Here is a 55,706-nt window from a genome sequence, read left to right on the forward strand (position 1 = left end):
CCTGCGGAACGTGTTCGCGCAGGCTGGTGACCAGGAGATCGCGGCGGGACTGGAGCTGGTGGCGGAGGCCGCGAAGGTGCGTCTGCCACGCGGGCTGCGTCACGACGTCGAGCGCTGCCGCCTGGAGCAGCCCGCTGACGTACATCGACTCCGCCGCCCGGTCCGCCAGGATGCGCTCCCGGGCGGGTCCGCGCGCGATCACCGCTGCGATCCGGATGGAGGGCGAGACGCTCTTGGTCAGCGAGCGCAGGTAGACCACATGGCCGGAGTCGTCCCGGGAGGCCAGGGGCATCGGGTTGGAGGTAATGCCGAAGTCGTGGGCCCAGTCGTCCTCCACAAGGAAAGCGCCCTTAGCGCGCACCACGTCCAGGACCTCCTCGGCGCGTTCCGCCGACCATTGGGCGCCGGTGGGGTTCGCGTAGTTGGGCTGCGCGTAGAAGAGCCGGGCGCCGGTTTCGTCGAACGCCCGGGCCAGTTCCACCGGGTCGGGACCTTCGGGACCGCTGGGCACCGGGACAACCTGCACACCCGCCTGCGCCGCGGCCAGGATGGCGCCCCAGTAAGTGGGCGATTCCATCAGGAGCGGCCGCCCGCTGCCGGCGAGCGCGGTGAAGATGGAGCTGAGGCCGCTTTGGCTGCCGGGAAGTACGACGACGTCGCTCGGGTTCGGCGGTGCGGTCCCCGCCGGCGCGGAGGCACCGAGTTCGTGGGCGAACCAGGACTGCAGTTCCGGCAGGCCCGCGGCCGCCGCGCGGAACAGGGCGGCGTCGCCGCGGGCGGCGCGCGTGAGGGCGGCGCGCACCAGCCGCTCGGGCAGGAGTTCGCGGGCCGGGTAACCGGAATGGAAGGCGATGGCGTCATTCGGCACGTCGCGCATGGTGCCGGAAGCGGACGGAAGGGGTGCCTGCGGTGACCGCAGGGCGGAAGTCTGCCAGCCGTAGTCGGACGGGCGGGCAGACCGGACAGCCCCCACGAACGTCCCGACGCCGGGCCGGCTTTCAATGAGGCCCTGCGCTGTGAGGGTCTGCAGGGCCTTTTGCACCGTGACGGGACTGGCCTGGTATTCGGCCACGAGCGACCGTGTGGACGGCAGCTTGGCACCGGGCGCCGCGGCTGCGATCAACTTTTTCAGATGCACCACGATCCGCGAGCTGCTATCGTTGTTCATGAGAGATAACAGTAGCGCTACTATCCTTTTTCGGCCAGTGGTATCGTCCCGTTCCGCTGCAGGCCTGTGGTGGGGCCTCGTCGGAGTAGCGGCCTTTTCATTCACCGTGCCGTTCACCAAGATCGCGGTGGCTGGACTCTCGCCTTTGTTCATCGGGTCCGGCCGGGCGGTGGTGGCCGCCATCCTCGCTGCCGCGGCCTTGGCACTCACCCGGCAGCGACTCCCCCGTGGTTCGCAGTGGGGCCGGCTGGCACTCGTGGCGGGCGGCGTCGTCGTCGGCTTTCCCCTCCTCACCTCCTTCGCGCTCACCGCCACCCCGGCCAGCCACGGCGCGGTGGTGATCGCGCTGCTCCCGGCCGCGACCGCGACGGCGGCAGTCCTCCGCGGGCGCGAACGTCCCCCGACGGCGTTCTGGCTCATCACCGGCGTGGGAGCGCTGGCAGCCATCGGCTTCGCATCCATGCAATCCGGCGGTTTCGGGCAGCTGCACCGGGCGGACGTGCTGCTCCTCGGCGCGGTTGTGGCCGCGGCCATCGGCTACGCGGAAGGCGGACTGCTGGCCCGCGAGCTCGGCGCCTGGCAGACCGTGTCCTGGGCCCTGGTCCTGGCCTCGCCGCTGATGGTGTTCCTCGCCGCGGTTTCCGTGGCGCAGCAGCCGCCGTCGGCCAGCCCGGCCCAGTGGGCGGCGTTCGCCTACCTCGGTGTGATCAGCATGTTCCTGGGCTTCTTCGCCTGGTACCGCGGCCTGGCCATCGGACCCATGGCGCAGGTCAGCCAGATCCAGCTCGTCCAGCCGGTGCTGAGCATCTGCTGGGCGGGCCTCCTGCTCGGCGAGGCCCTGACCTGGACCACCATCGTCGGCGGCGTCGCCGTGATCCTGTGTGCCGGCGCCGCCGTCCGGGTCAGGCTCAGGCCGGCGGCGGCTCAACCTGCCGAAGTAACCGCCACCCCATCGCTCCAGACTGTAAAGGACTAGCACCATGTACGTTCCAGCCCATTTCGAAGCCGGCCCGGACGCCGTCCAGGGCCTCCTCACCCGGCCGGGTGCAGCCAATCTGGTCACCATGACCTCGAAGGGCCTGCTGGCCACGCTGCTGCCGTTCGTCTTCACCCCGTCGGTGGGCGAACACGGCGCCCTGCAGACGCACGTCGCCCGGAACAACCAGCAGTGGTCTGAACCGGCAATCGGGGAAGCGCTCATGATCATCCAGGGTGCGGACGCTTATGTCTCGCCGTCCTGGTACGCGTCGAAGGCCGAGCACGGGCGGGTAGTGCCCACGTGGAACTACTCGACGGCCCATGTCTACGGAAAGCTCGTGGTCCACGACGATCCGGAATGGCTCGGTGGCCAAGTCAGGCGGCTGTCCGGCATCAACGAGGCCGGCTTCGACCACCCCTGGAGCGTGGACGATGCACCGGAGCGCTACATCTCAGGGCAGCTGCGGGCCATCGTGGGGCTTGAACTGGTCATCACGCGGATCGAGGCCAAGGCCAAGCTCAGCCAGAACCGCCCCGACGCCGACATCGACGGTGTCGTAGCCGGGCTCCGTGCGCAGGGTCAGTCGGAGAGCGCGGCCGACGTCAGCCAAGCCCGGCCTGCCAAGGCTTAGGTCCCGGCCCACCTAATACACCGCGCCCAACTAGGTAGCAGCAGATGTCGTTATGAGCCCTCAAAACGACATCTGCTGCTACCTAGTTGGGATCCTGAACCGGCACCGGCAGAACTCAGCGTGCGACGAGCGCCTCGCTGGCCTCCCACAAACCCTGCGCCAGTTCCGCGTCGTAGGCCTGGGCGTTGGCTTTGGCGAGGGCGCGTTTGGCGTAGTAGGCGCCGGAGACCCAGTCGGTGCCGGCGGTGCCGTTGATGAGCCAGAGGAGGGTGTCGGCGCCCTGGTCCGGGGTGAGCATGAAGCGGTTGAGCAGCGTCTTGTAGGCATGCCGCCACGGGGTGGTGGAGTCCGCCGCGAAGTTGGTGCGGACCACGCCTGGGTGGAACGCCGCCGTCGTAATTCCCTGCTCGCCGAAGCGGCGGTGCAGCTCGCTGGTGAAGAGGATGTTGGCCAGTTTCGCCGTGCCGTAGGCGCGGTTGGTGGAGTAGCTGTGCTCGGCGTTGAGGTCGAAGAGGTCGATTTTGCCGAAGTTGTTGGCGCCGCTTGAGGTGTTGATGACCTTGGCCTTGCTGGCGATGAGGACGTCCATGAGCTCGGTGGTGAGCAGGAACGGCGCCAGGTGGTTGATTTGGAACGTGGATTCGTTGCCGTCCACGGTGAGCTGGTGTTTGCCCCTGATGCCGCCGGCGTTGTTGGCCAGGACGTCGATCCGTTCATAGTCGTCCCGCAGCTGCGCGGCGAGCGTGCGGACCTGGTCCAGTTCGGCGAAGTCGCTCACGAAGTAGTCGGCGTCGAGCTCCTTGGCGAGTGCGCGCGTCTTCTCCGCGGAACGCCCGACGACGACCACCCGGTCCCCTGCCGCGGCCAGTGTCCGTGCGGCTGCCGCGCCGATGCCGTCGCTGGCGCCGGTGATCACAATGGTGCGAGGAGTCAAGGGGTGTCCTTTGGTTGGGGGTGGTGCGCTCGGGTGGAACACGCTGCCTCTGGCACAACGACGGCGGAGCGGCCAGTGTTCCCCGGCGGCCCCGCACTGGGCCGAGCCGCCCGGGCAATCCGACCCTGTACCCGCCGCCCCCGCGGGCATATTCTGCAGTCAGATCCTCAGGAAACTCTGTCATAGGAAGTGGACACCCGTGGAAATGCCTAAGGCCTCAGATGAGGACAAGGAGCGGTTCCGTACCGTGGTGCCGGACCACCCGGACGTGACCATCAAGCCGATGTTCGGCAACCTCGGCGCCTTCGTCAACGGCAACATGTTCGCCGGCTTGTTCGGCCCCACCATCGGCGTCAAGCTCGCCGACGCGGACAAGCAGGAACTTGAGGGCACCGAACGGACCGTCCCGTTCGGCCCGCCGGAGCGGCCGATGGGCGGCTACACGGGACTTCCGGAAATGTGGAACGCCGAAGGTGACGGCGACGACGCCCGGGCACGGGCCTGGACGGAGAAGGCGTACGCCCACGTGTCGGCGCTCCCGCCGAAGGCACCCAAAGCTGCAGCGTCGAAGGCCGCGGCACCCAAGGCCACCAGGAAGTAGCATGTCCCCCGGCAGAGGCACATCCGGCGAGGTGGACACGCTGGTGATCGGCGCCGGCCAGGCCGGCCTGGTCATGAGTTACTGGCTCACACACCACGGCGCGGAGCATGTGCTGCTGGAGCGGCGAAGCACGCTGGGCGGCGCCTGGCTGGATCGGTGGGATTCGTTTTACCTGAACACGCCCAACTTCGCCCTCAGCCTTCCCGGCTCGCCCTACGAAGGGCACGACCCGGACGGTTTCATCTCCCGGGACGCCGCCGTCGAATTCTTCCGGAACTATGCGGGACGGGTTGCCGCACCCGTCCAGCTGGAAACAGAAGTCACACGGGTCGCCCGGGACGGGGACCGCCTTACCGTGGAGTCAAATCAGGGCACATGGTCTGCCCGGCACGTGGTGCTGGCAAACGGCGCCTTCCAGGAACCCCGCGTCCCTGCCGCTGCCCGGACGATCCCGCAGCATGTCCTTCAGTTGCACAGCCACGACTACCGCAATCCGCAGCAACTGCCCGCCGGCGCCGTCCTGGTGGTGGGGACGGGCCAGTCGGGCGGGCAGATCACCGAGGACCTGCTGGCCGCCGGCCGAGAGGTGCATTTGTCCGTTGCGATGTGCCCGGAAGCGCCGCGGCGGTACCGTGGCCAGGATGTGTTCCACTGGATCCTGCAGGTCAACCTGCACGGCCCGGAGCATGGCATCAACGGCCTCATGGTGGACCACCTCCCCTCGCCCGCCGCACGCTTCGCGTGCAACCCGCTGCTCTCGGGGAACGACGGCGGCCACGGCATCCACCTGCGGGATCTGGGACGCCGGGGCGTCCGGCTGCACGGTCACCTGGAGGCAGCCGACGACGGCGATCTCGTCTTCACCGATGACCTCCCCCAGCGGCTGGCGATGGTGGAGGCCGGATTCGGGCAGCGGCTCAAGCTCATGGCGGACGCCTACATCGCGGCAGCCGGCATCAACGCGCCAGAGCCCGAAGCTCCGCCGCCGGACGCCTGGCTGCCCAGTACGTCAGGCTCCCGCCTCAGCCTGGAGGCCGAGAACGTTACGTCGGTCATCTGGGCCACCGGGTACAGGCTGGACAACAGCATTCTGGACATGCCCGTGCTGGATGAGTGGAATTATCCGCGCCACACCCGCGGCGTCACCGAGGTGCCGGGGCTATACGCCGTCGGGCTACCCTGGCTCACCCGGCATTTTTCGGCAGCCCTTCCGGGGGTGGGCCCGGACGCCGAGTTCATTGCGGAGCATATCGCCGACGGCCGGGCTCAGGGCTGAGGTCGGCCCGCTGTCCCGGCGCTACCCCGCTAACCGGCTATACCGGCGAGCCCGAAGATCGCGGCCGCGATGGCGAAGCCCATAACGCCGATGAGCGTCTCCATGACGGTCCAGGTCTTCAGCGTGGTCTTGACGTCCATGCCGAAGAACCGGCCGACCATCCAGAAGCCGGCGTCGTTCACGTGCGATACCACCACGGAGCCGGCGGCCGCCGCGATGACCATGGCGGCCACCTGCATGCCGGTCAGCCCCGCGGCCGCCACGGCCGGGGCGATCAGGCCGGCGGTGGTGGTCAGGGCCACGGTGGCAGAGCCCTGGGCGATACGCAGGATGGACGAAATCAGGAAGGCTGCCAGGATGAGCGGGATGCCCATGTTGCCCAGCACGTCCGCCAGCGCGGCGCCGATGCCCGAGGCGCGGAGCACGCCGCCGAACATGCCGCCCGCACCGGTGATGAGGATAACGGAACAAACCGGGCCCAGCGAAGATTCGAGCAGGTTTTCCAGGACGCCGTTGTGGATTCCGCGCCGGGCGCCGAGGACATACATCGCCACAAAAACAGTGATGAGCAGAGCCACCGGAGTTTCACCGAGGGTGCGCAGCACCTGGAACCACTGCTCGTTCTTGACGGCGTCGGACAGCACTCCGGCAGACGCCAGCGTGTTCAGGCCCGTGTTGATGAAGATCAGTGCCAGCGGCAGGAGCAGCAGCCCGATGATGGTGCGGAACCGCGGCGGGTGGGACTCGGCTTCGGCGGTGGCGTGCCCCAGCAGTTCCGGAACCGGGAGTTCGAGCTTCTTGCCGGTCCACAGGCCGAACAGGTAAGCGGTGATGTACCACGTAGGAATGGCCGTCAGCAGGCCGGCAATCATGACCAGGCCGATGTTCGCGTCGAAGAACGCGGCGGCGGAGACCGGTCCCGGGTGCGGCGGCAGGTAGATGTGCATCACGGAGAACGCGCCCGCAGCCGGCAGGCCATAGCGGAGGACTCCCCCGCCCAGGCGGTGGGCGACCGCGAAGACCACGGGGAGCATGACCACCAGGCCGGCGTCGAAGAAGATGGGGAAGCCGAAAATCAGCGAGGCCAGGCCAAGCGCGAACGGTGCACGCTTCTCCCCGAAGACGCCGATCATGTAATCCGCCAGGACCTTCGCGCCGCCGCTGGTTTCCACAATGCGGCCCAGCATGGCGCCCAGGCCGACGAGCAGGGCCACGGTTCCGAGGGTGTCGCCGAATCCGTGGACCAGCACCGGCACCACCTTGCTGGCGGGAATTCCGGTGGCAAAGGCCGTCGCGAGGCTGACCACGATTAGCGCAAGGAGCGCATGCATGCGCAGCCTGATGATCAGGATCAGCAGGACGGCGATTGCCGCGGCTGCGATGAGCAGCAGGGGTCCTGCGCCCATCGTCTGGGTCCATCCGTCGATGGTCATGGTTCTCCTTTGAAACAAAAACTTAGGGATTACGGAAAGCGGGGGGCTCAGCGAGCCGGTCCAGCGGGCCGGTTCAGCGAGCCGGGTCACTGTGCCGGCTCAGCGAGCCGGTTCGGCTTGAACTTTGAGTGCGGCAATCACGGCGGCCACGATCTTCTCAGGCGGCAGCGAGATGTCCAGGCGGAGGCTGCCGGCCGCGAGTTCGCCGTCGGTCAGTGGTTCCAGGGTGGCCAGCTGGCTGGGCAGGAGGGTGGGCGGCATAAAGTGGCCTTCGCGGCCCTGCATGCGCTGGCTGATCAGGTCCGCCCCGCCGTCGAGGTGGATGAACAGCACCCGGCCGTCCGCTTCGGAAAGGAGCTGACGGTAGCTCTGCTTGAGCGCGGAGCAGGTGAGCACGGTGCTCTTGCCGGCGGCGGCCTTGGCTGTCATCCAGCCCTGGATCTCCTGCAGCCAGGGCCAGCGGTCCCCGTCCTGCAGGGGAATGCCCCGGGACATCTTGCTGATGTTGGACTGCGGGTGGAACTCGTCGGCCTCGGCACAGGCCCAGCCGAGCTGCTGCGAAAGGGCCGCTGCGATGGTGGACTTGCCGGAACCGGCTACGCCCATCACCACCAGGTGCGTGGGTGGATGCTGCATGTTCTACCTCCGAAGAAGACGCCATTGGCTAAGTGAAGAAACCTCGTGGGCAGCTCACTAAGGAACTGCGCCGGGAGATAAGGTATCACCATTTCAAGCCACAGATACTATCTTTGAGTGTCACAAGTCATACCTTTGGCTGGGTTTGGGTATCCTGTAAGTGCGCTCCGGCGCAGGAGAGGCAGGAACAATGTCGACGGCGACAGTACAGGGCGCGGATACCGCGGACGACGGCGGGGCCTCCCCCGCGATGCATGAACGCGTTCTCGAGGCGGTCGGCGTCGCCATCGCGTCCGGGAAGCTTCCCCCGGGAAGCAGGCTCACGCTGGAGGGCCTCCAGCACGACTACCGGATTTCCCGCACGGTGGCACGGGACACCATGAAAGTCCTCGAGTCCATGAACCTGGTGTATTCGCGGCGGCGGGTGGGCATCGTGGTGCAGGAGCCCAACCTGTGGAACGTCTTTGATCCCAAGCTGGTGCGCTGGCGCCTCGCCTCAGATCGGCGCGAACTCCAGTACAGCAGCCTCACGGAGCTGCGCATCGCCGTCGAACCCATAGCGGCGGCCGGTGCTGCCCGCAGGGCGAGCGCCGCAGAACGCGCCAAGCTGGTCGGCCTCGCAGCCGAGCTGCGGGGGCTGGGCGAGGCCGGCGACCTCGAGGCGTTCCTGGCGGTTGACATTGAGTTCCACCGCCTGCTGCTCCACAGCTGCGGCAACGAAATGTTCAGCACACTGGAAAGCATGGTGGCCGAGGTGCTGACCAGCCGGACCCAGCAGGGGCTGATGCCGTTCAAGCCGCGGAACGAAGCCCTGCAGGCGCACGAGGATGTTGCCGCGGCCGTGGCCCGCGGTGACGCTGTGATGGCGGAGACCGCCGTCCACCGCATCCTGAACGAAGTCCGGACCGCGATGGGCCTGTCCTAGCCGTCCCTCTGGCTGAGCCTGTCCGGTCCGCTGGTTGAGCTCGTCGGAACCTCCCTCTTCCCGCACCCCTGTTTCCTGAGTAGCCTGCAATTAGGGGCTCATGTAACGGGCCCACCAGTGCCGGGCAGAAGTATCTGGAAGGTGAAAGATGGCCATCACCGGACAATCAAGAATAGGGACCGCAGCCCCTGAGGTAGTACCTCGGCGCAAAGGCAACATGGTGGTCAGATGGATCACCTCCACCGACCACAAGATCATCGGGTACATGTACCTGATCGCGTCGTTTGTGTTCTTCTGCCTGGGCGGCGTGATGGCGCTGCTGATCCGTGCCGAGCTGTTCGAGCCCGGCATGCAGATCCTGCAGACCAAGGAGCAGTACAACCAGCTGTTCACGATGCACGGCACCGTGATGCTGCTGATGTTCGCCACCCCGCTGTTCGCGGGCTTCACCAACGTGATCATGCCGCTGCAGATCGGCGCGCCTGACGTCGCGTTCCCGCGGCTGAACGCGCTGGCGTTCTGGTTCTTCCTCTTCGGCTCCACCATCGCCGTGTCCGGGTTCATCACCCCCCAGGGCGCGGCGGCGTTTGGTTGGACAGCGTACGCACCATTGAACAACACCACCTTCACCCCCGGAATCGGCGGGGACCTGTGGGTCTTCGGCCTGGCGCTGTCCGGTTTCGGCACCATCCTGGGTGCGGTCAACTTCATCACGACCATCATCTGCATGCGTGCGCCGGGCATGACCATGTGGCGCATGCCGATCTTCACCTGGAACGCTTTTATCACTTCCGTGCTGGTCATCATGGCGTTTCCGCCGCTGGCTGCGGCCCTGTTTGGCGTCGGCGCGGACCGCCGCTTCGGGGCCCACATCTATGACCCGGAAAACGGCGGCGCCATTCTCTTTCAGCACCTGTTCTGGTTCTTTGGCCACCCCGAGGTCTACATCATTGCGCTGCCGTTCTTCGGCATCGTGTCGGAGATCTTCCCGGTCTTCAGCCGCAAGCCGATCTTCGGCTACAAGGGCCTGGTCTACGCCACCATCGCCATCGCCGCCCTGTCCGTGACCGTGTGGGCGCACCACATGTACGTCACCGGTTCGGTGCTGCTGCCGTTCTTCGCCTTCATGACCATGCTCATCGCGGTGCCCACCGGCGTGAAGTTCTTCAACTGGATCGGCACCATGTGGCGGGGGTCCCTGACGTTCGAAACCCCGATGCTGTGGAGCATCGGCTTCCTCATCACGTTCCTCTTCGGTGGGCTGACTGGCATCATACTGGCCTCGCCGCCGCTGGACTTCCACGTCTCGGATTCCTATTTCGTGGTGGCTCACTTCCACTACGTGGTCTTCGGCACCGTGGTGTTCGCGATGTTCGCCGGCTTCTACTTCTGGTGGCCGAAGTGGACGGGCAAGATGCTCAACGAGCGCCTCGGCAAGATCCACTTCTGGATGCTGTTCCTGGGCTTCCACGGAACGTTCCTCATCCAGCACTGGCTGGGCGTCGTGGGCATGCCCCGGCGGTACGCCGACTACCTGGTGGAGGACAACTTCATGTGGATGAACCAGTTCTCGACTATTTCCTCGTACCTGCTCGGTGCTTCACTGATCCCGTTCTTCTGGAACGTCTACATCACCTGGCGCAGCCATGAAAAGGTTGAGGTGGATGACCCGTGGGGCTTCGGCGCCTCGCTGGAGTGGGCCACCTCGTGCCCGCCGCCGCGGCACAACTTCACCTCGCTGCCCCGGATCCGTTCGGAACGTCCGGCCTTGGACCTGCACCACCCGGAGCTCCGCGTCCGCGAGCACGAAACCACCCACAGTCCCGCAGCCGCCGCCCTGGGCGCGGCCGATATCGGCGACAAGGACGTCCGCAGTCCAAACCCGGATGAGTGAGCAGGGTCGCGGAGACGCACAAACACAGGTGGGTTAACGAAAGCAGGGCCGGTCAGAATGACCGGCCCTGCTTTGAAATATGAAACCCTAAGGCCCCAGAATCTCTAAGGAATTAGAGGGACTGGATGTTTACGGCCTGGGGACCCTTGGGGCCCTGCTCGGTTTCGAAGGAGACCTTCTGGTTCTCTTCGAGTGAGCGGAAGCCGGAGGAAGCGATCGCAGAGTAGTGTGCGAAAACGTCCTGTGAGGAGTCATCGGGGGAAATGAAGCCGAAGCCCTTTTCAGCGTTAAACCATTTGACGGTACCAGTAGCCATTATTTTTGTCCTTCGTGAAGGTGGAGGAAAAGTCCCGACTTTCGGGTCCTCCGGTGTGGGGTGTTCAAAACCGCTACTTCAGAAGAACGCGGACTTTCGACCGCGCGTACTGCCTGAACTACCAACTGCATAAACACAACAACAGGATCAACAGTACAGGAGTTTTCGGGCGTTATTTACCAACAGCAACCAACAGCCGCCCGGGGGGCCCGCAGCTGAGGCTGGCGTCGCCCGGGGGGCCCGCAGCTGAGGCTGGCGTCGCCCGGATAAATCGGCGGTTGAGGCGGCCGGCACCGAGGCGTAGCGTTCTTTCATGGGACCGATTCGGGCCATTCTTCTGCCGGGGGCCGGCCTCCCCGCTTCTGCCGCGTACGGCGAACTCATCACAGCCCTCGGGGCAGAGGTCCAGGCGGTCGCCAAGGATCTCGAGCTCTACGCGGAGGACGGGTTGCCAGCGGACTGGAGCCTGGACACAGAGATCGACGGCGTGCTCCGCGAAGCCGATGCCCGGGGGTGGGAGCGGTTTCACTTGGCAGGCTATTCAGCTGGTGGCGCGGCGGCGCTGGCCTTCGCGGCAAAACACCCCGACAGGCTGCTCAGCCTGGCTCTGCTGGAGCCCGCCTGGGCCGGCAAGTGGGACTGGAGCCCTGCATACGCGGAGGTCCGGAAGAAGTACGAGCAGCTGGAACAACTCCCCCAGGAGCAGTTCCTGCCCGCCTTCGCGAGGCTGGGAGTCAGGCCCGACGTCGTGATTCCGCCGCCGCCGGATCCCCTGCCTTCGTGGATGGTCAACCGGCCGGCTGGCATCAAGGCGTTCCTGCGGACCTTCGAGACCTATGACCTGGAGAGAGGGCTCTTGGCTGCTTTCAGCCGGCCTGTCTTCTTCGCCCTCGGCGGCCACAGCAATCCCGACGACTTCGGCGACATCGCCACCAGGCTCTCGCGCGTGTTCTTCCCGGACTTCCACCTCGAAGTGTTCCCGAGATGCCACCATTTTGACCCGCCGCACCGGATCGAACCGGAACGGTTGGCGGGGATGCTTAGGCGGCACTGGGGTCAGGCCGAGAGCTCCGGAAGTTGAGTCTGCCGCAAGCCAGCAATCATTGCTACGATTGCTACGGAGGCAGTCATGACAACCATTCCACACCGGGAGCTGCGCAATCAGAGCAGCAAGATTCTGGAGCGCGTCAAAAAGGGCGAGACCATCGACGTGACAAACAACGGCGAAGTCGCTGCCACGCTCATCCCACCCTCGGCGTCTCCTTTCGAACGGCTTTTGCTGGCTGGCCAGGTCCGGCCAGCCGTCACCGGGCCCATCGATTTCCTGTCTCTGCCGCGCATCAGGTCCGAAGCGAGCACCGCGGAAATCCTGGCTGACCTGCGCGGAGACCGGTGATCATCTACCTGGACACGTCGGCAGTCCTCAAACTCGTAGTGGAGGAAAAGGAATCCGTCAGCGCAGCTGAGTACCTCTCAGCCGCCACCGCTCAAGGCCATCATTTGGTGGCTTCGATGCTGCTGTATACGGAGCTTCACTGTGCTGCTCACCGACGGGGGTTTCCCGGAGAGCTCGTGAACTCGGTCCTGGCAGGCATCAATCTCCTTGATGTTGTCCGCTCAGACCTGATGTATGCAGCGGCGCTGCCCGGCAGACTACGCAGCGCCGATGCCATTCACCTGGCCGCCGCCATCCGTCTGCAGTCCGACCTCATAGTGGCTTACGACGCAGAACTCCTGGCTGCCGCAGTCGACTCTGGCCTCAACGTCGCGTCCCCCAACGGCTGAGTCTTCCGGCCCCGGAATTTGTCGTTGGTCCCGTGTAGCTTAGGAACAACCGCACCCGCCCCGAGGACGCCACCGCCATGGACTTCTACGCCATCAACGCACTGCGTGAGAACCACGCAGGCTGGTCCCTTCTCCGCGCTCAGAACGCACCTCTGGCCGTAAGTTTCTTCGTCAGGGCCTTCACCGGCCCCAATCAGCGGGACATCGGTCGGCAGGAGCTCATCGACCACCTTGATGACGTGCTCTTCGGCCTCCGTGAAGTCTTCGGCGAGGACAGGTTCCCGCGTCCGGCCGGCGAGTACCTCGACGAGTGGGCCGCCCCGGAACGGGCCTGGCTGCGGAAGTATTACGTGCCAGGCCAGGACGAGCCCCGCTACGACCTCACGGCTGCCGCCGAGGACGTGGTCCGCTGGGTGGAGAGTCTGAGCGGGCGGGACTTTGTGGCCACACAGTCCCGCCTGACCAGTATTTTCGCCGTCCTGAAGGCCTTGGTCCAGCAGTCAGAAACCGATCCGGAAATCAGGCTGGCCGAGCTCCAGCGCCAGAGGGCCGGGATCGACGCCGAGATGCAGCGCATCCGCGACGGCAACATCAAAGTGATGACTGCCCCGGAAGCCTTGGACCACTTCCAGCAGCTGACCACTCTGGCCAAGGACCTGCTCTCTGATTTCCGGGAGGTGGAGCAGAACTTCCGGAAACTGGACCGGCAGGTCCGTGAGCAGATCGCCACCTGGGACGGGACGCAGGGTGAGCTCCTGGCGAGCATCTTCGCCAATCAGCAGGACATCAGCGGTTCCCTCCAGGGGCGCACCTTCCAGGGATTCTGGGATTACCTGATGTCCCCGCAGCTAAGCACCGAGCTCCGGGACCTGCTCCAGCGGGCCACCCGGATCGAGGCCCTTGCCAAGCTCGACAACCTGCACGCCGTAACCAACCTGCACCAGGACTGGCTGCCCGCCGTCGAGCAAACCCAGGCCACTGTCCGCCAGCTCTCGCAGCAGATGCGCCGGCTCCTGGATGACAAGGTTTTCCTTGAGAACAAGCGCATCATGCAGCTCATCAGGAGCATCGAATCCGGCGCGCTCGGCACTCGGGAGGCGCCGCCGTCGGGCGTCTTCATGGAGATCGCGGCACAGACCGTCGACGTGGCGCTCCCCTTCGAACGGCCGCTGTACGAACCGAGCCGGCGGATCATGGTGGACGATGTGGTGGTGGCGGCAAACGATGCCGACGTGGACGCGGGCGCCCTGTTCAGCCAGTTCCACGTGGACGCGGAACGGCTGAAATCCCACATCGACGACGTCCTGGCCGGCGCCGAGCAGGCAACCTTGGGCGAGGTGGCGGCAGCCCACCCCATCACCCAGGGACTGGCCGAGATCGTGGCCTATTATCAGCTCGCCACTGAATCGGACTGGGCCTCCATCAGCCCGGACGAGTCACAGCAATTGTCCTGGCAGCTCCCGGACAGCGGCATCCGGGAAGCCACCGTCGAACAAATCATCTTCGTGAGGCCCGCATGACCCCCACCGATGCACCCGAAACACACACTCCCGAGGAACTTCCGGGCGTTGTGACCAGGCTGTTTAAAGGAGTGGTGTACGCCGAGTCGGACGAAAAAGCCTGGCAGTCGCTGCTGGGTCTGGCCTCGCATGTCCGCGACTACGTGGCTGTTCTGGGCCTTGACCTGATCCTGGACGAATCCGAGGGTTACGCCTTCCTGAAATCGCGCGAGGATCCCGACGGCACGCTGCCGCGGCTGATCCCACGCCGCCCGTTGACGTTCAACGTCAGCCTCCTCCTGGCGCTGCTGCGCGGCAGGATGCTGGAGTTCGACACCAACAGCAGCGAACTGCGGCTCATCATGACGGAGCAGGACATCGCGGACATGGTCTCTGTCTTCCTGCCGGAGTCCACCAACCAGGCGCGGATCCTTGATCAGCTCGGCACGAACATCAAGAAAGTGGTGGAGCTGGGCTTTCTTCGGAAACTGCGCGGCCAGGTGGGGACCTACGAAGTGGCGCGCATTCTGAAGGCCTACGTGGACGCCCAGTGGCTGGAGGAATTTGAGGCGCGGCTGGCCGATTACCGTGCCTCGCTCGCCGGCACCGGCAGCACAGATAAGGACCGCGCATGAGCACCGAGACCACCGCTGACCAGCAGGAGATGCTGTTCAGCCTGGATGAAAAAGCAGACGACGCCGGCACTCCCCCGGGCTTCCGGCTGCATCGTCTGGAACTGCTCAATTGGGGCACGTTCCACCAGGAAGTGCGCACGTTCCGGCTGGACGGTTCCAACAGTCTGCTGACCGGTGATATCGGTTCCGGAAAGTCCACGGTGGTGGATGCCATCACGACGCTCCTCTTGCCGGCCAACAGGATCGAATACAACAAGGCCGCAGGCGCGCAAAAGAAGGAACGCACCCTGATGTCTTATGTGCGGGGCTTCCACAAGAGCACCCGCAGCGCCGGCGGCGAATATTCCAAACCCGTGGCGCTGCGCGGCACGGGCAAGCTCACGGTGGTCCTGGGTGTCTTCCACAACGCAGTCCTGGGCAAGTCGGTCACGCTGGCCATCACCCTCTGGGCCATGCAGGAAGCTGGCCAGCCCAACCGCTTCTACTCGCTGATGGAAGGCGAGCAGTCCGTCGCCGGAGACTTCGCCAACTTCGGCCAGGATCCGGCGAAGCTGAAGAAGCAACTCAAGGCCGCCGGCGCGTCCGTCCATGAAACCTTCGAGCCCTACGCGGCGGCGTTTAAGCGGCAGTTCGGCATCAGCGGCAATCAGGCCATGGAGCTCTTCCACCGCACGGTGTCCATGAAGCAGGTGGAGAACATCACCAGCTTTGTGCGCACCAACATGCTTGAGGAGGACGACGTCGAAGCCCGGATCGGCAACCTCATCCACCACTTTGACGACCTGAAAAAAGCCCACGACGCCGTCCTTCGCGCCAAGGACCAGATCGCCCTGCTCACACCTATCACAGAGGGCGCTGCCCAGCACGCCGCCCTGAGCCGGGATGATGAGCTGGCCCGCCAGCAGCGCGACCAGCTCCACCCGTGGTTCACGGACCAGAAGCTGCAGCTGAGCCTCGAGCACCAGACGGAACTGCAGAAGACGGGACTGCGGCTGCAGGAGGACAGCGAAAAGCTGGCCACCGAAATCACCCAGCTCCGGCTCGACCTGGCCGCCGTCAAGGAAGACATTCGCACCAACGGCGGCGGCCGGCTGGCCGCCATCGAGGCAGAGGCCGCACGGCTGGGCGAGGAGTCCCGGGCACAACGGGTGCGCTTCGAAAAGTATGCCGAAGCTGCCGCGGACCTTGGCCTTCCGGCCCCCGCAGACCGCGTCCAGTTCGATGCCAATCGGGCCCGGCTGGCCGACGTCGAAAAGGAACTCGTCGCAAGCGCCAACGAGGTCCAGGACAGCCGCACCGAACTGACCATGACGCGCACGGTGCTCACCGGCCGCGCCGGGGACATCGCGGCCGAGCTAACCAGCCTTCAGGCACGCCCCAACCTGCTGCCGCGCCCCCAGGTGGAGCTCCGCCGTCGGCTCTGCGACGCCACCGGCATCTCCGAGTCTGAGCTGCCGTACGCCGGGGAGCTGCTGCGCGTCCGCGACGGCGAAGCAACGTGGGAAGGCGCCGCCGAGCGCACACTGCGCGGCTTCGCGTTGTCCCTCCTGGTGCCGTCGGAACACTACGCAGCGGTCAGCGGCTGGGTGGACGGCAACAATCTGCGAGGACGGCTGGTGTACCTGAAGATCGGCGAATCGTACGCCCCCAAGTCGGCCGACGCGGGCACCCTGGCGGCAAAGATCGCCATCAAGCAGGGCACGCCGTTCCGCAATTTCCTGCTGGATGAGCTCAACAGCCGCTTCGACTATTTTTGCTGTGACAGCCTCGACGATTTCCGGCGCCGTTCCAAGGCCCTCACCGCCAACGGCCAGCTCAAGGGCGGCCGCGGCCGGCATGAGAAGGATGATCGGCAGGAAATTTCTGACCGGCGGAACTATGTCCTGGGGTGGGACAACATGGACAAGATCAGCCGCTTCCGGGCCGAACAGGACGAGGTCCAGGGCCAGCTCAGCGTGGTGGCCGGCCAGTTGAAGCGTGTCACCGAATCCCTGGGCGCCATCGGCCGGCAAAACCAGCAACTCGGCACCATTGGGGCGGTATCCGACTTCGGTGAACTCAGTTGGCAGCTCACCGCACGGCGCATCGAGGAGCTTAAGGCTGAGAAGGCCCAGTTGGAGTCCACCAGCGACGTGCTGCGGCAGCTGACGGCGAAGGAAACCGAGCTCACCGGAAAGCTGGAGCGCCTGCAGACGCGGGCTGATGACGTCCAGCGCCGGATCGGCTCCAACGACGGCGCCTCGAAGGACATCGCCGAGGCGATCGAGGACTGCCGCGCCGTTCTGATGGAGACCCCGTTGACGGACGACGGCGGCGTGCTGAGCGCCGTCGCCAAGCTCGCCGCCGCGGAACTCGGCGGCAGGCCGCTCACCTACAAGAACACCGGCACCATCGAGAGTGCAGTCAGGTCAGGGCTGACCGACACCATCGACGCGCTGTCCAAGCAGATAGCCCGGGCCGCCGAGAAGACCGTCCGGCTGATGGCAGAATTCCGGAACAAATACCCGAACGAGACCACGGAGATCGACGCCGCCCTTGAGGCCGCCCCGGACTTCGGCAATCTGCTGGAGCAACTGGTCGGCAACGATCTTCCGCGATTCGAGGCCCACTTCAAGGACTCGCTGAACCAGAACACCATCCATGAAGTGGTGGCGTTCAATGCGTTCCTGGACAGCCGGCGGCAGGACATCGTCAACCGGATCGGCGAAATAAACCTGTCGCTTGCCGGGATTGAATACAACGCCGGCCGGCACATCCAGCTGGAGCACCAGAACAGCGGCGACCTGGACGTGCGCCAGTTCGGCATGGACCTCCGCGCATGTTCGGAAGGCAGCATCGGTGACGATGACCAGTACTCCGAACAGAAGTACCTGCAGGTGGCGCGCCTGATCGAGCGGTTCCGGGGCCGGGACGGCTACACCACGCTCGACGAACGCTGGACCGCAAAAGTCACTGATGTCCGGAACTGGTTCACGTTTTCCGCCTCGGAGAAATGGACCGAAACCGGCGAGGAATTTGAACACTTCACTGACTCGGGCGGCAAGTCAGGCGGGCAGAAGGAGAAGCTTGCCTACACCATTCTCGCCGCCGCACTGGCGTTCCAGTTCGGACTGGCATCCGGCAAAGGTGGCAAAGGTACAGGCAAGAACGCCGGCAGCGGGCGCAGCTTCCGGTTTGTGGTGATCGATGAGGCGTTCGGCCGCGGCTCGGACGAGTCCGCCCGGTACGGCCTGGAGCTGTTCCAGCGGATGAAGCTGCAGTTGCTGATCGTGACGCCCCTGCAGAAGATCCACGTCATCGAGCCCTTCGTCTCCCACGTGGGCTTCGTCGCCAACACCAACGGCGACGATTCCCAACTGCGCAACATGACCATCCAGGAGTACCGCGACGAGCGGGACCGGCGTGCCTGAACCGCGTGCGGCTGCCAGTGCGCGGGCAGGCCAGGCCCAAGGCTGGACCACGCTGGCTGATCTGCGAGCGCAGTCGCTGAAGGCCTGGGGCAGCGGATCGCTGCTGCGCGAGGTGCTGGACCCCGGCGGACTGTATCCCCGCCGTCGTCCTTTAAGGCGTCCGACGGCGGCGGCGCTCCTCCGGGAATTCGCTGAGGCCCGCGCGTGGGCAGCCGAGCTGTTGGGCGCCGCCGGTCCGTTCAGTATGGAAACCTCGGAGGTGGGGCGCACCACGGTGGGGGCGAACCAGCTGCCGGCAGCGGCCGTGTTTGCCTCCGTAGAAGATGAGATCGCTTTTGTGGGCAAGGCAAAGGACGCCGCCCGGTTTGTGGAGCTTGCGAACGGACTCTGCGGCTTGGATGCTGCCTTCCGGGAGTGGGCGCTGCGGCGGCCGCTGAAGCTGCTGGAGCTGGGCACGGACGCGCTGACCGCCGGCAGGGTGGCACTGTGGCTGCAGGCCAATCCCGAGCCCCGTATCTATCTCCGGCAGTTGAGCCTTCCGGGCGTGCACACCAAGTTCGTCGAGAGCCACCGGGCTGTGATCAGCGAGCTCGCCGCCGAGCTGCGGTCCCGGCCCGACGCGGACGAAGCCGCTGAACCCCTGGCCGAATTCCCCTCGGAACCCGCAGAACCCGGTTCGATGCTGGGGCTGACGCCCGCCCGGACGCCGGCGGCGCGTTTCGCCGCGCGGCACGCCTTCCTGCACCCGCCTGAACTGGTGCGGTTCCGCCTGCTGGATCCGGAGATTCCGCTGCTCGGCCAGGCGCGTGATCTCACCGTCACCGCAGCCGCGTTCAGCACACTGAGCCTGCCCATCACAACAGTGCTCATCACCGAAAACCTGGTCAACTTCCTGGCCCTCCCCGACCGCCCGGACACGCTGGCCATATACGGCGCCGGCTACGGGTTCTCGTCGCTGCGGGACGCCGGCTGGCTGCGGGACTGCGAGGTCCTGTATTGGGGAGACCTGGACACTCACGGGTTCCGGATCCTGGACCAGCTGCGCGCAGTGCACCCGCACGTGGTGAGCGTGTTGATGGACGAGGCCACCCTGCTGGCCCACCGCGAGGCCTGGGTCACGGAGCCTTCGCCGTCGAAGGCCTCGCTCAGCCGGCTGACGGCAGAGGAGTCAGCACTTTATGAAGGACTCCGCACCGACGCCTTCGGGACGGCTGTCAGGCTGGAGCAGGAGCTGATCAGCTGGGACTGGGCGTTGGAACGGCTCAGTTTCGGGGACACGGAATCGGCGCGGTGACACTCATTGCCTGGTGTCACCGCGCCGATTCCGGTTCTGCATTTAGACGGTGGCGACTTCGAAAGATTCGTCGCCAGCAAGGGATGCGCCCTTGGAACGGTTTACCATCAGCGCCAAAAGGTCAAAGACCAAGGTGGCCGCCGCCAGGGTGGTGATGTCTGCGTGGTCATACGCGGGGGCAACTTCGACGACGTCCGCGCCGACGATGTTGAGGCCGTTGAGGCCGCGCAGGAGAGCCAGCAGTTCGCGGGAATGCAGTCCACCCATTTCGGGTGTACCAGTTCCTGGAGCATACGAGGGATCGAGAACGTCGATGTCGATGGAGACGTAGACCGGGGTGTCGCCGATGCGGTCCTTAACCCTCTGGATAGCGGCCGGGACGCCGATGACGTCCAAGTCGGAGCAACGGATGATCTGGAATCCGAACTCGTGGTCGCGCAGGAAGTCGTTTCGGTCATACACCGGCCCGCGGATACCCACATGCATGGACTTATCTTCGATGAGCAGCCCCTCTTCGAAGGCCCGGCGGAAGATGGTTCCGTGCGTAATTGGCTGGTCGAAGTACGTGTCCCAAGTGTCCAGGTGGGCGTCGAAGTGGAGGAGGGCAACGGGACCGTGCACCTGATTCAATGCACGCAGCATGGGCAGGGCGATGGTGTGATCCCCGCCAATGGCAATCAGCCGCTTGTCCTCACTGATGAGGGGCCGTGCCTGCTCCTCGATTTCGCGGACTGCCCGGGTGATGTCATAGGGCGTGCAGGCAATATCGCCGGCGTCCACAACCTGGGCTTCATACACCGGCTCGACGTCGAGTTCAGGGTGGTAGCCGGGGCGCAGCAGTCGGGATGCTTCACGGACAGCGGCGGGCCCGAAGCGGGCGCCCGGGCGGAAGGAGGTGCCGCCGTCGAACGGCACTCCAACGATTGCAATGTCATAGTCGGGAACGCGGTCTATCTGCGGGAGCCGGGCGAAGGTTCCAAGCCCGGCGTACCGGGGTACCTGAGTTGCGTCGACGGGTCCGATTGGCTTGTGGGTGGTCATACCAGTGTTCCTTCGTTGATGGCTGCCGGGTTCGCCGGCTTCTTGTCTGTGGTGAGTTCCGAGAGAGACTTGTTGGCTGTTTCCGGGGCGAGCAGGAACGTTGCGACCAGCCCGACCAGGGAAATGATGGCGCCGATCAACAGTGAGCCGGCGGCTCCGAAGCTGAGGATGGCGACCGGCATCAGGTAGGTGCTGGCCGCAGAGCCGACGCGGCTGATGGCCGTACCGAATCCCACTGCCGTGGCCCGGACCTCCGTGGGGAAGAGCTCGTTCGGGTAGACAACTTCAAGGAAGCTGGAGGCACCGGAAGCGAGCGCAAAGACGGCCAGGGCGATGAAGAGCGGCCCAGCGGGCACGTTGGGAATAAAGGCGGGGATGGCGAGGGCCACCACAATGATCCCGAAGCTCCACAGAAGCAGCTTCCGGCGGCCAATTCTTTCAACAAGCCAAAGACCGGGAATGCCGCCTACGACGAACAGCATGGAGATCAGGAAGGAACCGCCGTAGAGATTGGCGTCGCCGGTCATGCCCATGGCCGCCAGCAGGTCGGGCGCGAAGGTGTAAACCGCGAAGAGTGGGATGACCTGGGCAGTCCAGAAGATGGAGACAAAGAGTGTGCGCTTCCATGCCTGGCCTGTGAAGATGTCTGTGAATTTGCCCTGCTTGGCAGGACCTTCACTGTCAGAGGCGATGTCTGCCAGACCGTACTGCTGCCCGTAGACCTTCTTGATGATGGTTTCGGCCTCGTCCCGGCGTCCGCGGGAGAGAAGCCAGCGCGGAGACTCGGGTGTGCCCAGCCTGCACAGCAGGGTGACTATGGCGAAGATCGCCGGGCTGGCCACCATGAACCGCCACACGTCCGGCCCCATGTCGCGGAGCAGGAATCCGACAGCGTAAGCGGCTGCGGCGCCTACCGCCCAGACCACGAAGGTGGCGCCCAAGAGACGTCCGCGGTGCTTCTTGGGCAGGAACTCGGCCAGCAGCGAGGTCGCGATCGGATAGTCCGCGCCGATGGCCATTCCCAGGAGGAATCTGCAGAGAACAACCTGCCAGACTTCGGTGGCGAAGGCGTTGAGAACGGAGAAGAGGGCGAGGGCGATGAGGTCGGCGATGTACATCTTGTGCCGGCCGATTTTGTCAGTAAGCCACCCGAAGATGGCCCCGCCGAAGAAGATGCCGACAAGACTGGCCGCACCGATCAGGCCGATTTCCGTTGTGCTCAGCTGCAGCCCGGGGCTCATCGTGATCAGGGCGATCCCGATGATGGACAGCGCGTAGCCGTCGATGAACGGGCCACCTGAAGCAAAAAAGGTCAGCTTTTTATGGAAAGTTGTAAGTGGGGCGTCATCAATGAGGTTGCTCGTTGCGCTCATCCGAAACCCTCTCTCGTGAATGCTCTTAGGCGAGCCGGGAAGTAAGTGACTCAATCATGGGTGACGGGCATCACTGGGGTACATTCGTCAATCGACCACAAATGACGAAATGCCCTATACATTTGTATAAAAACCAGAAATGCCTTCACTGCCCCTCCTTGAACGAAAGAGCCTCCGTACGTGATTACTGTTGCCGAGCTGATCGCTGAACCACAGCTGGGCTTGAGCCTGATCGCGGGTTCCGAAGGCCGCGGGAACGGCATCACGTGGGCGCACACGTCGGATCTTCCGCGGCTTTGGGAGTGGGTCACCGGGGGCGAGCTGATGATGACCAATGGCCTTTCCATTCCACCGGACGCCGCCGGGCAAGTGGAACTCGCGGAATCGTTGGTCAGGGCAGGGGCGTCCGCATTGGCCATCGGCGAGAAAATGCACGCGCCGCAGCTTCTGCCCGAGTTCCTGCGTGCTTGCGATGCCCTCCCCCTGCCAGTGATCAACGTGCCCTATCCCCTGCCGTTCATAGCGATCGCCAAGTCGGTCGCCGAGTCGTCCCTCCTGGAGGAGTCCCGGAGACTACGGCAGACGGCCCGGATATATGACCTTCTCCGGTTTGTCGGGACGGGGAACCAGTGGCAGAACCTTCTCAACGGGATAGCAGCTGAGCTGAAGTCCCGGCTGTTTGTGGTGGACCGGCGATGCCTGCACCCGTGGCGCCCGGACAGCGAGGACTTACCGGCATTCCTGGCCGACGCGCTGGGGCAGCTGAGCGGTCAAGCATCAGTGGCAACCAAGAATTTCCAGTGGCACAGGCTGGCTGGCCAACATGTACTCCTCATGGAAATTCCAACGCACGCCAATGCACTGTTGGTGGTCCTGCCTGAGTTCGAACCGCACCCGGATGCTGTGGTTCTGCTCCACGTGGCGACCGTTTTGGGCCTGGAACTGTCGCGTACCGTCCTGGGTCTGGAAAACCGGCTTCGCCGGGGCGCCGAGTTCCTGCTTCAGGCCTTTGATGGCCGGTACGGCATCAAGGACATGGAAAGCCGCCTATCTGAATTCGGTATTACCGCACAGGAGTTTCGAGTCGTCTCTGTGTCCGGCGGCAAGGAACTGACATTGGCGGAACTGCACGTCAACCTGTGGCGGCACGGCTTCCACACCGCGTGCCTGCAGAGCTCCAACCGGCTCCACTTCCTGGTGACCAAAGAATGCTCCGATGAGCTGCTGCTGCACGTCCTTCCACCCAACGTCAAAATTGGGATAAGCACCCCCACGACGGCCGCCGGCATCGAAGGCGGGCTTCAGGAGTCCCTGTGGGCGCTGGGAACCGCTGGCGCCACCACCACGCATCTGGTTCGCTACTCCGAAGGCCCCTCGTGGCTGGGCCTGACGAGCCACGAAGAAGGACAGGCGCTCGTCCAGCGCCTGCTGGGGCCGGTATTCGATTATGAACGGGGCCGTCAACCTGACCTCGTCCACACACTGAAAACTTATCTGGACATGCAACGCTCCTGGCAAAAGACGGCGGCAGCCCTGTTCACCCACCGGCAGACCGTCATTTACCGGATCAGGAAGATAGGCGAGTTGACAGGCCTGGACATGACCCAAACATCAGCACTGGCGCAGCTGTGGTTCGCCCTGCAGATCCACGAGACGATGGAGATGCGCGAGTCCCGCCCGCGAGACATCTCTCCCCGCGACCATAAAGGACAGCAGCCCTAAGGTTGGGGACATGACCACGGCTGGCTCCGTTCCGGATACGTTCGGCTCCCGAGTCGCGGAGTCGGTGCAGACCCTCACGCCGGGGTATTTCGCCCTCCCCATGGCCGCCGGGATCATCTCGGTGGGGCTTGAGCTCGAAGGCTTCCACGCATTTTCTGCCGCGCTCCTGGTGATCTGCGCGGTCTCCTACGCGATGATCCTCGTCCTGAGCCTCGTGCGTCTGGCCAGGTTCCCCGCCGACATGCGGCGGGACTTCCTGGACCCTGCCCGCGCGTTCGGCTTCTTCACCTTCATCGCCGGCACGAATGTACTGGGTGTGCGGCTGGGCATGGCAGGGTGGCAGGGTACGACGGCGGCACTGCTCGCTGTTGCCGTGCTCGCCTGGGTGGTGCTCGGCTACGTCGTGCCGTGGACCGCTGTGCTCGGCCGGGACGAGCGGCCGGTGGTCAAGGACGCCAACGGCACCTGGTTCATGTGGTGCGTGGCGAGCGAATCCGTGTCAGTGGCGGCCGCATCCGTTGAACCCCTGGCCGGGCCGGAATGGCGCCCGGCTTTGGCACTCGTGGCAGTGGTGGCCTGGTCCCTGGGGCTCATCCTGTACGCCGCCGTGGGGATCTTCGTCTCGCTGCGGCTCCTGTCCCACCCCATCCACCCCGAGGACCTCAAGCCGCAGTACTTCGTGGCCATGGGAGCCATGGCCATCAGCGTCCTCGCCGGTGCACGCATCGTCGAGATGGCCGGCGCGCCGATGGTGGACGCGACGCGGGGCCTCGTGGCCGGCTCGTCGGTGGTGTTCTGGTCCTTCGCCTCGTGGCTCTTCCCGGTGCTCCTCGCGGGCGGCTGGTGGAGGCACGTGGTCCACCGCGTACCGCTGTCCTACGAGCCGGGCCTCTGGAGCGTCATCTTCCCGCTGGGCATGTACGCCGTGGCGGGCATCTACCTGGGCCGCGCTGCGCATCTGCCCATCGTGGCCGTGATCGGACAGGGCGAACTGTGGCTGGCCGTTGCCGCATTCCTGGCCACTTTTGCCGGCATGCTCTGGCACCTCTGGACCACCCTCGCGCGGTCACGGCAAGGCTGAAGAGTTCCTACTCTTGCCCGGCACCATCCAGGGCCGGCGAGTAGGCAGTGAAGCCGGCCCGGAGCCGTACTGATTTTGTGCCGATCATGGCGATGTCCTCCCACAGCACCAGGAATGAGCCGCGGTGCCGCCACCGCAGCATCCGCGGCAATGGCCAGGGCTGGTCGAGCCCGGTCCGCTCATAGCCCAGGAATGAGGACGCGCTGTGCGGGCTGACCACCAGCCCCAGCAGGCGGGCGTCGGCGAGCAGTTGCCGCGGAGGCCCGTCCACCACAAACCGCGCGTCGGCCACGCGCCCCAGGCGGGTGCCGCCGTCGTCGTAAACGTGAACGCCCAGGAGGTCACCGAGGATCATGGCGGCCTCCCGGGATGCGCGCAATGATCTTGTCCCGGATCCAGCGCTCCACCCAGCCGGCGTCGAGGTTTTCGCCGCTGACTCCAAGGCGGATGACGATTCCGACGTCGGCCACGTCCTCCCACGGGATGCGGATCAGCCGTGTCGACGGCGGCCTGCCGCCGAAGATGCGGGTGCCCAGCACCGGACCTGTCAGCAGCGCCGTCAGGACCGGGGCCGGGGCACCCGGCGGGATGTTGGTGTCAAGCTCGGGGCCGTTGAGCTCGAGGTCGTCCACGGTGGTGACCGGGACGCCGTCGTGATCCAGCACCTGCCGGTCCATCAGGTGGAGCTGCGCGTCCAGAGTGCGGCCCGCCGTCGGGGGCACCGGCGCCAGCGGTCGGTCAGTCTTCACGATCCGGCTCCTGTCACGATCATCAGCGGTATGGCGGCCAGGGAGGCCACCAGGATGATGACCAGGTAGATCATGGCCATCACGTTCACGGGCCGGCCGTTGACGTGTTCGCCCATGTATTGCGGATCGTTGGCCACGATCAGGATGGGCAGGTAGGTCAGCGGCAGCGCGATGGCGGAGAACACCACGGAGTACTCGGTCACGAGCACGGGATCCACCCCGGTGGCCAGGACCGCCAGGCCCACCAGCAGGCAGATGATCATGGCCAGGTGGAAGCGGGCGGCCTGGGCCGGGCTGCGGAATTTACCCCAGGACCAGCCGAAGAACTGCGCCAGCGTGTAGCCGCTGGAGAGGGTGGTCTCCAGCGCGGCGCCAAACGTGGCGGCCATGACGCCCACCAGCACAAACGCCAGGCCCAGCTTCCCTGCCCCCTCCGCCACCGGGAGAATCACCTGGGACAGGGACGTCACCGCGATGCCCGCCGGCAGAAGGACGACGGCGGCGCACCCGGCGATCGCCACGGACAGCAGGCCGCCCAGCGGGAAGCCCACCAGGACGTTGATGCGGGACTGAACCAGGTCTTTGACCTTCCACCCTTCCTCCACAGCCCCGGAAGAAAAGAAGAACACCTCGTACGGGGTCATGGCGGCGCCGAACAGGGCGATGGCGTAGTACCAGTAGGTCGGCGCGGTTTCCTCCGCCGGGACCGCGGGCGCCAATGCCTGCCCGGCCAGGGATCCCCAGTCGGGTTTGAGCAGAAAGAGCGCCACGGCGAACACGATCAGGGTCAGCCCCAGCAGGCCGGTGACGTTTTCCATGATGGAGAATTTCACCCGCCAGATCACCAGCCACACGGCGAGCGCAGCCACCGGAATCCAGAGCAGGTAGTGGACGCTGCTGGCCAGCTGGAGCGCCAGTGCCACACCACCGATTTCAGCGGTCACGGTCATCAGGTTGATCAGGAAAGAGGCGGACAGGTTGGCCAGCCCGGCACGCGGCCCCAGCCGTTCACGGATCACCTCGAACGTCGCGCGGCCGGACGCTGCCGCCACCCGGCCGGACATGTTGGCGAACAGGCAGATCCCCACCACGCCGACGACCACCACCCAGACAAGCGACATGCCGAAGCGGGAACCGACGACGGCGTTGGTCACCAGATCGCCAATGTCCACGAACCCGCCGATCGCGGTCAGTACACCCAGTGCCACCCCCAGGAGGCGCTTCACTTCCCGCCGTCCTTCGCGCTCAGTTCGGCGAGGCGGTCCGCGGCTGTTGCCAGTGCCTGGCTGCCGTCGGCGATGGCGGGGGTGCCGTCGGCGCTGGCCACCGCGTTCCGGGCCGTAGTGAGGCCTGCGGCGCAGCCGTCCAGGACGTCGAGCGCTTCAGCGACGGCGTCGCGGCCTTCCGGCGTGGCGGGTGACAGTTTCGCCACGGTGTCCCGGCTGGTCTGGAGTTCTTTCAGGGCGTCGTCGAGCGTGGTGGCAGTGGCTGCCTGGGTGAGCTTGCCGTCAGTGATCTGGGTGAGCGCCAGCCGCGCGGTGGCGATGGCGGACGAGCTGTCCTCCACAGCCGTGGTGACGGAATCTTGGACGCCGCCGCTGCATCCTGCGAGGACGCAGGAGGTCAGGAGGGCGAGCGCCGCACGGCAGGCGGCGATCAGCGGTTTTCCGGCGGTGACACGGTCCGTGGCTGGCCACTTCCGCACCTTTGCCTCCAGCCTCCGGGCAGGCCCGGCCCGGTCCGGATCGCCGGGTGTGCCGGCAGACCGACATTTAGTTGCCTAAGGTTAGGTATAGCACTTCCCCGGCACCGGCGGCAGGGGTTAAATGTCAGCCGGCTTCCATCTGGAACTGTTCCCGAAGCGGAACAGGCGAACACCGCATTTCAACGGCAACGCGGGGCAGTCAAGGCCCCAATGCCGGGAATTATTGGGCGATACAGGTGTTCGTCGACGGGCGCCCGACCGACGAGGTGCTCAGCCCCAAGTAGCGCACGCCGCCGGCCGATCACCCAAGACCAACGTGTCCGAACGGTCCACCTGCCAACGCAACCGACGTGGGACGCGGGGTCACACAAATGGCCCGGGCCGCAGCTTCCGCTGCCGCCCGGGCCGTTGCTGTTCCAATCCCGTGGCGGGGGGTCGTCGGAGACCGGCTCGTCCGATCCCGGTGCTGGCGGGCGTACGTAGCGCCAGTACGGCAGGCCAGGAGTGGACGCGCGGTCCGAATCCCGGGTCTCAGCGTTTGGCGTAGTCGGCGAACCCCTGCCAATCGATTACCACGCAGGGCTCATCTCCGACTACCCAGGCGTCGTGTCCCGGGGCCATGGTGGCGAAGTCGCCGGGCCCGTATTCCATCTCTTCGCCGTCGTCCATGACCACCTTCATCCGGCCGGACACGAAGTACCCCATGTGGGATGCCTGGCAGCTCTCCGTTTTGGCGATCGGCTTGACGTGTTCGGACCAACGCCATCCGGGCAGGAACGTGGCGCGGCCAACGGCGCCCTTTTCCATGTTGACGAGTTGCAGCTGGCCGGTGTCACCTTCGAAGGGTCGGGTCTCCTCGGGCGAATCCAGGCTCATGCGAACTAGATTTGGCATTTCATCTCCTACGCTCGGTGTTTTGCTGAACTCCGGCGAGGCCTCGATGCCCACGGCGGGGAAGGAGATGGAACCCCGCCAGTGAGGCCATTCTCCGCCTGCACATGGACCCCCGCAAGGGCAGTTTTGGAGGACGTCCGCCTGGAAGACAGGCCTGGTTTTGCCTCGTGCTGTTGCACCCAGCGGTCCCCACCCCCGATTCCGGGCGGGTGCCGTGTAACTTAGGCATTACATCTCCCCTGTCCGAGGACGCCCATGACTAACGCCCCCACCACGCCGCGCTCGTACAGCCTCCAGCGCGAATGATCCCGGGCTTTCACGCTGATGCTGCTGACCCTGCTGGTCGGCGCCGTGGTCACCATCGTCGGTGTCCGGTTTGTGGTGAACGAGTTGGAAGGCGCTGCCCGCCACCTGAAGGTCGAGTACGGCAGCGTTGACGAACTGACCGGTGCCCTCGAGGCCCACGAGCAGCTGGGACACCAACTGCTCGAGGCACACGCCGTGGACAGGCGGGCCCTTGTCGGCGCGCAGGAAGCCGTTGAAGAACTGTTCAAAGCAGCCGCCGCCGCCGATGGTGGAAATGCCGACCGGAGCACCGCGCTGGACCAGGCACGCCACGACTGGCAAGCAAGCCTCGAGCGGAGCGGTCTCTGGAGCGGGCAGGCGCCGGACCCGACGGGGAGCCACTCCGCTGACGCAACGGCTTTTATTGAAGGCAGCTCGAGCGTACGGCAGCAGTTGGCGGCCATCCAGGTGTCCTCCGTGGACGCGCTCGGGCGCGGCCTGGTGGACACGAGCTTCTTCGAGGACCTCCTGTTCGTGGCCAGGTGGGCGCTCCTGTTCGCGGCGGTGGGCGGCACACTGTATCTCCGCCGTCGGATGGTCAAGGACCTCATCCGCCCGCTCAACAGCCTCCGCCGCGGAGTCCAAAACCTCGAGGCCGGGGACTACAGCCACCGCCTGGACGTGGCCCGTCGCGACGAGCTCGGCGAGGTGGCTGTCGCGTTTAACGGGATGGCCGCCGCGCTTCAGGACAGCCACGAGATCCTGACCTACCGGGCCACCCATGATGACCTCACCGGACTGGCCAACCGCGCGGCTCTCGCCGAGCGGCTGGCGGCGTCGTTCAATCAGGGCGAGGGCACTCGGATCCGGAATGAGGGCCTGCTGTTCATCGACATCGATGATTTCAAGGACGTCAACGATTCGCTGGGCCATGAGGGCGGCGACGCGCTGCTGGTCCAGCTGGCGGAGCGGATCCGCGCAAGCGTCCGCAGCCAGGACCTGGTGGCCCGGCTGGGAGGCGACGAGTTCGCCGTCGTCGTCATGAATAACGACGACGGCACTCCCGCCACGGCGCCCGTCGCCGAACGAATCCACGAGGCGCTGAGCGAGCCGTTCGTGATCGGCGGGCAGCCGCTGCGCGTCTCGCTGAGCATCGGCGCCGCGCATCGGACGCCGGACACCGCGGACGTCCGGGAACTGCTGCGGCAGGCGGACTCGGCGATGTACCGGGCGAAGCACGGCGGCAAGGCCAGGTACGAGGCCTTCGATGCCCACGGGTTGAGCTAGCCAAACCCCGGGTCCCGCCGGACGGCCTCCGTCCGCCGAAGTTCCGGTGTCCCCAAGGACGGCGGCCTGGGATGGCCTCCTTGAAGGTTCCAGATTCAAACAGCGGCGGGCGCCAGGACGACGTCGAAGCGGGAGCGGGCCCAGGCCTGGTTGCCCAGCTCGCGTCCGTCCGGGGTTGGTGTGCGGGCGGGCTGCGGTTCGAAGCGTTTGATGAGGGAGTCTTTGACGCCGAAGACGGAGTCGCCGATCCCGATCTGCGGGTCGCCTTCGACGAAGATGTGCGTCACGAGGGTCCGCAAGTTCTCGGCGGTGACCATGAAGTGCAGGTGTGAAGCGCGGACCGGTGACCGGCTGACGGATTCGAGCATCTTGCCGACGGGCCCGTCATGCGGGATGGGGTACGGGGTGGGGGTGAGTCCCCAGAACGCGTACTTACCGTTGGCGTCGGCGAACAGGTGGGCCCGGCCGGCGACGCGGTTGTCCGTGTATTGGACGTCGTAGAACCCTTCCTCGTCGGCTTCCCAGACTTCGATCCGGGCGCCGGGGACGGGGTTCCCGTCGGTGTCGGTGATGGTGCCTTCAACCCAGCAGGGCTGGCCGTGGGCACCGCCGGCGATGTCTCCGCCGATAGGGATTTCGGGGGCGTCGGCGATGAAGAAGGGCCCGAAGACGGTAGCCTCGGTGGCGCCTTTAAAGGCCTGGTTGTTGATGGCGATGGTCTGCATGGACGCGCCCAGGACGTCGGAGAGGAGCACGAATTCCTGGCGTTTGTCGTCGGTGATATGGCCGGCGGCGGTGAGGAACTCGATCGCCGCGTTCCATTCGTCCTCGGTGAGGCGGACCTCGCGGAGGAAGTTGTGCAGGTGCCTGGTCAGGGACTGCATGAGTTGCTTCAGGCGCGGGTCTTCGGTCTTGTCGAAGGACGCGACGACGGTGTCCACGAGTTCCTGTTCGACGGCGGCCTGTTCGGGGCTGATGGTGACCCCGGCGGCCGCGGGATGGGTGGTTTCGGACATGCTGTACTCCTCGAATCTGTGGGTGGTGGGGGTCCTGGGAGGCGCCGGGTCAGCGACTGAGCAGTACCGCGGGGTCTTCGCCGGTGAGGGCTGCCTGGAGGAGGCGGGTGAGGTTTTGGGTGGTGGCCGGGTATGGGTTGGATGCCGGCACGGCGGGGAGGATGATTTCGACCGCCTTCGCGATCCCGTCGGCGGTGAAGCCGTAGTCGGCCAGGGCTTTGGGTGCGTCGAGGCGTTTGCGCAGGTCCTGCAGGCCGGTGAGGGCGTCCGCGGTGCCGAAGGCTGCGGCGATCCGGGCTGCGGCTTCGGGCGCGGCGGGGGCGTTGAAGGCCAGGACGTACGGGAGGACGGTGGCGTGGGTCTGGGCGTGCGGGAGGTTGAAGGTCCCGCCGAGGACGTGGCAGATCTTGTGGTGGATCCCGGACCCGGCGGAGGCGAACGCGACCGCGGACAGGTACGCGCCGTAGAGGGCCTGCTCGCGTCCGTCGGTCCCGGAGGGGTCGGCGGTGATCAGGGGAAGGCCCTGGCTGAGGGCGCGGATGCCTTCGGCGCCGAGGGCTTGATTGATCGGGTCAACCCGGGGGCCCCACATCGAGTCGATGCAGTGGGCCATGCCGTTCAGGCCGGACGCGACGGACATCTCCACGGGCAGGGAGAGTGTGAGGGCGGCGTCGTAGATGACGGTGACGGGCAGGACGGCGTCGTCCACGCCGGTGGTCTTCCGGGATGCCTCGGTCAGGCCCCACACGTTGGTCGCCTCGGATCCGGCGTAGGTGGTGGGCACGGCGATGATGGGCAGGCGTGAGGTCATCCCGACCGCCTTGGCCAGGCCCGTCGTCGAGCCCCCGCCGACACAGACCAGCAGGTCGATGCCGGACTCAGCGGCTGCGGCGCGGGCCTTGTCGGCCACCTCGATCGGCACGTGCATGACGACGTCGTGGTGCCACAAAGCCACGTCAATGTCCGCCGCGACGGCGCGGGCCATCTCGGTCTCGAAGTCAGACGCGATCACCATCACACGCTGGGCACCCAGCCGGGCGACTTCCGCGGCGAGGTTGGCGGCGGCCGCGCCGGTGCCGAAGAGGACGCGCTGGCCGAGGGTTATGTGGTCAAAAGTCAGGCTCATTGCAGGGGGTTCCTTTACTTCGTTGTAGCTAGGAGGAGGGGCAGTTCAAACGTGCCCAGGTGGAGGCCATCAATCAGTGCATCCAGGGAATCCCGCAGGCCTGCGGGGTCGGCGGCCGTTGCCGCCACGTAGAAGTCCGGACGCACGACGACGAAATTGATGCCGAGGTCATCGAACCATTTGGTGTAGGTCCCTTCCGCGTCGATGACGTCGCAGTCGGTTCCCGGGGCGCCGATGCGGACGCAGTGACCACCCAGGGACTCCAGCTGTTCGCGCTGGCGCTCGGTGAGCATTTCCGCCGGGGAGATCCCGCGGCCCAGCACGGTCCAGCCCCGGCCGACGACGTCGTCGAACCGTCCTCGTGCGCCGTTGGCTTCCACGATGCCCTGGACGGAGAGCTCACCGGCGTGGGCGTCGCCCGCACGCCAGAGGCCGGGGCCCAAAGAGGCGATGTCGGTGTCCACCGGAACACCGTCGGAGGCAGCGTGTTCGGCGATCATGCGGCGGTCGCGTTCGGCTGCTTCCTGGGGATCGGCAATGCAGATGACCTTGCCCAGTTCGAGGGAGAAGTCGATGTAGTGCCGGACGTGGCCTTTGCGCTCCTCACCGTAGGAATCCAGCAGCGCGTCGCTGGCCCTGTCGGAGAGGATGAGGTCCAGCCGCCAGGCAAGCGCGACCGAGTCGCGCAGGCCCGCGCACATGCCCTCGCCGGCGAAGGGCGGCATGAGGTGGGCGGCGTCACCGGCGATCAGCCCGCGCCCGGAGCGCCAGTTTTCGGCCCAGCGGGCCTGGAACGTGTACACCGCGGAGCGTTCCAGCTCGGCATCGTCCGGAGTGACTCCCCACGGCTCCAGCAGCCGCCACGCGGATTCAGGTGAGCTAAGCTCCTCCGGGGATTCGCCCGGAAGGACCATGAATTCCCAGCGACGGCGGCCGGGACCGCCGGGCACGATCGTGGTCGGGCGGGCGGGGTCGCACAGCTGCCACGCCGAGGGTGAGAAGTGCATGGGCTTCTTGGGGATCATGTCCAGGATCAGCCAGTCGAAGGAGAAGCCGTGGTCATCGAAGTCCAGTCCAAGGGACTTGCGGACGAAGCTGTTGGCACCGTCGGCGCCCACCACGTACCGGGCGCTGATCTGTTCGGCCACGACGTTCCCCTCGGGGGTCCGGGCAGTTCCGCTGAGGAGGATGCCATCCTCCTTCTCCTCCAGCCCGGTGGCTTCCCAACCGCGGCGCAGCTCGACGGTGGGCAGCGCTGCCGCGATCTCGCGCAGGCGCTTTTCGAGGTCGGGCTGGGAGAACCAGTACCGGGTGCGCCAGCCGGACGCTGCCATGCTCGCCCAGTCGACTTCGAGAAGGGTCTGGCCGGCCGCGTTTTTCCAGAAGTAGATGTCATCGTGGACGCCGATCGCCGGATCGTTCTCTGAATCAATGCCCAGACTGGAAAGGATGCGCGCGATCTCATGGTCGAAGGTCACTGCCCTGGGCTGGGCATAAAATTCCGGCCACTTCTCCACGATGGTGACGCGATACCCCTTCTGCCCGAGGAGCAGAGCCAGGAGGGTGCCCACCGGGCCACCGCCCACGATGGCGACGTCGGCGTCGAACTCTTCGTTGCTGGATGTCCTGCGGATGTCTTCGGCATGCGGTGCCGGTGGTGTGCTCAACGCTGTCATGGTGTCTTCCTCGGTGAAGTGACCTGGGTCATAACGGATTAGATTGATAGTGACAGAGTTCTCAAAAATGAGCAAGTCCTCAGTTATTAGTTTTCGGCGGTTGGCTTGTGCATTGCCCGAGCGCCTGACGTACGGTTTTGAAATGGCCTCCATGGATTCACTCCCCTCCACCACCGCCCCCGGCGGGCGCCAGCAGCGACGACGCGAGCAGACGCGCGCCCGGCTGATCGCGGCGGCGCGGTCACTGATGGCCGAACGGGGCGTCGACGCGGTGGGGCTGACGGAAATTACCGATGCCGCCGATTTGGGCGCGGGTACGTTTTACAACTACTTCCAGTCCCGCGACGACATTGTGGAGGCGGTCGCCGAGGCGTCGGTGGAGTCCTTTGGGGCGTCGCTGGATGCGCTGACGGCCAACATGGAGGACGACGCCGAGGTCTTTGCCGCCTCGCTGCGGCACCTTGTCCGGAAAGCCGTCACCGATCCCCTGTGGGGCTGGTTCGTGGTCCGGCTGGGGGTGGCCCACCCTCAGCTCATTGCGATCCTGGGGCCGCGCGCCGCGCGCGACCTCCGCAAAGGCGTCGACTCGGGACGTTTCACCATTCCGGATATTGACGTCGCGACGTCGTGCACGTTCGGCGCACTCCTGGCTACGCTGCACCTGGTCCTGTCCACCAAGCCGGAGGCGCACGCTGACGAACTGTTTGCGCAGACCATGCTGTGCATGGTGGGTGTGCCGGCGTCCGAGGCCCACAAGGTGGCAACCCGCGCACTGCCTCCGCTGCCGGAGGGCTGATGGCCGGGCGAAAGCCAGGCTGAAGTTCAGGCACTAAACACAGAACCCCGCGAAACACAGAACCCCGCGCCGGACGGCGCGGGGTTCTCTGTTCCCCCGGAAAATTGCCTCTTGCTTAATGTTGAGACTCACCTCACACTTGAGGTTCAAGTCACTTTTGATGCTTGATTCATCCACTCCCCCCGGCGAAGGCCTCCGCACCGTTGCGGATCCCGCCGGCGAGTCAACAAAGGAAGACCCCATGAACCCCACTTTCACGCAGGAGACGTCTCAGCGCCGAGGCTCCCTCCGGCCGCTGCTGTCCAACAACGCGGTTATTGCACTGTGCATGGTGGTGACCCTGATGGAGGGTTACAACCTGATCGTTTTTGGTTCCGTGGTTCCACTCCTGCTGCAGGACCAGTCCCTCACGCTGGACGAGGCCACGGCCGGCCTGATTGGCGGAATCGTCTACGCCGGCGCACTGATCGGCGTCCTCGGCGGCACCGCACTGGCCGACCGGATTGGCCGGCCGCGGGTGATGGCGCTTGCCGCCGCGGTCTTCGCGCTGGGCTCGGCATTCGCCGCCGTGGCGCCGACGCCCGAGTTCCTTGGGGCCGCCCGCATGCTGACTGGCGTGGGGGTCGGCGCGGCATTGACCACCGCCATGACGCTGGCCAGAAACCATGCACCGGAAGGACGCGGCAGCCTGGTCATCACCATTGCGATGGCGGGAGTACCGATGGGCGGGACCATCGCCGCTCTGGTGGGCATCTTCCTGATGCCGCTGTGGGGCTGGCGCTCAATGTTCTGGCTCGGCACTGCCATGACGGCCGTGATCCTCGTCATCCTGCTGTCCTGCCGCATCACCGAGCCGGCCGACGTGCGTGAGGCGGGCCTGACCCCGGTGCAAAAGTTCGTAGGCCTGTTCACCGGCCGCGGCTACATTTTCGTCGGCCTGGTCGCCCTGGCCGCCATCACCAACATGACCACCTGGCTGGGCCTGAACGTCTGGCTGGCCGAATCGATGAAAAGCCTGGGTTTCAGCCTCACCGAGGCGCTGATCTTCGCCTTCGCCCTGACCGGGGCCTCGGTCATCGGGTCGTGGTTCACGGCCAACGCGGCGGACAAGCACGGCTCCGCCAAAGTGGGAATCGTGTGTACGGCACTCACCCTCGCAGGGCTCCTGGGACTGCTGCTGGGCCCGGTCTCGCTGGTCTTCTCGCTGGTCTGCGTCGCGCTGATGGGAATCGGCGGACACTCGGCGCAGAACCTCATCAACGCCACGGCCACCGGCGCCGTCGCTCCACATTCCCGGGGCACCATTCTGGGACTCACCAACACCATGGCGTTCATCGGATCGTTCATGGGACCGTTCTTCGGCGGCCTGGCGTTCGCATCCGACGGCGCTCCCGGCCTCTTCACGCTCTACGCCGGTTCGGCGGTCCTGTGCGTCGTGATCAGCGTGGGCCTCTACTACGCGCACCGCCGGTCGGCGCATCAGCCCATTACAGGGGCCGTCCCTGTCCTCGTGGAAAGCTGACAACGCCCCGACCTCGCAGGAGTGGCCGGGAGGTCGTCCACATGGACACCTCCCGGCCACCGTCAGGATAGGAGCCGTTCGCGCCCTGAGCTCCGGTAGTCAGCGAAAACCCCAAATCAACAGTTCGTGTCACGCAGTTAACCGCCCATTCACATCCCCCTAAGAACCTGTCCAACCGGCCACCCTACGGTCGGATCCATGGATAACATTTCACGCAGATCCCTTCTTTCCGCCGGCCTCGGGGCCGGGCTCGTCGCAGCCCTGCCGGGTGCCGCGTTCGCCACGTCGACCGCCGACGACGCCGGCCTCCGCACCGATCCGTTCATGCTCGGTATCGCCTCCGGCGAGCCGTGGCCGGACGGCTTCGTGATCTGGACCCGCCTGGCCGTTGACCCCGTGGCCGATGACGGCCTGGGCGGCATGCCCGCCCGCAACGTCGCAGTGCGCTGGGAAGTGGCCGAGGACGCGAGCATGCGCAAAGTAGTAGCCCGCGGCGTCGAGCATGCACGGATCGAAACCGCCCACTCGGTGCACGTGGAGCTGAAGGGACTGCGGCCGGGGCGCGAGTACTTCTACCGGTTCCGCACCGGCAGGCACATCAGCCCGGTGGGCCGCACCCTGACCAGTCCGGCACCCCACGAGACGCCGGCGGCGCTGGCCATGGCGTTCGCCAGCTGCGCGCAGTACGAGCACGGCTACTTCACCGCCTACTCACGGCTGGCGCAGGACCACCCGGACCTGGTGCTGCACCTGGGCGACTACCTGTACGAATACAAGAAGGACAGCTACGTCATCGGTGGGGGCAACCCGCGCGACCACGCCGGTCCGGAGACCGTCAGCCTGGCCGGTTACCGCCAGCGGCACGCACAGTACAAGGCCGACGCCGATCTGCAGGCCGCGCACGCGATCGCGCCCTGGCTGGTGGTCTGGGATGACCACGAAGTGGACAACAACTGGGCGGACGAGGTCCCGGAAAACCAGGACGCCGGGCAGCTGAACGACACCACCGAGCACTTCCGGCAGCGCCGGTCCGCCGCGTTCCAGGCGTACTACGAGAACATGCCGCTGCGGGCCTCGTCCGTGCCGGCCGGGTTTGATATGAAGATCTACCGCACCATCCAGTGGGGCCAGCTCGCCAACTTCCACATGATGGACACCCGGCAGTACCGCGATGACCAGCTCGCCGGCGACGGCTGGAAGAAGAACGTGGCCGAACGCCTGGCCGAGGACCGCACCATCACCGGCGCCGAGCAGGAGAAGTGGCTGCTGGACGGGTTCAAGAACTCCACGCAGCGCTGGGACATCCTGGGCCAGCAGGTTTTTTACACCGAGCGGGACCGCAACGCCGCGCCCGGGATCGACGACGTGTCCATGGACGGGTGGGACGGCTACGCCGCCTCCCGCCGCCGCATCACCCAGGGCTGGGTGGACGCGAACGTCCGCAACGCCGTCGTACTCACCGGCGACGTGCACCGCAACTGGGCCAACGACGTCAAGGTCGACTACAAGGACCCCGCCTCCCCCGTGGTCGGCTCCGAACTCGTGTGCACGTCCATCACCTCCACCGGCAACGGCAACGGCTCAACGGCCGACCCCGTGATGGCCTGGAACCCGCACCTGAAGTTCTACAACGACAACCGCGGCTACGTGAACACGCGCATTACGAAGGACGCGATGACTGCCGACTTCCGGACGCTGGACTACGTCACGACACCGGGTGCTCCCGTTTCGACGAAGGCCTCCTTCTCGATCCAGGACGGAGTGCCGGGACTGCAGGCACGGTAGCCGAAGAACCCCTGCGCCAAGGGGGCGGACGACGGCGGGCGCGCACCCGCCGTCGTCCGTTGCGCGTAGCGGCGGGAGCGATCAACTGGCCTTGCTGGCTTCGTCTCCGGGCTGCGGGAGCTTCCCATCGCGGTAGGCAACCGTGCTGCGCTTGAAGATCCCGGCGACGAGCGAGAGGTCCACGCCGGTCACGCCGGGGTGCGCCGCGATTCCGTCCATCATCCCGCGCAGCTCGGCGAGGCTGCGGGTCGCGGTCTGGACGAGGATGCGGCCCGAGACGTTGGCAGCCCAGCGTGTCCCCGGAAGGTCCGCGATGTACCGTCCGGCGGCCTCCAGTGCGCGGGCCTCGGCGCGTACGGTCAGCAGGCCCTCGACGGGATACCCGAGCGAAGCCGGGTCGAGGACCGCGCGCACGTACACGGCACCGTCGGCGATGAGTGCCTCGAGCCGCCGGCTCGCGGTCGCCTTGGACACGCCCAGGCCGGCGGCCAGCTCCTCGATGGTAATCCGGCCATTGGTGCGCAGGAGTTCGGCGAAGACACGGTTCGGCTCGTCGAGGCGCGACTTCCCCAATTCCGCGTACCGGGTGGCGAAATGCGGGAGCTCGGAGGGGCTGAGCGCCTCGTACTGCTCCGCGGTGAGGACGTCCGGCCGCCAGCCGGAGACCGTGCGGTAGTACTCGAAGATCGGCTCGAGCGAGAGGTCCCGCACGCCCTCGAGCGCGGCGAGTTCGCCGTACAGGAACGGGCCCACGGCTTCCTGTTCGAGGAACAGCTCCACGATGCACTCGCTCGCCCCGGACAGCGCGCTGATCCAGTGCGTGTCGGGCCGCTCGGCGAGCCAGGTCCCGATCGTCGAAACGGCGGACGGCACGGCGGTGACGCGGAGCATGTAGAGGTCCACGGGCGCAAGCGCCGCGGGGCTCGGGAACGACTGCACGCGCACTTCCCCGGACGCGAGGAGCCTGTTGCCACGGCGGGCCACGGTGCGCTCCTGCTGCCCCAGCACCTCGGCAATAAGCCGCCACGGCGCCCTGCCATTGCGGATGAGGGCTGCCGCGATCTGGCGGTCGAGGTCGTCGAGCATGCGCTTTATCCTTCCATCCCCGGTGGCCTCGCCCCCGGGCAGCCTCCCAGTCTAAGGCGAACGCACGACGGCGGGTGGGAGCCCGCCGTCGTACGTTGACTATTTGCCCAGGTACTCGAGCAGCACCGCGAGCGCGGCGCCGGTGCCGTTGACCACGGCGAGCTCGGCGTCGGGAGCGAAATGCGGTGAGTGGTTGCCGGCGGGCGCGGCGCCGTCGGCAAACGCCGCGGCGGGGAACGCGCCGAAGGCCCAGAAGACCACGGGAACGCCGATCGCGTCGCCGAGCCAGCCGGCGTCCTCCGAGCCCATGCCGAGCGGCGCCTCGACGACGGCGTCGGTGCCGAAACCGGCCATCAGCGCGGCGTTGGCGCGCGCGGTGTGCCCGGCGTCGTTGAAGAGGCGCGGGAACCGGTTGATCTCCACGATCGCGGGCTCGTCGATGCCGGAAGCGGCGGCCTCGGCGGCGACAATGCGGCGGATCGAGCCCAGGACGTGCGTGCGGACATCCTCATCGGGCGTGCGGACGTTGACGGAGAACTCCGCGGTCTCCGGGATGATGTTCTCCTTCAGGCCGGCGTGGAACGTGCCGACCGTCACCACGGCGGGGGTGATCGGCGCGAGTTCGCGCGAGACGATCGTCTGGAGGCGCAGGACCATCGAGGCCGCGGCGACGATCGGGTCGAGGGACTTCTCCGGCTGGGACCCGTGGGCCTGGCGGCCGCGGACCGTGATCCGCCACGAGTCGGCGAGGCTCGCCATGTTCCCGGCGCGCAGCCAGAACTTTCCGGCCTCGACGGGCATGACGTGCTGGGCGAGTACCACCTCGGGGCGCGGCGCGCGGTCCCACAGGCCGTCGTCGACCATTGCCTTGGCGCCCCACGCCGTCTCCTCGCCGGGCTGGAAGAGAAGCACAACGGTCCCGCGCCACGTGTCCCGGTTCGCCGTGAGGTATGCGGCCGCGGCGAGGGCGGCCGTGATGTGGGTGTCGTGGCCGCAGCCGTGCATCGTGGGCGCCTCGTTGCCGTCGGGCAGCGTGCCGGTGGCGGTGCTCGCGTAGTCGAGGCCGGTGTCCTCTGCGATGGGCAGGCCGTCCGTGTCCGCGCGGAAGCCGACCACGGGGCCCTCACCGTTGGTCAGGAGACCGACAACGCCGGTCCCGCCCGAGCGGAAGTGCTCAATGCCCAGCTCGCTCAGCCTGGCCTCGATCGCTTCGGCGGTCCCGTGCTCGGCCGAGGACAGCTCCGGGGCTCGGTGGTAGCCCTTGTACATCTCGACGTGCTCGGCGACGAAGCCCGTGGGGACCTCGATGCCTTTGGCGAGGGTGACGGTGGTGGCAGTGTCAGTCATGGTTGCCTTTCGTGTCAGTCGGGTTCGGGTTCGGTTCGCGGGGGCTCAGTGTCCGATGGACGACGGCGCGCCCGCCGCGGACGCGTCGGTGCGCTTCCGCGCGTACCACGCGACGATGATCACGGTGACGACCGAGATTGCGGTCGCGTAGTTGGTGAGTGCCGGCGCGACCCGGATCACGCCAAAGACCACGATGGCCGAAATCACCGCGGCGATGATGGTGGTCCGCACGTTCTTCATCGCCACGACGGCCTGGACCGTCACGGCACCAAAGACGGCCGAGAGGATGTAGAGGCGGGCCACCGCGATGAGCCCCGCCGGCAGGAGGCCCAGAAGCCACGTGCCGAGGAAGCCCACGAGGATGATGAGGGTGATGATGTGGACCAACGCCGCACCGATGATCGCGGCGCCCGCGATGAGTTCGGCCCGGCGCGTGCCCGGCTTCTCCCCGAGATCGGTCTGGGCGATGAGCGCGGACGGGAGCAGCTTGTTGGCGATGTTGCCGATCATGAACGCCTGGTACATCGCGGAGCGTCCGAGGATCGGGTAGTACGAGATCGGTTCGACAACGGCGATGATGCCGAACGTCGCGAAGACGATGCCGAACGAGGTCCACACCTCCTGGCCCGTGATGCCGAGGCCCGTGCCGAATGCGGTGAAGAGCGCGGCGGCGAGGGAGACGAGGAAGCCGAGTCCGAGGGTAATGGGGCCCCAGATGGACGTGGTGCGCTCGAACTGGGCGAGCCCGTCGAGGGATGCGGTCTTAGAGGACATGCGATTCTCCTGGGCTACTTGGCTGTGACAAGGAAGGCGGCGGCGAGGGCCACGAAGATCGCGATGCCGAGGCCCCACTCCCGCAGCCAGGGCTTGTCGAAGAACTTCGCGGCGGCGATGCACAGGCCCATCACTACCGCCGAGACGAGCAGCGTGAGGACATGGACCCCGGACTTGGTGGTCTCAGTGAGCGCGAGTGTGAAGAACGCGGCGAGGATCGCCGCCGTCGGGACCACGGTCATGACTGCCGGGTTGACCTTGCGCAGCGTCTTGTCGCCCTTGGCCAGGATGGGGGTGAGGATGAGCGCCGTGAGCATCCACACGAGGCCGCCGAGGGTCATCGCGGCGAAGCCGATGGCGAAGACCTTCTGGGTGTAGGTGGGGCCGCCGAGCTGCGCGCCCTGCGACTGGGCTGCCAGACCCGCCGCGGCGACGTCGAACGCCGCGGAGCCGACGAGGCCGATGCGGGTCAGGACGGCCGGCGTGCTGAAGAGCGGCAGGAGCGAGATCGCGACGAGGGCGACGGCGAGCGAGGGGCCGATCGCCGCGATGCCGCCGCGGCGGACCGAGCCCAGGACCTGCTGGTCCGTGAGGTTGACCGAGCCGGCGGCCTTGCGGATGGCCCGCAGGTAGATGACGGACTGGAGCACGATGACCGCGAAGACGGCCGCCGCGCAGATCCAGAGGACGGGGTGGAAAGACACTGGGCTGATGTCGGTCGAACCCGGGTCGACGGCGAAGCGGTGCATCCGCACTCCTTTGGGGCTTCATCTCATGGTTCAGGTGTGATGCCGATCTAACCTTGCTGTGATCTGCATCATTGCTGATTTCCTCCATGGAACGGCATGAGGTGTCCAAAAGTCAAGTATTTTTCTGTTCTTTTGTCGATAAAGACGAAGGGGTGGCTATCTTTCGGCCGGCCGTTCCGTCTTCTGCGCGGGACGTGGGCTGGCTCCGCCCGAATTACCCGCTGCCCGGCCGACGGGCCAAACGCGCTTCATCAACCGATTTACTTTACGCTTCAATGGACAGGGTGTAGCATCCGTTCTACGGGCAAAGATGCCCTGACGCTATTGGGGGAAGCGATCATGTCATTCCAACGCTTTCAGCGTGCCGCTTGCCGCTCCTGCGGACGGCGCTCCAGGCCCGGTTGCCCTCATTCGGCGTCCATCACCGCACCCACCACGAACGCTTCGCATCGCTCGCTGGTCAGGTGTCCCCTGAAAGGACTCTCATGAGCCAAAACCCCTATGTCGCTCCCCATCCTCCAGCCCCCGGCTACGGGCAAGCGAAGCAGGGCAACAAGTCGTTCGTCGTGACATGGCTGTTGTCCCTCCTCCTCGGCGTCTTAGGCGTGGACCGGTTCTACCTGGGCAAAGTCGGAACGGGCATTCTCAAGCTCGTCACCCTGGGTGGCATCGGCATCTGGGCCCTCATCGACCTGATCCTCGTGCTGACCAACAAAACCCGCGATAAACAGGGACTGCCGCTGGAGGGCTACGACAGGCATAAGAAAGTGGCCCTGATCGTTACAGGCGTGGTCATTCTTCTGAGCATCGTCGTCAACTCAGCCCGTGCCGGTTCAGCTCCCTCGGTTGCGCCCGCTCCTTCCACTCCAAAGGCCTCCGCGACGACTCCGAGCGCCACTCCTTCGGCAACACCCACAAAGGATCCTGCCGTTGCAGCGGCTGAGGCAAAAGCCAAAGCTGACGCCGATGCCAAAACCAAGGCAGACGCCGATGCTGCCGCCAAAGCCAAGGCCGAAGCGGACGCAGCTGCCAAGGCGAAGGCTGATGCAGATGCGGCTGCGAAGGCTGCGGCAGACGCCGCGGCAAAGGCTGCTGCTGAGGCCGACGCCGCCGCCAAGAGGGGGACGGTCAGCCAGCAGAATGCCCTGCGGAAAGCTGGTGACTACCTTAAATACACCGCCTTCTCACGCCCCGGGCTGATCGGACAGCTGGAGTACGAGAAGTATTCAACCGGTGATGCCACCTGGGCGGTGGACCGCGTAGCCGTCGATTGGAACGAGCAGGCAGCCAAGAAGGCCCAGTCGTATCTCGAGTACAGTTCCTTCTCCCGTTCCGGGCTGGTCGACCAGCTGCTCTTCGAGGGTTATACCCCGGAGCAGGCCGAGTACGGAGTGAGCAAGACGGGTCTCTAGCGGTCGGGTTCGCTCCCATGGGTTGGCAGCGCCGAGCCTCGGCGCCGCCATCCTATCCAGCAATATTCCGCATATTCACACAGTTGAAGGAAATCCCTTGGAAGCAGCAGCCGTAACCACCTGGATGTTCGTAGCCGAATGTCCCATTCCCAGCGATGTCGCCGAGCTGATGGTCCCCGGCGAGCAGCCGGTGGCCGCTTACAAAACCTTTCGCGATAGCGCCATCTTCACGACCAAACGGTTGATTGTGCGTGATGCCCAGGGAATGACCGGCAAGAAGGTGGAGATCTACTCCCTGCCATACTCCGCCATCAACATGTGGTCCTCGGAGAATGCCGGGACGTTCGACCTTGACGCCGAATTGGAGCTGTGGACACGGGCCGGCCACATCAAGATCAAGGTGGGCAAAAAGACGGACATTCGGCGCCTGGACATGCTGATTGCCCATTCGGTACTGGGCACTCTCCACTGATCGGAATAGGGCAATGCTTGAACTGAAGCGCATCTACTGGACGAGGCAGGCAATCAAATCAGCCTACTTGGCCGCGACAGTCTGGCTCCTCGCGTCAGCCATTATGGCGCTGATGCCGGACAAGGGCGCCGCCGTCGAAGGTCAGGGCATTTCCGTGGTCACCGCGACATTGTGGGGAATGTTCGATCGGGTCCTGGGTGCCGTTGCCGTGCCGGGCGTGTTCGTGGCGGTCCTAGCGATCGTGGCGGTGGTTCTCCGTACCCGGGACCTTCGACGCCGCGACCCGGTCCGCCGTTTCACCCGCCAGCAGCGCCGCGAGGGCATGAACCGCGCCGGCGGGCAGTGTGAAATGGAAGCAGGTTTCCGCGGGCGGTGTTCCCGCCCCGCCGAGCACGGGGATCATTTCTATCCATGGTCCAAGGGCGGGTCCACCAGCCTGCAGAACTTCGTCGCCGCCTGCGCCCGGTGTAATCGGGCGAAGGGCGCCCGGCTTCCTTCGCCCGGCCAGCAAGCGCGGATAGAACGACGACGGCGGAACTACGTCGCGCCCGACGGTTCGGTTAGCGTCGGCGAACGGCAGCCGCTGCGCTGACCGCCCCGCTGCCACCGCGCCGCACGCTTGAACTCTTCCGTGCGGGCGTCCTGCACCCACATCTGAAACTGCCGAAGGCCACGCTCGCGCATTGCGATCCTGTGCCGTGCAACGCGACCCCTAACACCCATAGTCAAGTGTTACAGGCAACGGCGGAGGTCGCACCGAAGTGTCGTCGGGCATCCCTCGAGTGAGAAAGCGTTCCCCGAAAAGCCGCATTAAGTGAGAGAGCGTCCGGGGAAAACCCGCATTAAGTGAGAGAGTGTTCTCCGGGGTTCGACGGGCTCAACCATTGGCACCGGACCGTTAGAGGGAGGCGCCGCCGCAGATGACGTAGTTCTGGCCCGTGATGGACTTGCCGTGCGGGCCCAGGAGGAAGGCGGCCAGGGCGGCGACGTCGTCGGGATCCACCAGGGCGCCCAGGGCCGGCATGCGCACCGGAGTGGCCGCACGGCCGGGGTCGTTCAGCATGGGGGTGTCGGTCGGGCCCGGGGAGAGCACGTTGACCGTGATCCCCCGCGGCGCGAGCTCCTGCGCCCAGGTCCGGCCCAGCCCCATCAGCGCAGCCTTGGTGGCGGCGTACTGGCTCTTGCCCGGCGACCCCGTGGAGGTGCGGCTGCCCAGCAGGACGATCCTGCCGCCGTCGGGCATGGCCGGCAGCAAAGCATTGGCCAGCACGGACGCCGCCGCCACGTGGACGGCGAACATTCCGGCCAAAGCGGACGGGTCCAGCTCCCCCAGCGGTGCCGTCCGCTGGAATCCGGCGGCGTGCACCAGCGCATGGGCCGGCTGCAAGCCCGCCACAGCAGAGGCCAGAGACTCGGGCTCGGAGAGGTCAGCCTGGAGCCACTCGAACTTCCCGTCGAGCGACGTTGCGCTCCGGCTCAGGCCGGTCACGGCCCACCCGTCGGCCAGCAGCCGGCGGGTTATGGCCAGGCCGATCCCCGAACTGCACCCTGTCACGACTGCATGCTGCTCAGTCATTGATCGAGCCGTCCTCCAGTCCGCCCGGCGTCTGCGTGCCCTCGTACGCCCACTGCGGGTCCACCCGGACGAACTTGATGGCCTGCCGGAAGTACGTGTACGCGATGTTCAGGGCGCCGTCCGGGCCCTGGTGGATGGACGGGTAGGAGTATTCGCGGTTGAGCCCGTCGCGGGAGTTGTTGGACAGGCAGTACCCGTCCCCCACGTCCAGGTTCCGGCGGATTGGCCAGGTGCGGCCCGAGTCCTCGGAGATCGCCAGGGTCATCGGAGACCGCGGCGTGCCCCAGAAGGCGCCGCGGGCGCCGCCCTCGCCCAAAGAAGCAGCGCCCGGCACGGGCTCGGCCACCTGCCCCTGTTCCTCGGCCAGGCCGTCGTCGTCGATCTCGTCGTACAGCGACAGCCGCCGCTCAGTGGAAGCCTCGGCCCGGCTGTGGTTGTAGACGAGGGCCAGGCGGCCGTCGGCGAGCGCAACAAACTGGATGGAGGAGTTGTTGTTGGGCAGCTCGGTGGGGACCGGCTCGCTCCAGGTGGTGCCGTCGTCCGTGGACCGGGATTCGTAGATCGAGTCGGCCCAGCGGCTGCGGAACAGGGCCAGCAGGGAGCCGTCGGCCACGGGCTGGATGTTCATGTGGACGCAGCCCAGGCTGCCGGGCAGGACGGTTTCGGTCCAGGTGGCGCCGGCGTCGTCCGAAATCATCACGGCGCTGTCGTCGCTGTTGCCCACCCATTTCTCCCCCGGCGTGGTGATGCAGCGGAAGATCGGCACGATCAGGCGGCCGGACGGCAGCACCACCGGCAGCTGGCGGACGAACACGCCGCCCGTTTCGTTCGCGGCGAAGAGTGTTTCCACCTCGCCCCAGGTGCGGCCGCTGTCGATGGAAATACGACGGCGGACCTCGGCGGTGTCCTGGTTGCCCGCCTTCTGCGCGGTGTAGAGCAGCCAGAGCGAAGTGTCCGGCGCGGTGAACAGGATGGGGTTCTGCTCGGAGCGGGTGGAGTCGTCGGAGAGCTGCGCCGGCTCGGACCACTGGCTGCTGCCGGGCTCCAGGGTGGAGAACCAGATGGAGATGTCCGGCACGCCTTCCTGGGTGCCGCCGAACCACACGCAGCCCAGCCGGCCGTCCGGCAGGGTGAGCAGGTTGGCGGCGTGGCTCTGCACGGTGGGCGCCGGGAGGTAGGCGAAGTCCGCGCCGTCCGCCCGCTTCACGGTCCCGTCCGGGGTGATGGTGCTGTACGCGTCGGTGGTGGTGTTCTGCACGTAAATCAGTCCTTGGTGGTAGCGGCGCTGGTGGCGGCCTCGAGGTGGGACTTGGCGATCTGTTCCAGGTGGGTGAGGTCGGAGGCCACCGTGGTGAAGGTGTAGCCCTGCTTCAGCCGTTGCGCGGCCACCGTCCCCGCGGGGGTGTGGATGCCGGCGGCGATGCCCGCGGAGGCCGCGGCTTCGGCGACGGTCTCCAGGGCTGCATTGAATTCGGTTTCGACGGCGAGATCCCCGGGGTACGCCGCGCCCACGGCGATGGCGAGGTCAGACGGCCCCACGTAGATGCCGTCCAGGCCCGGAGTGCCGCAGATTTCCTTCACGTTGGCCAGCCCCTCCGGCGTCTCGATCATGGCGAACACCAGCGTGGTGGCGTTGGCGTCGGCGGGCTTGGGCCCGATCCGCAGGGCGGAGCGCATCGGTCCGTAGGAGCGGCCGCCCAGCGGCGGGTACTTCGCGGCGGCAACCGCGGCGGCGGCGTCCTCGGCGTTGTTGACGAGCGGGACGATGACGCCCACGGCGCCGGCGTCGAGCGCCTTGCCGATCGCGGTGAAGTCGTTGGCCTCCACCCGCACCATGCCGACGGCGGTGTGCCCGGCGTCGATCGCCATCAGCCCGTTGAGGACCCCCGAGTAGCCGAGCAGGCCGTGCTGCGCGTCGAGGGCCACGTAGTCGTAGCCGAGCCGGCCGATGCGTTCGGTGGCCACGGGCGCGTCCAGCACCGCCCAGTAGCCCACCGCCTGCTCACGGGCACGGATCTTGCGGGCGAATTCGAGGGCCAGTTCGGAGGTCATGAGAGTCCTTCAGTGTCGGTTCAGGAAAGAAGTTGGTTCAGTCGGGAAAGAAGTGGGTCAGCGGTTGTAGGCGGGCATCGGTCCGCGCAGCGAGGTGCCGACGGCGTCGCAGACTTCCACGACGTCGGCCGGCAGCGGGCCGTTGGCCACGGCGGCGATGTTGGCCCGGAGCTGTTCCACCTTGGACCCGCCCAGCAGCATGGAGCCCACGCCGTCACGGTAGGCCAGCCAGCGCAGGGACAGCTCGGCCAGTGTGATATCCGCGTCGGAAGCGATGCGGGAAAGCTCCCCGATCGCGTCGAACAGTTGCTTGTCCCAGTAGCGCTGGGTGTACATGGCGGCCAGTTTGGAGTCGCCGTAGCGGCCTTCGGTGGGCTTGGCATCGAAGCTGTGCTTGCCGGTAAGCAGGCCGCCGCCCAGCGGGTTGTAGACCATGGTGTGCACGTGGTGGGTGGCCGCGAATTCGAGGTATTCCTCCTCCAGCCGGCGTGCCACCAGGTTGTAGAGCTGCTGCGCGACGACGGGCTGCGGCGCGCCCACTTCACGCGCCGTGTGGATCACGTCGGCGATCTGCCAGGCGGCGAAGTTGGACACGCCCAGCGCGCCGATCTTCCCTTCGGCCGCCAGCTCGGCCACGGTCGAAAGCGTCGAAGCCAAAGGCGTGGCCCGGTCTGGCTGGTGCAGGTAGAACAGGTCGATGCTGTCCACGCCCAGCCGGCGCAGGCTCCCCTCCACGCTGGCACGCAGCCCCGCGGGCGACAGGGGCGAATGGGAGCCGTGGTCCGCGTGCGGCATGCCGGCCTTGGAAGCCAGGATGACGCCGTCGCGCTTTCCCTTCAGAAGCCGGGCGAGCATCTCCTCGGTGGTTCCCCCGACGTAGGCGTTGGCGGTGTCGATGGTGGTGATGCCGGCCTCGAGCGCTGCCTCCACCATCCGTCCCGCGGTGGCCTCGTCGACGGTGTCGCCGAACGTCATGGTTCCCAGGACCAGCCGGGAGATGGGGAGTTTCAGGCCGTCCACCTGGGCGCCTTCGGGCTGCTTGCTCATGCGTTGATTCCTCGTGGTTGCGTCATTGTCAGGACGTAAAGGCTCAGGCCTGGTTGGAGAGCGCCAGGGACCGGACCAGATGCCGCGGTTTCAGGCCAACCATGGTGGCGGGGTCCAGCGCGGCGCGGCGGAGCTTGCGGGTGTAGTCCTCCTTGGGGGCGGTCAGGACGGACGCGGTGGTGCCGTGTTCCACCAGCTTGCCCTTCTGCATCACCATGACGCTATCGCTGATTTCCTGCACCACGCCAAGGTTGTGCGAGATGAACACGTAGGTGATGCCGGTTTCGTCCTGGATGGATTTGAGCAGCCGCAGCACCTGCGCCTGGACGGACACGTCCAGGGCGCTGGTGGCCTCGTCGCAGACCAGGAGTTCGGGCTTGGAGGCGAGCGCCCGGGCGATCCCGATCCGCTGGCGCTGGCCGCCGGAGAACTCGGCCGGGTGCCTGTCCAGGGACCTGACGGGCAGGCCCACCTGGTCGATCAGCTTGGCGGCGGCCTTGTGCCGTTCGGCCTTGGACCGGACGCCCTGCAGCTTCAGCGGCTCGGCCACGATCTCCTGGGCGGTCATGTGCGGGTCCAGCGAGCCGTACGGGTCCTGGAACACCATCTGGAACCTGGAGCGCATGGGCCGCAGCTTGGCCTCGCTCATGGACGCGATGTCCGTCCCGTCCAGGTCGATCCGCCCGCTGGTGGGGGTGACCAGCCGCATCAGCGCTTTGGCGATGGTGGACTTGCCGCAGCCGGATTCACCCACGACGGCGATCGTCTTGCCTTTGTCCACGGAGAACGAGACGTCGTCGACGGCCCGGAAGGTCCCGCCGGGGACGTGGTAGTCCACCACCAGGTTTTCGACGGCGAGGAACGGCTTAGTCATGGCTTGCTCCGGTCTGGGTCAGGGCTGGGTCAGTGGTGGAGGCGGTGCCGCCAGTGGAGCCGGCGCCTCCAGTGGAGGCGGTGCCGCCGGCGGCCGGGGTGCCGGCGGCGTGGGCAGCGCGGCGGCCCGGGGTAGCAGCGGGGGTTTCATCCCACGGCCCCAGCACCGGCACCGCGGCCAGCAGGGCCCGGGTGTATTCGGTGGCGGGGTGGTCCACGATCTGCTGGACCTCGCCGGACTCCACAAACGAGCCGTCCTTCATCACGTGGATGCGGTCCGAGATCAGCCGGGCCACGCCGAGGTCGTGCGTGATCATCAGGATGCCGATGCCGCGCTGTTCCTGCAGTTCCAGCAGCAGGTCCAGGATGCCGCCCTGCACGGTGACGTCCAGGGCCGACGTCGGCTCGTCCGCCACGAGCAGCTGCGGCTCGCTGGCCAGGGCAATGGCGATCAGCACACGCTGCAGCATGCCGCCGGAGAGCTGGTGCGGGTACTTCTTGAGCTGCTTCTCCGGGGTGGGGATGTGCACCTGCTCCAGCAGCCGGACTGCCCGGGCCTGCAGCGCGCCCTTGTCCTTGGCGGAGGCGGCACCGGCGATCCGGATGGCCTCGAAGAGCTGGTTCCCGATCGAGTGGACCGGGCTCAGCGCCGTCATGGGGTCCTGCGGGATCAGGGCGAGGGTCTTGCCGCGCACCTTGTTGATGGCCTTGGGATCGGCGCTGATGTCGACGCCGTCAATCAGCACGGTGCCGGAAAGCACCGCCAGATCTTCCGGCAGCAGGCGCAGGATGCCCATCGCCGTCGTCGATTTGCCGGAACCGGACTCACCGATGATGGTGACCGTCTCGCCCCGGTGGATGCTGAAGCTGACGGAATCCACGGCGCGGATGATGCCGGCGTCGGTGATCAGTTCCACCTGGAAGTCGCGGACCTCCAGGAGGGGCTGCTCGCTGAACGCAGGGGTAGCGGGTTGTGCAGTCATGTCAGGCACCCTTCTTCTTGCGGCGGGGACGGTCGCGCAGGCCGTCGCCCAGCAGGTTCACGCCCACCACCATGAGCACGATCACCAGGCCGGGCAGGGTGACCATCCACCAGGAGGTGGTGATGTAGTCCTGGCCGTCGGAGATGATCCGGCCCCAGGTGGCGAAGGGGCGCTGCGGGCCGGCGCCGAGGAAGCTGAGCGCGGACTCGAGCAGCACGGCCTGGGCCAGCAGGAGCAGGACCACCAGGGTGGCCTGCTTGATGACGTTGGGGATGATGTGCTGGATGAGGATCTGGATCCGGTGCAGGCCCAGGATCCTAGCCGCGGAGACGTACGGCTTTTCGCGTTCCACCAGCACCATGGAGCGGGTGAGGCGGGCGACTTCGGGCCATTGGGCGATGGCGATCACGAAGGTGATCACCGGGATGGAGGGGCCGAACAGCGCCACCACGAGCAGCAGCATCATGAGCAGCGGCAGCGACATCTGGGCCTCGAGGACGCGGGAGACGATGGTGTCCACCCAGCCGCCGAAGTAGCCGGCGGCCGAGCCGAGGATGATGCCGATGGCGCCGGAGACCAGCACGGCCAGCAGGCCGATGGTCAGCGAGACCTGGCCGCCATGCAGCACGCGGGAGAGGAGGTCGCGGCCCAGCTGGTCGGTGCCGAACAGGTGCCCGTCGGTGAACGGCGGCAGGCGCCGGGCGGAGAGGTCCTGGAAGTTGGCGTCCGGCAGCGGGAGCACGTTGGCCAGGATGATGGGGATGATCACCAGCAGGGTGCAGACGGCGCCCACGATGAGCTTGGTCTTCGCGGCCTTACGACGGCGGGTGGCGCCTGCTGCGGCGATGTCCGCCTTGGTGACGGCGCTGGGGCTCGGCTGCCGGGCCGGCTGCGCTGCGGGGGTTCCGGCGGTTGCCGTATCGAGGCTCATGCTGTTGCCGCCTTTCCAAGACGAACGCGGGGATCAAGAAGCGGGTAGGCGAGGTCGATGAGTAGCTGCACACCCACGGCCAGGAGTGCGGTGAGGAGGACCGTGGCCTGGATGAGGGGGTAGTCGCGGGTCTCCAGGGCCCGCACGATCAGGGAGCCGACGCCGGGCCAGGCGAACACCACCTCGACGACGACCACGCCGTTGAGCATGGCGGCGAACCGGGTGCCCAGGGCGGTGAAGACCGGGATGGCCGAGTTGCCCATGGCGTAGCGCCACGTGAGCACGGAGTTCCGGACACCGCGGGAGCGGGCCACCGTGAGGTATGGGGCGGCGAAGTTGGCGGTCATTTCGCGCCGGACCATCCGGGAGATCAGGGCGATCTGCAGGATGGCGATGGTGATGGTCGGCAGGACCAGCCCGCCCCAGGTGGCGAACCCGGAGGCCGGGAAGACAGGAATCAGCACGGCGAAGCCGGTGAGGAGCATGATGCCGGTCCAGAAGTCGGGCATGGACTGACCGGCGATGGTGAGCACGTTGACGCCGAATTCGCGGCCGGTGTCCGGGCGGCGGGACATCCACACGCCCAGCGGGATGGCCACCACGGCGGTCAGGAGGATGGACGCCGTCGCCAGGGTCAGCGTGTACGGCATCCGCTCGGCCACCACCTGCATGGCGGGGGCCTGGAAGGAGTAGGACGTGCCCAGGTTGCCGGTCAGCAGCTGCTGCAGGAAGATCCAGTACTGCTCCAGCAGGGACTTGTTCAGGCCGAACTGTTCGCGGACGTTGTCCAGCTGCTCGGTGGTGGCCAGCGGTCCGGCGTAGGACACGGCCGGATCGCCCGGGGCCATGCGGATCAGGATGAACACGGTGGACACCGTCAGGAACACGGTCAGCAGGCCCTGTCCCAGGCGCTTCAGGATGTAGTTCGTCATGGCTTAGGCCTCCAGCCGTGCATCAACGAGCGGGTAGGAGTTGGTGGGAGCCAGGCTGATGCCGGACACCCGCTGGCGGTGGGCGAGGACGGACTTGGGCACAAACGCCCAGGCGCAGGGCCAGGTGTCCCAGATGGCCTGCTGTGCCACGGCGAGCAGTTCCTGCCGGCGCGTGGCGTCCACCTCGGAGGAGGCAGCCTGGATCTTGGCCTGCACCTCCGGGAAGACGTAGCCCTGGTAGGTGTCGCGGGTGGCTTCCTTTTCGGGGGTGCCCGCGTACATGCCCTGCATCATGGTGATGGCCAGGCCGGTGGGGCTGCTGAAGCCGTTGCCCAGCAGGTCCCAGTCGCCCTGCTTGCCCTGGCGCCAGGCCAGGATGTTGCCGCCGGGTTCGAACTGCTGCAGCTCGGTCTTTACGCCGATGGCGCCGAACATCTCCACCAGGGCCTCCATCACGGAGGTGTCGGAGGCGAACTCGCCGGTTTCCCAGATGATCTTCAGGGTGAGGTCCTTGACGCCGAGCTCGGCGAGCCGGGCCTTGGCCTTCGCCGGATCGTAGGTGTAGGTGCCGGTCTTGTGGTACCCGGTGAGGCTGCCCGGCGTGACGCCCTCGGCCGCGCTGACGGAGTCCACCAGCACGTCCTTCACCAGCGCGTTGCCGTCGATCGCCCAGCTGAGGGCTTCGCGGACGCGGACGTCGGCGAGCGGGTGGCCGGCGGGCTTGCGGAAGTTGTAGAAGATCTGGTTCAGGCGGAGGCTGGATGCCTCTTCGAGCTCGACGCCGGGGAGTCCGGCGAGCTGTTCGCGCGAATCGGGCGTGATGGAGTCGATGATGTCCACCTCGCCGCTGCGCAGCGCGATGACGCGGCTGGATTCCTCGGGGAGGAACCGGACTTCCACGTTCTCCACCTCGGGCGTGGGGCCCCAGTAGTTCTCGTTGCGGGCCAGGCTGTAGGTGCCGGCGCCGCGGTTGAACTTGGTGACGACGTACGGGCCGGTGCCCACGCCTTCCTGCAGTTCCTCCGGCTTGTTCTGCGCGGCCGGGGTAATCAGGATCATGCTCATGAGCGAGTCCAGGATGGGGACGGGCTTCTTGGACACCATCTTGAAGGTGCGCTCGTCCACCGGCACCACCTCGGGGAACTCGGGGAAGAAGCCTGCCACGAAGGAGCCCTGCACCTGCTTGTACATCTTCAGCGCCGTGGCCACGTCCTCGATCCTGACGGGGCTGCCGTCCGAGTAGCGGATGCCTTCGCGGAGCGTGACGGTCCACTCGGTGGGGCCGGTCATCTCGAAGCGTTCGGCCAGGACCAGGACGGGCTTGGTTTCGGGGCCGATGGCGGTGAGGCCCTGGCGGACCGAGCGCTGCACGGTGACGGCGGCGTCGAACTGGTTGAGCTTGTTGTCCAGGCTGACCAGGGACCGGTTGAGGGCCAGGGTCAGGGTGCTGGGTCCCGGCAGGCCGGTGGGGCCGGCACAGCCTGCGAGGCTGCCGGTGCCCAGGAGAAACCCGGCGGCGGCGCCAAACTGCAGCAGGCTGCGGCGGGAAATCTCACGTCCTTGAGGAAGAACGGTCATCGTTGACCTCTCGGTTGATCGGGGTCGGCGGCCGGCCGGTTGGCTGCGCCGAATGTTGTGTCCATCACTTTGCCACTCCTGCGCAAATTGCGCAACCCCTCTAGCGTGATTCGCGCAACCGTGTCATGATGTTGGAAAGCATCCCGCTGTCCGGCGGGGTCCCAGCCAACAATGACGCGAGAGGAGCAATGTGGCTTCCGTATTTGTGCAGGCCGACGATTTCTCCGGCGCCGCCGAGGTTGGCTACTGCTTTGTGCAGCACGGGCTGTCCACGCACGTACTGCTTGGAACGCACGTTCTTCCGGGACCGGCCGTTCTTCCGGGAACGCACGACGGCGGCGCCTCCTTTGCCGGGCACGTCACCGACGTGGTGGTGGCCGATACGCATTCGCGCGGGCTTGCCGAGTCGGCCGCGGAAGCGCTGGCCACAGAAGCTTTCTCCGGTGCCGCGGCGTCGGGTGCACAGGTCCTCTTCAAGAAGATCGACTCGCTCTGGCGCGGGAACGTCCGCGCGGAAGTTGCCGCGCTGACTGGCCTGGGATTCCATGCCGTTGTTGCCGGGGCACTCCCCCAGCTGCAGCGCACGGTCCAGAATGGCAGGCCGTTCGCTGCCGGAGTTGCCCTGGCGGAGACCGAGCTGTGGCAGGCCGAACTGTCGGCCCCGCCGGCAGATATTCCTTCCCTGCTTTGCCCTGAGGATGGGGCCTCGGTGCAGACCTTGAGCCTGGCCGACGTCCGGTCCGGCTCGCTGCCCATGACGCTGGCAGGGTTCCTGGAATCCGACCAGCCCACCCTGGTGGTGGCCGACGGCGAAACGGTCCAGGACCTGGAGTCCGTGGTCGACGCCCTGCTGGAGCTGAACTTCGAAATCGGAGGTCGCCGCATTGTGCTGGTCGGCACCGGCGGAACCGCGGACGTCCTCGCGCAGCGCCTCGCCGCACAAGTTGCGCGAAGTGCGCAAGTTGGTGTTAGAGCTCAAGCAAGCACCGCGGAACCGCAGGGAGCCGCCAAGCCGGTGCTCGCCGTCGTCGGCTCCGCCTCCGGCACGGCGCAGGCGCAATTGGCCCAGCTGGAAACGCAGGGCTTCACCGTCATCAGGCTGCACCCGCAGTACGCCGGCGCAACCGGAGCCTACGGGCCGCAGCTCGAGGAAACGAAGCAGGCGCTGAGGGCGGGCACCAACGTGGCCGTCACCCTGGCCGCAGGCAAAGTGGACCCCGCAAGAGCAGCGAGCATCGTCCAGGCCCTGTCCACCTTCGCCGCCGAGGCAGCAAAGGCAACAACAACTGACCTGATCCTCACCGGCGGCGAGACGGCCCGGGAAGTCCTGGACGCCGTCGGCCGCCACAGCCTGGTGCCGCTCGCGGCCGTGCAGCACGGGGCGGTGCTCAGCCGCGCCAATGACGGGACGCTGGTGGGCACCAAGCCCGGCAGCTTCGGCGACGACCTGGCCCTCCTGCAGCTTTACGACGCAATCCGGGAGCGCCGCGGCCAGTCCGCGCAGGCTCCCGCCACCACCCTCCCCAGCAAGACTTCCGAACGATCTGGAGCAGACATGACCACCGAAGCAGCAAGCACAGCCGACCAGAAGAGCCTCCCCTACGTGGCCGTGACCATGGGCGACGGCGCCGGGGTGGGGCCGGAGGTGGTGGTGGCCGCCGTGCTGGATCCGCAGAGCAACGCCGAGTGCCGGCCCGTGGTGATCGGCGACGCGCTGCGCCTGCGCCAGGCCGCGGACATCCTGGGCATCGAGGCGGACATCCAGAGCATTGAGAACGTGGAGGACGCGGTGTTCACGCCGGGGCGGGTGAACGTGATCGACCTGGCGCTGCTGCCGGAGGACTTGGTCTGGGGCCAGCTCTCCCCCGTGGCCGGGCACGCCGCGTACGAATACATCCGGGTGGCCAGCGAGCTGGCGATGGCCGGGAAGGTGCAGGCCATCTGCACGGCGCCGCTGAACAAGGAGGCACTGCACTCGGCCGGGCACATTTTCCCCGGGCACACCGAACTGCTGGCGCACCTGACGGGCACGGAGGAAGTGTCCATGATGCTCTCCACGCCCAAGATCCGGGTGATCCACGTGACCACGCACATCGGGCTGATGGACGCCATCCGCAAGATCAACCCGGACCTGGTGGAGCGCACCATCCGCCGCGGCCACGAGGCCCTGGTCCGGGCCGGCATCCCGAACCCGAAGATCGGCGTCTGCGCCATCAACCCGCACGCCGGCGAGAACGGCCTGTTCGGCCAGGGCGAGGAAGCGGAAAAGATCGAACCCGGTGTGAAGGCTGCACAGGCGGACGGCATCGACGTGACCGGCCCGCTGCCGGCGGACACCCTGTTCTTCCTGGCCGGCCGCGGGGATTACGACCTGGTGGTGGCCATGTACCACGACCAGGGGCACGGCCCGGTGAAGGTGC

At 66.5% G+C, this 55,706-nt stretch carries 52 protein-coding genes and 1 pseudogene (2 of these 53 running past the window's edge); 23 read left to right on the top strand and 30 right to left on the bottom strand.

The features are described 5' to 3' along the window. Window positions 1–1,168, bottom strand: the 5' portion of a protein-coding gene (locus IAQ70_RS02845; RefSeq protein WP_190987797.1) for an aminotransferase-like domain-containing protein. The gene continues 245 nt to the left of window position 1, outside the view; 1,168 of the gene's 1,413 nt are visible here — the first part of the coding sequence; the start codon lies at window positions 1,166–1,168; its stop codon lies beyond the left edge, outside the window. On the opposite strand from IAQ70_RS02845, the gene IAQ70_RS02850 reads away from it, so the two are divergent. Next, on the top strand, window positions 1,167–2,144 hold the full coding sequence (locus IAQ70_RS02850; protein WP_190987798.1) for a DMT family transporter: 978 nt from the start codon (window positions 1,167–1,169) through the stop codon (window positions 2,142–2,144). The two genes, IAQ70_RS02845 and IAQ70_RS02850, sit on opposite strands and share 2 nt — an antisense overlap. Before the next feature lie 4 nt (window positions 2,145–2,148). Next, window positions 2,149–2,778, top strand: a complete 630-nt coding sequence (locus IAQ70_RS02855; RefSeq protein WP_190987799.1) for an FMN-binding negative transcriptional regulator — start codon at window positions 2,149–2,151, stop codon at window positions 2,776–2,778. Window positions 2,779–2,893: 115 nt separating this feature from the next. Here the strand turns inward: IAQ70_RS02855 and IAQ70_RS02860 are convergent, their stop codons facing one another. Further along, window positions 2,894–3,712: an SDR family NAD(P)-dependent oxidoreductase gene (locus IAQ70_RS02860; protein ID WP_190987800.1), complete on the bottom strand. Its 819-nt coding sequence runs from the start codon at window positions 3,710–3,712 to the stop codon at window positions 2,894–2,896. Window positions 3,713–3,911: 199 nt separating this feature from the next. On the opposite strand from IAQ70_RS02860, the gene IAQ70_RS02865 reads away from it, so the two are divergent. Then, window positions 3,912–4,313 (top strand): TfoX/Sxy family protein, encoded by a 402-nt coding sequence (locus IAQ70_RS02865; protein WP_190987801.1) that lies wholly within the window; start codon window positions 3,912–3,914, stop codon window positions 4,311–4,313. Window position 4,314: 1 nt separating this feature from the next. Further along, window positions 4,315–5,589, top strand: a complete 1,275-nt coding sequence (locus IAQ70_RS02870; RefSeq protein ID WP_190987802.1) for a flavin-containing monooxygenase — start codon at window positions 4,315–4,317, stop codon at window positions 5,587–5,589. Between the two features lie 29 nt (window positions 5,590–5,618). On the opposite strand, the gene IAQ70_RS02875 is transcribed toward IAQ70_RS02870, so the two are convergent. Then, on the bottom strand, window positions 5,619–7,022 hold the full coding sequence (locus tag IAQ70_RS02875; protein WP_190987803.1) for a GntP family permease: 1,404 nt from the start codon (window positions 7,020–7,022) through the stop codon (window positions 5,619–5,621). A 99-nt stretch (window positions 7,023–7,121) separates the two neighbouring features. Then, a complete protein-coding gene (locus IAQ70_RS02880; protein WP_190987804.1) occupies window positions 7,122–7,658 on the bottom strand; it encodes a gluconokinase in 537 nt (178 codons plus the stop codon). Window positions 7,659–7,848: 190 nt separating this feature from the next. Between IAQ70_RS02880 and IAQ70_RS02885 the strand changes: the two genes are divergently transcribed. Together IAQ70_RS02885 and ctaD are read left to right on the top strand one after the other, a co-directional pair. Continuing rightward, window positions 7,849–8,583: a FadR/GntR family transcriptional regulator gene (locus IAQ70_RS02885; protein WP_190987805.1), complete on the top strand. Its 735-nt coding sequence runs from the start codon at window positions 7,849–7,851 to the stop codon at window positions 8,581–8,583. A 148-nt stretch (window positions 8,584–8,731) separates the two neighbouring features. After that, window positions 8,732–10,477: an aa3-type cytochrome oxidase subunit I gene (gene ctaD, locus IAQ70_RS02890; RefSeq protein ID WP_190987806.1), complete on the top strand. Its 1,746-nt coding sequence runs from the start codon at window positions 8,732–8,734 to the stop codon at window positions 10,475–10,477. A gap of 112 nt (window positions 10,478–10,589) precedes the next feature. Here the strand turns inward: ctaD and IAQ70_RS02895 are convergent, their stop codons facing one another. Then, entirely contained in the window at window positions 10,590–10,793 is a 204-nt protein-coding gene (locus tag IAQ70_RS02895; protein WP_066274236.1) for a cold-shock protein, read from the bottom strand. Between the two features lie 313 nt (window positions 10,794–11,106). Here IAQ70_RS02895 and IAQ70_RS02900 point away from each other — a divergent pair, with 313 nt between their 5' ends. The 7 genes from IAQ70_RS02900 to IAQ70_RS02930 all read left to right on the top strand — a co-directional run bounded on the left by IAQ70_RS02900 (window position 11,107) and on the right by IAQ70_RS02930 (window position 19,416). Continuing rightward, window positions 11,107–11,874, top strand: a complete 768-nt coding sequence (locus IAQ70_RS02900; protein WP_190987807.1) for an alpha/beta fold hydrolase — start codon at window positions 11,107–11,109, stop codon at window positions 11,872–11,874. A gap of 48 nt (window positions 11,875–11,922) precedes the next feature. After that, a complete protein-coding gene (locus IAQ70_RS02905; protein WP_190987808.1) occupies window positions 11,923–12,189 on the top strand; it encodes a type II toxin-antitoxin system Phd/YefM family antitoxin in 267 nt (88 codons plus the stop codon). Continuing rightward, complete coding sequence (locus tag IAQ70_RS02910; RefSeq protein WP_190987809.1) at window positions 12,186–12,578, top strand: type II toxin-antitoxin system VapC family toxin; 393 nt, start codon at window positions 12,186–12,188, stop codon at window positions 12,576–12,578. Before IAQ70_RS02905 ends, IAQ70_RS02910 begins: the two co-directional genes overlap by 4 nt. A gap of 77 nt (window positions 12,579–12,655) precedes the next feature. After that, entirely contained in the window at window positions 12,656–14,098 is a 1,443-nt protein-coding gene (locus IAQ70_RS02915) for a DUF3375 domain-containing protein (protein WP_190987810.1), read from the top strand. Next, window positions 14,095–14,712: a DUF4194 domain-containing protein gene (locus tag IAQ70_RS02920; RefSeq protein WP_190987811.1), complete on the top strand. Its 618-nt coding sequence runs from the start codon at window positions 14,095–14,097 to the stop codon at window positions 14,710–14,712. Before IAQ70_RS02915 ends, IAQ70_RS02920 begins: the two co-directional genes overlap by 4 nt. Beyond that, entirely contained in the window at window positions 14,709–18,122 is a 3,414-nt protein-coding gene (locus tag IAQ70_RS02925) for an ATP-binding protein (RefSeq protein ID WP_190987812.1), read from the top strand. Before IAQ70_RS02920 ends, IAQ70_RS02925 begins: the two co-directional genes overlap by 4 nt. After that, window positions 18,115–19,416: a Wadjet anti-phage system protein JetD domain-containing protein gene (locus tag IAQ70_RS02930; protein ID WP_190987813.1), complete on the top strand. Its 1,302-nt coding sequence runs from the start codon at window positions 18,115–18,117 to the stop codon at window positions 19,414–19,416. Before IAQ70_RS02925 ends, IAQ70_RS02930 begins: the two co-directional genes overlap by 8 nt. A gap of 42 nt (window positions 19,417–19,458) precedes the next feature. On the opposite strand, the gene speB is transcribed toward IAQ70_RS02930, so the two are convergent. Then, window positions 19,459–20,457: an agmatinase gene (speB, locus tag IAQ70_RS02935; protein WP_190987814.1), complete on the bottom strand. Its 999-nt coding sequence runs from the start codon at window positions 20,455–20,457 to the stop codon at window positions 19,459–19,461. Beyond that, window positions 20,454–21,830 carry an MFS transporter gene (locus IAQ70_RS02940; protein WP_190987815.1) on the bottom strand — a complete coding sequence of 459 codons (1,377 nt, stop codon included), beginning with the start codon at window positions 21,828–21,830 and terminating at the stop codon, window positions 20,454–20,456. The genes speB and IAQ70_RS02940 overlap by 4 nt, the downstream gene beginning before the upstream one ends. Window positions 21,831–22,010: 180 nt before the next feature. On the opposite strand from IAQ70_RS02940, the gene IAQ70_RS02945 reads away from it, so the two are divergent. Together IAQ70_RS02945 and IAQ70_RS02950 are read left to right on the top strand one after the other, a co-directional pair. Then, window positions 22,011–23,552, top strand: coding sequence for a PucR family transcriptional regulator (locus IAQ70_RS02945; RefSeq protein WP_190987816.1), 1,542 nt, complete (start codon window positions 22,011–22,013; stop codon window positions 23,550–23,552). Between the two features lie 10 nt (window positions 23,553–23,562). Further along, window positions 23,563–24,633, top strand: a complete 1,071-nt coding sequence (locus IAQ70_RS02950) for a tellurite resistance/C4-dicarboxylate transporter family protein (protein ID WP_190987817.1) — start codon at window positions 23,563–23,565, stop codon at window positions 24,631–24,633. Between the two features lie 7 nt (window positions 24,634–24,640). Here IAQ70_RS02950 and IAQ70_RS02955 read toward each other — a convergent pair whose 3' ends face one another. The 5 genes from IAQ70_RS02955 to IAQ70_RS02975 all read right to left on the bottom strand — a co-directional run bounded on the left by IAQ70_RS02955 (window position 24,641) and on the right by IAQ70_RS02975 (window position 27,981). After that, window positions 24,641–24,988 (bottom strand): PRC-barrel domain-containing protein, encoded by a 348-nt coding sequence (locus IAQ70_RS02955; protein ID WP_190987818.1) that lies wholly within the window; start codon window positions 24,986–24,988, stop codon window positions 24,641–24,643. Then, window positions 24,975–25,382: a PRC-barrel domain-containing protein gene (locus tag IAQ70_RS02960; RefSeq protein ID WP_190987819.1), complete on the bottom strand. Its 408-nt coding sequence runs from the start codon at window positions 25,380–25,382 to the stop codon at window positions 24,975–24,977. Before IAQ70_RS02960 ends, IAQ70_RS02955 begins: the two co-directional genes overlap by 14 nt. After that, on the bottom strand, window positions 25,379–26,608 hold the full coding sequence (locus IAQ70_RS02965) for an Nramp family divalent metal transporter (RefSeq protein WP_190987820.1): 1,230 nt from the start codon (window positions 26,606–26,608) through the stop codon (window positions 25,379–25,381). Before IAQ70_RS02965 ends, IAQ70_RS02960 begins: the two co-directional genes overlap by 4 nt. After that, window positions 26,605–27,087 (bottom strand): hypothetical protein, encoded by a 483-nt coding sequence (locus IAQ70_RS02970; RefSeq protein WP_190987821.1) that lies wholly within the window; start codon window positions 27,085–27,087, stop codon window positions 26,605–26,607. Before IAQ70_RS02970 ends, IAQ70_RS02965 begins: the two co-directional genes overlap by 4 nt. 531 nt (window positions 27,088–27,618) lie before the next feature. Then, the gene (locus IAQ70_RS02975; protein ID WP_190987822.1) at window positions 27,619–27,981 is read right to left on the bottom strand and encodes a cupin domain-containing protein; all 363 of its coding nucleotides are present in this window, start codon (window positions 27,979–27,981) and stop codon (window positions 27,619–27,621) included. Window positions 27,982–28,305: 324 nt separating this feature from the next. On the opposite strand from IAQ70_RS02975, the gene IAQ70_RS02980 reads away from it, so the two are divergent. Then, a complete protein-coding gene (locus IAQ70_RS02980) occupies window positions 28,306–29,553 on the top strand; it encodes a GGDEF domain-containing protein (RefSeq protein ID WP_190987823.1) in 1,248 nt (415 codons plus the stop codon). A 95-nt stretch (window positions 29,554–29,648) separates the two neighbouring features. Here IAQ70_RS02980 and IAQ70_RS02985 read toward each other — a convergent pair whose 3' ends face one another. The 3 genes from IAQ70_RS02985 to mhpA are packed head-to-tail and all read right to left on the bottom strand — an operon-like array spanning window position 29,649 to window position 33,371. Then, window positions 29,649–30,569, bottom strand: coding sequence for a dioxygenase family protein (locus IAQ70_RS02985; RefSeq protein ID WP_190987824.1), 921 nt, complete (start codon window positions 30,567–30,569; stop codon window positions 29,649–29,651). A gap of 49 nt (window positions 30,570–30,618) precedes the next feature. Beyond that, window positions 30,619–31,695 carry a maleylacetate reductase gene (locus IAQ70_RS02990; RefSeq protein ID WP_190987825.1) on the bottom strand — a complete coding sequence of 359 codons (1,077 nt, stop codon included), beginning with the start codon at window positions 31,693–31,695 and terminating at the stop codon, window positions 30,619–30,621. 14 nt (window positions 31,696–31,709) lie between these two features. Continuing rightward, window positions 31,710–33,371 (bottom strand): bifunctional 3-(3-hydroxy-phenyl)propionate/3-hydroxycinnamic acid hydroxylase MhpA, encoded by a 1,662-nt coding sequence (mhpA, locus tag IAQ70_RS02995; RefSeq protein WP_190987826.1) that lies wholly within the window; start codon window positions 33,369–33,371, stop codon window positions 31,710–31,712. Window positions 33,372–33,522: 151 nt separating this feature from the next. Here mhpA and IAQ70_RS03000 point away from each other — a divergent pair, with 151 nt between their 5' ends. The 3 genes from IAQ70_RS03000 to IAQ70_RS03010 all read left to right on the top strand — a co-directional run bounded on the left by IAQ70_RS03000 (window position 33,523) and on the right by IAQ70_RS03010 (window position 37,474). Then, window positions 33,523–34,167, top strand: coding sequence for a TetR/AcrR family transcriptional regulator (locus IAQ70_RS03000; RefSeq protein WP_223858733.1), 645 nt, complete (start codon window positions 33,523–33,525; stop codon window positions 34,165–34,167). A gap of 241 nt (window positions 34,168–34,408) precedes the next feature. Then, entirely contained in the window at window positions 34,409–35,689 is a 1,281-nt protein-coding gene (locus IAQ70_RS03005) for an MFS transporter (RefSeq protein ID WP_190987827.1), read from the top strand. A gap of 198 nt (window positions 35,690–35,887) precedes the next feature. Further along, window positions 35,888–37,474 carry an alkaline phosphatase D family protein gene (locus IAQ70_RS03010; RefSeq protein ID WP_190987828.1) on the top strand — a complete coding sequence of 529 codons (1,587 nt, stop codon included), beginning with the start codon at window positions 35,888–35,890 and terminating at the stop codon, window positions 37,472–37,474. Between the two features lie 81 nt (window positions 37,475–37,555). Here IAQ70_RS03010 and IAQ70_RS03015 read toward each other — a convergent pair whose 3' ends face one another. From IAQ70_RS03015 to IAQ70_RS03030, 5 genes and pseudogenes are all read right to left on the bottom strand, one after another. Beyond that, window positions 37,556–38,413 carry an Lrp/AsnC family transcriptional regulator gene (locus tag IAQ70_RS03015; protein WP_317983562.1) on the bottom strand — a complete coding sequence of 286 codons (858 nt, stop codon included), beginning with the start codon at window positions 38,411–38,413 and terminating at the stop codon, window positions 37,556–37,558. Between the two features lie 21 nt (window positions 38,414–38,434). After that, window positions 38,435–38,560 (bottom strand): annotated as a pseudogene (locus tag IAQ70_RS23250) (AsnC family transcriptional regulator); the annotation flags it as partial. 99 nt (window positions 38,561–38,659) lie between these two features. Next, entirely contained in the window at window positions 38,660–39,907 is a 1,248-nt protein-coding gene (locus IAQ70_RS03020) for an amidohydrolase (RefSeq protein ID WP_190987830.1), read from the bottom strand. Window positions 39,908–39,952: 45 nt separating this feature from the next. Then, window positions 39,953–40,681 (bottom strand): hypothetical protein, encoded by a 729-nt coding sequence (locus tag IAQ70_RS03025; RefSeq protein WP_190987831.1) that lies wholly within the window; start codon window positions 40,679–40,681, stop codon window positions 39,953–39,955. A 14-nt stretch (window positions 40,682–40,695) separates the two neighbouring features. Next, window positions 40,696–41,430, bottom strand: coding sequence for a DUF5058 family protein (locus IAQ70_RS03030; RefSeq protein WP_190987832.1), 735 nt, complete (start codon window positions 41,428–41,430; stop codon window positions 40,696–40,698). Between the two features lie 485 nt (window positions 41,431–41,915). Here IAQ70_RS03030 and IAQ70_RS03035 point away from each other — a divergent pair, with 485 nt between their 5' ends. The 3 genes from IAQ70_RS03035 (at window position 41,916) to IAQ70_RS03045 (ending at window position 43,906) form a co-directional block, all read left to right on the top strand. After that, window positions 41,916–42,842 carry an Ltp family lipoprotein gene (locus IAQ70_RS03035; protein WP_190987833.1) on the top strand — a complete coding sequence of 309 codons (927 nt, stop codon included), beginning with the start codon at window positions 41,916–41,918 and terminating at the stop codon, window positions 42,840–42,842. A gap of 97 nt (window positions 42,843–42,939) precedes the next feature. Further along, window positions 42,940–43,314 carry a PH domain-containing protein gene (locus tag IAQ70_RS03040; RefSeq protein ID WP_343998818.1) on the top strand — a complete coding sequence of 125 codons (375 nt, stop codon included), beginning with the start codon at window positions 42,940–42,942 and terminating at the stop codon, window positions 43,312–43,314. Window positions 43,315–43,327: 13 nt separating this feature from the next. Continuing rightward, a complete protein-coding gene (locus IAQ70_RS03045) occupies window positions 43,328–43,906 on the top strand; it encodes an HNH endonuclease (RefSeq protein WP_190987834.1) in 579 nt (192 codons plus the stop codon). On the opposite strand, the gene IAQ70_RS23255 is transcribed toward IAQ70_RS03045, so the two are convergent. The 10 genes from IAQ70_RS23255 to IAQ70_RS03095 all read right to left on the bottom strand — a co-directional run bounded on the left by IAQ70_RS23255 (window position 43,852) and on the right by IAQ70_RS03095 (window position 53,286). Continuing rightward, window positions 43,852–44,037: an antitoxin MazE-like protein gene (locus tag IAQ70_RS23255; RefSeq protein ID WP_190987835.1), complete on the bottom strand. Its 186-nt coding sequence runs from the start codon at window positions 44,035–44,037 to the stop codon at window positions 43,852–43,854. The genes IAQ70_RS03045 and IAQ70_RS23255 overlap by 55 nt on opposite strands. A gap of 175 nt (window positions 44,038–44,212) precedes the next feature. Beyond that, window positions 44,213–44,890 carry an SDR family NAD(P)-dependent oxidoreductase gene (locus IAQ70_RS03055; protein ID WP_190987836.1) on the bottom strand — a complete coding sequence of 226 codons (678 nt, stop codon included), beginning with the start codon at window positions 44,888–44,890 and terminating at the stop codon, window positions 44,213–44,215. Continuing rightward, window positions 44,883–46,148: a sialidase family protein gene (locus IAQ70_RS03060; RefSeq protein ID WP_190987837.1), complete on the bottom strand. Its 1,266-nt coding sequence runs from the start codon at window positions 46,146–46,148 to the stop codon at window positions 44,883–44,885. The genes IAQ70_RS03055 and IAQ70_RS03060 overlap by 8 nt, the downstream gene beginning before the upstream one ends. 5 nt (window positions 46,149–46,153) lie before the next feature. Further along, entirely contained in the window at window positions 46,154–46,942 is a 789-nt protein-coding gene (locus tag IAQ70_RS03065) for an HpcH/HpaI aldolase family protein (RefSeq protein ID WP_190987838.1), read from the bottom strand. A gap of 57 nt (window positions 46,943–46,999) precedes the next feature. Further along, entirely contained in the window at window positions 47,000–47,989 is a 990-nt protein-coding gene (locus tag IAQ70_RS03070) for an aldo/keto reductase (RefSeq protein WP_190987839.1), read from the bottom strand. Between the two features lie 43 nt (window positions 47,990–48,032). Further along, a complete protein-coding gene (locus IAQ70_RS03075) occupies window positions 48,033–48,863 on the bottom strand; it encodes an ATP-binding cassette domain-containing protein (RefSeq protein ID WP_190987840.1) in 831 nt (276 codons plus the stop codon). Next, a complete protein-coding gene (locus tag IAQ70_RS03080) occupies window positions 48,856–49,845 on the bottom strand; it encodes an ABC transporter ATP-binding protein (RefSeq protein WP_190987841.1) in 990 nt (329 codons plus the stop codon). The genes IAQ70_RS03075 and IAQ70_RS03080 overlap by 8 nt, the downstream gene beginning before the upstream one ends. A gap of 1 nt (window position 49,846) precedes the next feature. Continuing rightward, the gene (locus IAQ70_RS03085) at window positions 49,847–50,776 is read right to left on the bottom strand and encodes an ABC transporter permease (RefSeq protein WP_190987842.1); all 930 of its coding nucleotides are present in this window, start codon (window positions 50,774–50,776) and stop codon (window positions 49,847–49,849) included. Beyond that, window positions 50,773–51,708 (bottom strand): ABC transporter permease, encoded by a 936-nt coding sequence (locus IAQ70_RS03090; RefSeq protein ID WP_190987843.1) that lies wholly within the window; start codon window positions 51,706–51,708, stop codon window positions 50,773–50,775. The genes IAQ70_RS03085 and IAQ70_RS03090 overlap by 4 nt, the downstream gene beginning before the upstream one ends. 3 nt (window positions 51,709–51,711) lie before the next feature. Then, a complete protein-coding gene (locus IAQ70_RS03095) occupies window positions 51,712–53,286 on the bottom strand; it encodes an ABC transporter substrate-binding protein (RefSeq protein ID WP_190987844.1) in 1,575 nt (524 codons plus the stop codon). A 190-nt stretch (window positions 53,287–53,476) separates the two neighbouring features. On the opposite strand from IAQ70_RS03095, the gene pdxA reads away from it, so the two are divergent. Next, window positions 53,477–55,706: the 5' portion of a 4-hydroxythreonine-4-phosphate dehydrogenase PdxA gene (pdxA, locus tag IAQ70_RS23135; protein ID WP_190987845.1), read on the top strand. Its footprint extends 173 nt past the window's final position; 2,230 of the gene's 2,403 nt are visible here — the first part of the coding sequence; its start codon is at window positions 53,477–53,479; its stop codon lies beyond the right edge, outside the window.

This window comes from Pseudarthrobacter sulfonivorans, from assembly GCF_014712225.1.
Classification (GTDB): Bacteria; Actinomycetota; Actinomycetes; order Actinomycetales; family Micrococcaceae; genus Arthrobacter; species Arthrobacter sulfonivorans.

What these genes read in the sequence shown, in the direction of transcription:
- speB (WP_190987814.1), bottom strand. Translation starts at nt 20,457, where the DNA reads ATGACCACCCACAAGCCAATCGGACCCGTCGACGCAACTCAGGTACCC.
- IAQ70_RS02955 (WP_190987818.1), bottom strand. Translation starts at nt 24,988, where the DNA reads ATGATCCTCGGTGACCTCCTGGGCGTTCACGTTTACGACGACGGCGGC.
- IAQ70_RS02920 (WP_190987811.1), top strand. Translation starts at nt 14,095, where the DNA reads ATGACCCCCACCGATGCACCCGAAACACACACTCCCGAGGAACTTCCG.
- IAQ70_RS03080 (WP_190987841.1), bottom strand. Translation starts at nt 49,845, where the DNA reads ATGACTGCACAACCCGCTACCCCTGCGTTCAGCGAGCAGCCCCTCCTG.
- IAQ70_RS03025 (WP_190987831.1), bottom strand. Translation starts at nt 40,681, where the DNA reads ATGTCCTCTAAGACCGCATCCCTCGACGGGCTCGCCCAGTTCGAGCGC.
- IAQ70_RS02905 (WP_190987808.1), top strand. Translation starts at nt 11,923, where the DNA reads ATGACAACCATTCCACACCGGGAGCTGCGCAATCAGAGCAGCAAGATT.
- IAQ70_RS03085 (WP_190987842.1), bottom strand. Translation starts at nt 50,776, where the DNA reads ATGAGCCTCGATACGGCAACCGCCGGAACCCCCGCAGCGCAGCCGGCC.
- IAQ70_RS03070 (WP_190987839.1), bottom strand. Translation starts at nt 47,989, where the DNA reads ATGAGCAAGCAGCCCGAAGGCGCCCAGGTGGACGGCCTGAAACTCCCC.
- IAQ70_RS03000 (WP_223858733.1), top strand. Translation starts at nt 33,523, where the DNA reads ATGGATTCACTCCCCTCCACCACCGCCCCCGGCGGGCGCCAGCAGCGA.
- IAQ70_RS03065 (WP_190987838.1), bottom strand. Translation starts at nt 46,942, where the DNA reads ATGACCTCCGAACTGGCCCTCGAATTCGCCCGCAAGATCCGTGCCCGT.
- IAQ70_RS03010 (WP_190987828.1), top strand. Translation starts at nt 35,888, where the DNA reads ATGGATAACATTTCACGCAGATCCCTTCTTTCCGCCGGCCTCGGGGCC.
- IAQ70_RS02985 (WP_190987824.1), bottom strand. Translation starts at nt 30,569, where the DNA reads ATGTCCGAAACCACCCATCCCGCGGCCGCCGGGGTCACCATCAGCCCC.
- ctaD (WP_190987806.1), top strand. Translation starts at nt 8,732, where the DNA reads ATGGCCATCACCGGACAATCAAGAATAGGGACCGCAGCCCCTGAGGTA.
- IAQ70_RS02855 (WP_190987799.1), top strand. Translation starts at nt 2,149, where the DNA reads ATGTACGTTCCAGCCCATTTCGAAGCCGGCCCGGACGCCGTCCAGGGC.
- IAQ70_RS03090 (WP_190987843.1), bottom strand. Translation starts at nt 51,708, where the DNA reads ATGACGAACTACATCCTGAAGCGCCTGGGACAGGGCCTGCTGACCGTG.
- IAQ70_RS02925 (WP_190987812.1), top strand. Translation starts at nt 14,709, where the DNA reads ATGAGCACCGAGACCACCGCTGACCAGCAGGAGATGCTGTTCAGCCTG.
- IAQ70_RS03075 (WP_190987840.1), bottom strand. Translation starts at nt 48,863, where the DNA reads ATGACTAAGCCGTTCCTCGCCGTCGAAAACCTGGTGGTGGACTACCAC.
- IAQ70_RS02940 (WP_190987815.1), bottom strand. Translation starts at nt 21,830, where the DNA reads ATGAGCGCAACGAGCAACCTCATTGATGACGCCCCACTTACAACTTTC.
- IAQ70_RS02895 (WP_066274236.1), bottom strand. Translation starts at nt 10,793, where the DNA reads ATGGCTACTGGTACCGTCAAATGGTTTAACGCTGAAAAGGGCTTCGGC.
- IAQ70_RS02885 (WP_190987805.1), top strand. Translation starts at nt 7,849, where the DNA reads ATGTCGACGGCGACAGTACAGGGCGCGGATACCGCGGACGACGGCGGG.
- IAQ70_RS02950 (WP_190987817.1), top strand. Translation starts at nt 23,563, where the DNA reads ATGACCACGGCTGGCTCCGTTCCGGATACGTTCGGCTCCCGAGTCGCG.
- IAQ70_RS03095 (WP_190987844.1), bottom strand. Translation starts at nt 53,286, where the DNA reads ATGACCGTTCTTCCTCAAGGACGTGAGATTTCCCGCCGCAGCCTGCTG.
- IAQ70_RS02870 (WP_190987802.1), top strand. Translation starts at nt 4,315, where the DNA reads ATGTCCCCCGGCAGAGGCACATCCGGCGAGGTGGACACGCTGGTGATC.
- IAQ70_RS02980 (WP_190987823.1), top strand. Translation starts at nt 28,306, where the DNA reads ATGCTGCTGACCCTGCTGGTCGGCGCCGTGGTCACCATCGTCGGTGTC.
- IAQ70_RS03030 (WP_190987832.1), bottom strand. Translation starts at nt 41,430, where the DNA reads ATGCACCGCTTCGCCGTCGACCCGGGTTCGACCGACATCAGCCCAGTG.
- mhpA (WP_190987826.1), bottom strand. Translation starts at nt 33,371, where the DNA reads ATGACAGCGTTGAGCACACCACCGGCACCGCATGCCGAAGACATCCGC.
- IAQ70_RS03005 (WP_190987827.1), top strand. Translation starts at nt 34,409, where the DNA reads ATGAACCCCACTTTCACGCAGGAGACGTCTCAGCGCCGAGGCTCCCTC.
- IAQ70_RS02900 (WP_190987807.1), top strand. Translation starts at nt 11,107, where the DNA reads ATGGGACCGATTCGGGCCATTCTTCTGCCGGGGGCCGGCCTCCCCGCT.
- IAQ70_RS23255 (WP_190987835.1), bottom strand. Translation starts at nt 44,037, where the DNA reads ATGGGTGTTAGGGGTCGCGTTGCACGGCACAGGATCGCAATGCGCGAG.
- IAQ70_RS02915 (WP_190987810.1), top strand. Translation starts at nt 12,656, where the DNA reads ATGGACTTCTACGCCATCAACGCACTGCGTGAGAACCACGCAGGCTGG.
- IAQ70_RS02850 (WP_190987798.1), top strand. Translation starts at nt 1,167, where the DNA reads ATGAGAGATAACAGTAGCGCTACTATCCTTTTTCGGCCAGTGGTATCG.
- IAQ70_RS02880 (WP_190987804.1), bottom strand. Translation starts at nt 7,658, where the DNA reads ATGCAGCATCCACCCACGCACCTGGTGGTGATGGGCGTAGCCGGTTCC.
- IAQ70_RS02875 (WP_190987803.1), bottom strand. Translation starts at nt 7,022, where the DNA reads ATGACCATCGACGGATGGACCCAGACGATGGGCGCAGGACCCCTGCTG.
- IAQ70_RS02975 (WP_190987822.1), bottom strand. Translation starts at nt 27,981, where the DNA reads ATGCCAAATCTAGTTCGCATGAGCCTGGATTCGCCCGAGGAGACCCGA.
- IAQ70_RS03045 (WP_190987834.1), top strand. Translation starts at nt 43,328, where the DNA reads ATGCTTGAACTGAAGCGCATCTACTGGACGAGGCAGGCAATCAAATCA.
- IAQ70_RS03020 (WP_190987830.1), bottom strand. Translation starts at nt 39,907, where the DNA reads ATGACTGACACTGCCACCACCGTCACCCTCGCCAAAGGCATCGAGGTC.
- IAQ70_RS03035 (WP_190987833.1), top strand. Translation starts at nt 41,916, where the DNA reads ATGAGCCAAAACCCCTATGTCGCTCCCCATCCTCCAGCCCCCGGCTAC.
- IAQ70_RS02990 (WP_190987825.1), bottom strand. Translation starts at nt 31,695, where the DNA reads ATGAGCCTGACTTTTGACCACATAACCCTCGGCCAGCGCGTCCTCTTC.
- IAQ70_RS03055 (WP_190987836.1), bottom strand. Translation starts at nt 44,890, where the DNA reads ATGACTGAGCAGCATGCAGTCGTGACAGGGTGCAGTTCGGGGATCGGC.